This window comes from Stenotrophomonas sp. FW305-3-2-15-E-LB1 (assembly GCF_058787375.1).
The window spans coordinates 1-54915 of sequence record NZ_JBYSZR010000013.1; the positions used below are offsets into that span (position 1 = coordinate 1).

The window sequence follows — 54915 nt, forward strand, 5'->3', positions numbered from 1 at the left end:
GGCACCCACCAACCGCCGCGCGTGCCAGTAGATCCACGCCATGCGTGGATGATTCACTCGATACCTGACCGATGTGCTGACCAACGGTCGGCACCCACCAACCGCGACCGGCCAACTGTCAGAGGCGGGGCGGTGTGGGTGGGCAGGACCGTTGGCGCCATGGATGGCGCCATCGAGCCCCCATGGATGGGTTTACGGCGTGTCCTGACCACCCACACCGCCCCGCCATCCCACGGATAGCCCGCTTTTGCTGTTGAGGTTGCCGGCCAGCGGCCGGCACTACCACAGGTGCAGGGCTGCAAGCCCTGCCAACAAACCCTCAACCCGCCATCACCGCTTCAATCTCGTCGGCACTACGCGCCAGCCCTTCGGTCAGCACGCGATGGCCGTCATCGGTAATCAGCACGTCGTCCTCGGTGCGGATGCCGATACCACGCCAGCGCGGCTCCACCGTCGTGTCGTCGGCGCCGACGTACAGCCCCGGCTCGATGGTGAACGCCATGCCCGGCTCCAGCAGGCGCGAATCACCGGCCAGGCGGTAGTCGCCCACGTCATGCACGTCCAGCCCGATCCAATGCCCGGTCTTGTGCCGGTAGAAGCGCTGGTACAGGCCCTCGGACAGGTTCTTCTCCAGCGTGCCCTTCAGCAGGCCCAGCCGCAGCAGGCCTTCGGTCAGGGTCTGCACCGCCGCCAGGTGGCCGGCCTCGTAGGCCACGCCCGGCTTGGCCTGGGCCAGCGCCGCCGCCTGTGCTTCACCCACCAGATCGTGCAGCGCGCGCTGCTCGGCACTGAAACGACCGTTTACCGGGAACGTCCGGGTGATGTCGCTGGCATAGCCGCGGTACTCGGCACCGGCATCGATCAGCACCAGCTCGCCATCGCGCGACCGTGCGTTGTTGTCGCGGTAATGCAGGATGCAGCCGTTGCGGCCGGCGCCCACGATGCTGCAGTAGGCGGGCACGGCGTCGTTGGCGCGGAACACGCGCTCCAGTTCGGCCTGCAGTTCGTACTCGTGGATGCCCGCCTTCGCCGCGCGCATTGCTGCCAGGTGCGCACGCACGCTGATCTGCGCCGCGTGGTGCATCAGCGCCACCTCCGCACCGGATTTGAACAGGCGCTGTTCGTGCAGCAGGTGCCCCAGTTCCAGGAACTCATGCGGCGGTTGCGCGCCGTGGCGCACCTGCGAACGCACGCGGTTGACCCAGCCGATCAGCTTCAGGTCGAAATCCGCATCGCGGCCGAAGTGGTAATAGACACGCGACCGCCCTTCCAGCAGGCCCGGCAGGATGTCGTCCAGATCGTCGATCGGATAGGCATCGTCCATGCCGTACTGCGCCACCGCGCCTTCCTGGCCGGCGCGACCGCCATCCCAGGCCTCGCGTTCGGCATCGCGCTCGCGGCAGAACAGGATCACCTCGCCGTGGCGACGGCCGGGAATCAGCACCAGCACCGCTTCCGGCTCGGGGAAACCGCTGAGGTACTGGAAATCCGAATCCTGGCGGTACGGGTAATGCGTATCCAGGCTGCGCACCTTCTCCGATGCGGCCGGCAGCACCAGGATCGCGTCATCGCCGGCCATGTCCATCAACTGGCGGCGGCGACGCTTGTACTCGCCGGCCGCGATGCCGGTGCGCTGCTTGATGTCCATCAGTTCAGGCGCTGGCGGTGGCGCGCGGCCAGCACCACGTCACCGTGCAGCAGCAGCACCGCCACGCGGATGAACTCCTCGATCTCGGACAGGGCTTCGTCGTCGTCCTCGCCACCGGCCTCGAAATCCTCGCTGGAGGCACGGGCCAGGCTGGCCATGTCGGTCAGCGCCTCCTCGCCCTCTTCGGACAGGGTCGGGCGGCGGCCGCCGCTGCCCAGGCCGAAGCCACCGAGGAAGCTGCGGGTCCAGGCAAACATCGCGTCGGCCTGCGCGGCCACGTCGTCGTTGTCGGTCAGCAGCAGTTCGAAGGCGAAGTCGCGGTCTTCCAGCTGCTTGATGGTGGCTTCCAGCAGCTGCGCCAGCGCACTGCCGTCAGCCACCGGGGCCAGGTTGTCGTCGGCCAGCACGCGTGCCGGCCAGTCATTGCCGGGGGCGCCGCCGGCCGCCAGCCAGCCGCACAGGCCGCCATGCAGCTCGGCAGCGGTGGCGCCCAGGCCCAGTTCCTGGCTGGCGCGGGAAACGTCGTCGACGGAGGGAAGTTCGGTCATCGTGCGGCTCGTTCGTAAGGGAAACCCGGGGCGCGCACGCGCGCGCCCGTGAGCCCGCTAGTGTAGCAACCCAACCGGCTCCTCCTCGTGGCGGTCCGGCCCTGCTGCGGCAACGCTTGACCGCCCTTGCCCGGCTTGCCTATCGTGCGGCATGGAACCCGCCGATCCCCTTGCCCAGTTGCAGGCCTTCGCCGCCCGTGTGGAAGCGTTGCTCGAACGCAACCAGCGCCTGGCCGAGGAGAACCGCAGCCTGCGCCACCAGCAGGAACAGCTGGTGGCCGAGCGCTCGACGCTGCTGGCCAAGAACGAGCAGGCACGCTCGCGGGTGGAAGCGATGATCAGCCGGCTCAAATCCCTGGAGCAGCACACATGAGCGCCGAACCGGTCAGTGTCCGCATCCTCGATCGTGAATACACGGTGGGCGTGGGTGGCGATGAACGCGACAGTCTGATGGCCGCCGCGCGCCTGCTCGATGCGCGCATGCGCGAGATCCGCGGCAGCAACCGCATGGCCGCGGTCGACCGGGTGGCGGTGCTGGCCGCACTCAACCTGGCCCACGAGCTGCAGCAGCTGCGGGATGAGAATGCCCGCCAGGCCGTGGCCCTGCAGCAGACCCTGGCCGATCTGAACCGGCGCCTGGACCGGGCGATCGACAGCAGCACGTGAGAAGGGTGTGCGTCGCGCCTTTTCATAACTGAATTGGCACGTACTGTTGCCGACGAACGGCCTATCCAGATCGCGCGTGCTGGCTATAATGGCCACGCGTTCTCTGCGGTACTCGACGGCATGTGCAAACATTCGCCTTGTCCCTTAAGAACGACACCGGGAGCGCGACAGCGCCGGGAGTGCAGGTCCGCCTTGTAGCGGGAAGCCCGATGGTTCTCCAGCGTTCCCACTTGAGCCCCCGGGTTCAAGGTCGTTTCGCATGCATCGACATTGCGGAGAATGCAATATTCCAGCAAGGGCGGCGTCTTCGGGCGTCGCCCTTGTTCTTTACGGCACAATGGCGGCTGTTTCCCGCCGCACGCTGCCATGACCGACCCGCGCCAGGCCCTGCGCCACGACCTGCGGCAACGCCGCCGCGATCTTTCCGCGCCCGCGCGCATCGCCGCCGCCGAATCGCTGGCCGATGCCCTGCTTGCCCTGCCCTTCGCCCCGCGCACCGGCCCGGTGGCCGGCTACTGGGCGCTGGATGGCGAGATCGCCCTGCACCGCTGGCAACTGCAGTTGCCCGAAGGCCTCACCTACTGCCTGCCGGTGCTGGCCGGCGAGGTGCTGCGCTTCGCACCGTGGCGCCCCGGCCAACCGCTGACCAGCAACCGCTACGGCATTCCCGAGCCCGACGTGGCGCTGGCAGACACCCTGGAACCGGCGCAGATGGCGCTGGTGGTGACCCCGCTGGTGGGCTTCGACCACCAGTGCCGGCGGCTGGGCATGGGGGGCGGCTGGTATGATCGCAGCTTCGCCTTCCGCCACGACCGGCCGGCGCCGCCCTGGCTGGTCGGTGCTGCATTCGCGGTGCAGCAGGTCGAGTCCTTGCCGGTGGCGTCGTGGGACGTGCCGGTGGATGCGATCTGCACCGAAGACGGCACCCTGTTCCCCTCCGCTGCCCCCGTGAACGCATGACCGCCCGCAAGCGCTATTGGCTGATGAAGTCCGAACCGGACGCTTTTTCCATCGATGACCTGGCCAAGGTGAAGGTCGAGCCCTGGAACGGGGTGCGCAACTACCAGGCGCGCAACTTCATGCGCGATGGCATGCAGGTCGGCGACGGCATCCTGTTCTACCACTCCAATACCAAGGTGCCGGGCATCGTCGGCCTGGCCACGGTGGCCAGCGCGGCCTACCCGGACGACACCCAGTTCGACCCGGCATCCGATTACCACGACCCCAAGAGCACGCGCGAGAATCCGCGCTGGATGCTGGTGGACGTGGGCTTCGAGCGCAAGCTGAAGCAGGTGATCGCGCTGGACGAGATCAAGCTGCACGCCGACGAACTCGGCGAGGGCTTCCCGCTGGTTGCCAAGGGCAACCGCCTGTCGGTGTTCCCGGTAACGGCCGCGCAGTGGAAGCTGCTGCTGTCGCTCGAAAAAAAATCCTGATTCCCTGCCTGAGAGTCCTCCCATGTCCGAAGCCAAGCGCCTGGCCGCCGAGAAAGCCATCGAATACGTCCAGGACGGCATGATCGTCGGTGTCGGCACCGGTTCCACCGTTGCCTATTTCATCGATGCCCTGGCCCGCATCCAGCACCGCATCAAGGGCGCGGTGTCCAGTTCCGAGCAGAGCACCGCGCGCCTGAAGCAGCACGGCATCGAGGTGATCGAGCTGAACCATGCCGGCACCCTGTCGCTGTACGTGGACGGCGCCGATGAGTGCGACGCCAACAAGTGCCTGATCAAGGGCGGCGGTGCCGCGCTGACCCGCGAGAAGATCATCGCCGAGGCCAGCGAGCGCTTCGTCTGCATCGTCGACCCGAGCAAGCAGGTGCCTGTGCTGGGCAGGTTCCCGCTGCCGGTGGAAGTGATCCCGATGGCACGCAGCCTGGTGGCCCGCCAGATCCGCGACATGACCGGCGGCCAGCCGACCTGGCGCGAGGGCGTGGTGACCGACAACGGCAACCAGATCCTGGACATCCACAACCTGGAGATCACCGACCCGGAAAAGCTGGAGCGCGAGCTCAACCAGCTGCCGGGCGTGGTCTGCGTCGGCCTGTTCGCCCGCCGTCGCGCCGATGTGATGATCGTCGGCGGCGAACCGCCGGTCGTGCTCTGATTTACGGAAGGATGCTGACATGTCGCTGCGCTCGCTGCTGATCCTCCCCCTGCTGGCCCTGACCGGCTGTGCCACCGATGCCGCCCGCCACTGGGTGGAACTGGATGGCGCCCGCTACCAGGTGGAGCTGGCCACCAATGACGAAACCCGCGCCCGCGGGCTGATGTTCCGCGACCAGATGCAGGCCGACCACGGCATGCTGTTCATCCACGACCGCGAGGAGATGCAGGCGTACTGGATGAAGAACACCAAGATCGCGCTGGACATCCTGTACTTCGACAGCGAGCGCAAGCTGGTCAGCCAGCAGCGCGACGTGCCGCCGTGCTCGGCCGGCGACATGTGCCCGCCCTACCCCAGCGGCGGCCCGGCGCGGTACGTGCTGGAGCTCAACGCCGGGCAAGCCGAGAAGTTGAAGCTGAAGGACGGCACCCCGCTGACGTTCGGCCCGGGCATCGAAAAGTAAACGATGCGACCGGCCAGCGGCCGGCAACCGCGGTAGTGCCGGCCGCTGGCCGGCAACCCTGCAGGGGTAGGATCCCTTTCGCACGCGAAGGAGATCCTACCCCTGGATTTTTTCACGCCACACCGCTTGAAACCGCCTGCAATTGCCTCCAGTCTGTGGCCATGCAGGACCGGATCACACTCCCCGACTGGGATGCACTGGCCGACGTCGATGACGAGGCGCTGCCACTGTTGCCGACCGCGTTGCTGATCGCGCGCGATGAATACCCCGACCTGCAGCCCGGCGTGTACGACGCGCTGGTGCAGAGCCATGTCGACCACCTGCGTGCGGAAGTGGACACCATCGAGCGCTGGCCGCTGAAGATGGCCGCGGTCAACCGCCACCTGTTCGACGAACTGGGCTACAGCGGCGACCACCAGGAGTACTACGACCCGCGCAACAGCTACCTCAACCAGGTGTTTGAGCGACGGCTGGGCAATCCCATTTCGCTGGCTCTGGTACAGATGGAAGTCGCCCGGCGGCTGGGCATTCCGCTGGATGGCGTGTCCTTCCCCGGCCACTTCCTGGTGCGCCTGCCGGTGGACGACGGCGTGCTGGTGATGGACCCGTTCAACGGCGGCCGCCCGCTGGACGTGGACGAGCTGCGCGAGCGGGCCAAGTCACACCTCGGCGGGCAGGCCCCGGACGACCAGGTGCTGGCGCAGATCCTCGACCCGGCGCCGACACGCGCGATCCTCATCCGTATGCTGCGCAACCTGCATGGCGTGTATGCCGAAGCCAGCGAGTGGGACCGCGCCGCGCGCAGTGCCGACCGCCTGCTGAAGCTGGCCCCGGAACAGGACGACGCCCTGCGCGACCGTGGCCTGGCGTACCTGCAGCTGGATTACCTGGCCGGCGCCCGCCACGACCTTGCCCAGTACCTGCGCCGCAACCCCGAGGCCAGCGATGCGCAGTGGCTGCGCGAGAAGCTGATCGACCTGGGTGGGCCGATGCCGCGGCTGCATTGATTTGCCGCTGTGCGGACCAACGGTCCGCACCCACCCCAACGGTCCGCACCCACCCCAACGGTCCGCACCCACAGCAAGGGCCCGGCGGCCCTCGATCAATCGATCTCGACCATCTCGAAGTCGTCCTTGGTCACCCCGCAGTCCGGGCAGGTCCACGTCTCGGGAATGTCCTCCCAGCGCGTGCCCGGGGCGATGCCTTCTTCCGGCAGACCGTCCGCTTCGCGGTAGATGAAGCCGCAGACCACGCACATCCAGGTACGCAAGGTGGTGGGGGTGGCGTCGGTCATCGGATAATCAGGGCTGGATTCACGGGCTGCCATTGTCCCATCGCGGCCCACTCACCGGTAGCCATCAATGACTTCTGCTTCCCCGGCGCCCCGCGGCGTCTACCTGATCACCCCGGATGAACCCGATACCGCACGCCTGCTGGCGCGCACGGCGCCGCTGCTGGCCGCCGGTGCCACCTGGCTGCAGTACCGCAACAAGACCGCCAGCGATGCGCTGCGGCGGGAGCAGGCCACCGCCCTGCAGGCGCTGTGCGCCGCCCACGGCGTGCCGCTCATCATCAACGACGACCCGGCGCTGGCCCAGGCCGTGGGCGCGGCCGGCGTGCACCTGGGCGGCACTGACGGCGATATCCCCAGCGCGCGCGCCCTGCTCGGCCCGGCCGCCATCATCGGCGCGTCCTGCTACGACCAGCTGGCCAATGCCGAAAAGGCCGTGGCCGCTGGTGCCAGCTACGTGGCTTTCGGCGCCTTCTTCCCCACCACCACCAAGGTCACCAGCAGCCGCGCCCACGCCGACCTGCTGCGGCAAAGCGCCGCACTGGGTGTGCCGCGGGTGGCGATCGGGGGCCTGACGCCGGACAATGTCGGTCCCATCATCGATGCCGGCGCCGACCTGGTGGCCGTGGTCAGCGGCATCTACGCCGCACAGGACCCGGTCGCGACCCAGCGCGCCTTCCTCGCCCAGTTCGCGTAACGCCCAGGAAAGCCCCATGAACCACGACCAGTCCCACGCCCTGTTCTCCCGCGCCCAGCAGCTGCTGCCGGGTGGCGTCAATTCGCCGGTGCGCGCGTTCAAGTCCGTCGGCGGCGAACCGTTCTTCGTCGAGCGCGCCGATGGCGCCTACCTGCATGACGTCGACGGCAACCGCTACATCGACTACGTCGGTTCCTGGGGCCCGATGATCGTCGGCCACAACCACCCGGCCGTGCGCCAGGCGGTGAAGAAGGCCATCGACAACGGCCTGTCCTTCGGCGCGCCCTGTGCGGCCGAAGTGACCATGGCCGAGACCATCACCCGCCTGGTGCCGTCCTGCGAAATGGTGCGCATGGTCAACTCCGGCACCGAGGCCACGCTGTCGGCCATCCGCCTGGCCCGTGGCGCCACCGGCCGCAACCGCATCGTCAAGTTCGAAGGCTGCTACCACGGCCACGGCGACTCATTCCTGGTCAAGGCCGGCAGCGGCATGCTGACCCTGGGCGTGCCGACCTCGCCGGGCGTACCGGCCGGCCTGAGCGAACTGACCCTGACCCTGCCCTACAACGACTTCGATGCCGCTACCGCGCTGTTCGAACAGCAGGGCAGCGACATCGCCGGCCTCATCATCGAACCGGTGGTGGGCAACGCCAACTGCATCCCGCCGCGCGAGGGCTACCTGCAGCACCTGCGCGACCTGTGCACCCAGCATGGTGCGCTGCTGATCTTCGACGAAGTGATGACCGGTTTCCGCGTCGCCCTCGGCGGTGCGCAGGCGCATTACGGCGTGACCCCGGACCTGAGCACCTTCGGCAAGATCATCGGCGGCGGCATGCCGGTGGGCGCCTACGGTGGCCGCCGCGAGCTGATGCAGCAGATCGCCCCGGCCGGCCCGATCTACCAGGCCGGCACGCTGAGCGGCAATCCGGTGGCGATGGCTGCGGGCCTGGCGATGCTGGAGCTGGTGTCGCAGCCGGGCTTCCACGCTGACCTGGCCGAGCGCACCGCGCGCCTGTGCGCAGGCCTGGAAGCGGCCGCCGCCGAAGCGGGCGTGGCCGTGACCACCACCTGCGTGGGCGCGATGTTCGGGCTGTTCTTCACCAATGAAAAGGTGGAGACCTATGCGCAGGCCACCGCCTGTGACATCCCGGCGTTCAATCGCTTCTTCCACGCGATGCTGGAACAGGGCGTGTTCCTGGCACCGTCGGCCTACGAGGCCGGCTTCATGTCCAGCGCGCACGACGACGCGGTAATCGATGCCACCCTGGCCGCTGCCCGCGTGGCGTTCAAGGCTGCCAAGGGCTGAGCCCACGCCCGGTAGATGCCAACCTTGGTTGGCATTGCCGTGGCACGGCATCCACGCATGGCGTGGATCTACCGGTAGAGCCACGCCATGCGTGGCTGCAATCAACCGAAAACGAAGCTGCCCTTCATCATCGCGAAGTGGCCGGGGAACGAGCAGAAGAAGGTGTAATCGCCGCCCTTCTGCAGGCCCTTGGTGGAGAAACGCACGCGCGTGGTTTCGCCGCCGCCGATCACCTTGGTGTGCGCCAGCACGCGCTTGTCGGCCTTGGGCAGGTAGCTGTCGGCCAGGGTCATGCGCATGCCGGCCATCGCCACCGGCTGGTAGTCGGCGGTGCGGGTCAGCACCCAGTTGTGGCCCATCGCCGTGGCGGCCAGCTTGCCGGTGTGGCGCAGGGTCAGGTCCACTTCGCTGCAGTCGGCGGCCACCTTGATCTGGCGCGTGCTGAAGCTCATCTGGTCGGTGCTGTCGATGCTTACCGCGCACACGCGCGCCATCGCCGACGGCGCCAGCATCACCGCGCCCAGTCCCACTGCCACCATCCAAGCCTTCATCGTTGCGTCTCCTTCTGGTTCACCGGCCATTCTAGGCAGGGCCACCCGCCATCGTCTGCGACCGTCTGTCGCACGCACGCGGCAGGGTGTTCGGGCATCTGCGGCAATGGCATGCTCAGGCCATGCGGATCGACCTGTTGCTGCTGGATGTGGACGGCGTGCTGGTGCAGTACCAGCGCGCGCAGCGCGTGCTGCACCTGGCGCAGGCGCTGGATGTGCCGGCCGCGTCGGTACAGGCAGCACTGTATGAAAGCGGGCTGGAAACGGCGCATGACAGTGGCGCGCTCGATGCCACCGCCTATCTTGCACGCCTGGGCCAACAACTGGGGCGCACGGTGGATGCACGCACGTGGATTGCCGCGCGCCAGGCCGCCAGCCACCCGCAGGATGCGGTGCTGCAACGCCTGGAACACCTGCAGGTGCCACTGGCGGTGCTGACCAACAACGGTGCGCTGATGGTGCAGGCACTGCCCAGCCTGTTGCCGGCGCTGTTCCCCGCACTGCACGGCCGGGTGTTCTGCAGTGCCGACTTCGGCCTGCGCAAACCGCAGCCGGCGGTGTTCCAGCGCGTGCTCGAGGTGCTGCAGGTGGCGCCTGCGCGCACCCTGTTCGTCGATGATCTGTTCGCCAACGTGCGCGGCGCACGCGCTGCCGGCCTGCACGCGGAAACGGTGCGCGACGGGCGCGGGCTGGGCAAGGTACTGAAGCGCTACGCGATCCTGTAGAGCCGAGCCCATGCTCGGCTGCCGTTGCCTGACACCACGAGGAGCCGAGCATGGGCTCGGCTCTACAGCGGGTCCCCGGCGCCGGGATCAGCGCGCGGCGACGAACGCGGCGATTGCGGCGTGCAGGCGCTTGAGGCCTTCGGCCACTTCTTCGTCGGTGATGTTCAGCGACGGCACGAAGCGCAGCACGTCCGGGCCAGCCTGCAGGGTCAGCAGGCCCTGGTCGGCGGCATGGTCGAGGATGGCACCGGCCTGGCCGGCGAAGGCCGGGCTCAGCACCGCGCCCAGCATCAGGCCACGGCCCCGCACGCCACTGAACACGCCGAACTCTTCACTGATGCGGGCAAAGCCATCGCGCAGCGCCTTCGACTGGCGGCTGACGTTGGCGGCGATCTCCGGCGAGGCCAGCTTGCGCAGGGCCACGCGGGCCACGGCAGCGGCCAGCGGGTTGCCACCGAAGGTGGTGCCGTGGGCGCCGAACTGCATGGTTTCGGCCACCTTCGGGCCGGCCAGCATCGCGCCGATCGGGAAGCCACCGCCCAGTGCCTTGGCCAGGGTGACCATGTCCGGCACCACGTCGTCCTGCCAGTGCGCGAACAGGGTACCGGTGCGGCCCATGCCGGCCTGGATCTCGTCCAGCACCAGCAGGGCATCATGCTGGTCGCACAGCTCGCGCACGCGCTTGAGGAAGCCGGACTTGGCCGGCATCACGCCGCCCTCGCCCTGCACCGGCTCAAGCATGACCGCGGCCACGTCGCCGGCGGCCATCGCGGTTTCCAGCTGCACTTCATCGTTGAAGTCGATGTAGCGGAAACCACCGGGCAGCGGCTCGTAGCCTTCCTGGTACTTCGGCTGGGCGGTGGCGGTCACCGCGCCCATGGTGCGGCCGTGGAAGCTGCCGCGGAAGGTGATGATGACGCGCTTGTCGGCCGGGCGACCCTTGCTGGAGGCCCACTTGCGGACCATCTTGATCGCCACTTCGTTGGCTTCGGCGCCGGAATTGCACAGGAACACGCGCTCGGCGAAGCGGCTGGCCTGCACCAGTTCCTCGGCCAGGTGCAGCGGCGGCGCGCTGTAGAACACGTTGCTGGTGTGCCACAGCTTGCCGGCCTGCTCGACCAGCGCGGCCACCAGGTCCGGGTCGTTATGGCCCAGGCCGCACACGGCAATGCCGGCGGCCAGGTCGATGAACTCGCGGCCCTGGCTGTCCCACACGCGGGCGCCCTGGCCTCGCTCCAGCACCACCTGGCGGGGCTTGTACACCGGCAGGTAGTAGTGCGACAGGGAGATCAACGGATCGGTAGCGGCGGTCATGGCAGTGGAGTGGGTTCAGGAACCCCCATTCTCGCCCCCCAGCCCCTGCGGCACAATGTGCGGATGCGCCCGTTTTCCGCCCCCCAGCTGAACCCCGCCACCGCTTCCGGCTGGCGCCGGACCTGGTTCGACATCATCTACCGCCACGACACCCGGCCGTCCCGCAATTTCGACCTGATCCTGGTGGTGGCCATCATCGCCAGCATCCTGGTGGTGATGATCGACAGCGTGCAGCACCTGCACGTGGCGTGGTCGGACTGGCTGTACGTCATCGAATGGGGCTTCACCGCCCTGTTCACGATCGAGTACCTGCTGCGGCTGGCGGTGGTGAAGCGGCCGCTGCGCTACGCGGTCAGCATCTGGGGCATCATCGACCTGCTGTCGATCCTGCCGGCCTATCTGTCGCTGTTCATCCCCGGCGCGCAGAGCCTGCTGGTGGTGCGCGCACTGCGCATGCTGCGGGTGTTCCGCATCCTCAAGCTGACCCGCTACATCGAGGAAAGCGTCGTCCTGCTGCAGTCGCTGTGGCGCAGCCGGCGCAAGATCCTGCTGTTCCTGTTCACGGTCATCACCATCACGATCATCGCCGGCACCCTGATGTACATCATCGAGGGCCCGGCGCATGGGTTCAGCAACATCCCGGCCAGCATGTACTGGGCGGTGGTGACCATGGCCACGGTCGGCTTCGGCGACATCGTGCCGCAGACCGTGCTGGGCCGCTTCGTCACCTCGGTGCTGATCCTGATCGGCTACAGCATCATCGCCGTGCCCACCGGCATCTACACCGCCGAGCTGGCCAGCACCATGCGCGAGGCCGACATGGCGGCGCGCCGGGATGCGCGTGGCTGCCCGCACTGCGGGCTGGAAGGCCACGAACCCGACGCGCGCCATTGCCGCAGGTGCGGCAGTGCCCTGCCGGACACCTTCAACACGTAGATCCACGCCATCCTGAGCCAGTAGATCCACGCCATGCGTGGATAAGACCCGGCACAGTGCGGACCAACGGTCCGCACCCACCAGATCAGCACCCGTCAGCGCATGCGGTTGCTGGTGGTCACCAGGTCGTTGTACGCATCCAGGATGTCCGACTGCGCGCCTTCCGGGGCCGAGGTGAGCCAGCTGCCGGAGGCCTTGCGCTCGGCAGCCAGGCCTTCGGCGCTGATCGGCTTGCCCTGCTCGATGCGCTCGATGCCACGGCCGGCCTTGCGGATCAGCATCTCGGCCGAGCGCTGCACATGGCCCCACATCGGGTCATCCTTGCCGATGCCGGCGGCCTGCATCTCCTTCACCAGCGCCTCGTAATCCGCCAGGCGCGTACGCAGCGCGGCGACGTCCGGCTTCTCATCCTGGAAGGCCACCGCAAGCTGCTTGCCCTCGCCCACCAGGCGCAGGTGGTAATAGGCCATCGAGCGGCCTTCGCTCTTTTCGATCTGCTTCAGCTGCGCGGCACGGCGGTCTTCCTCGTTCTTTTCCAGCGCCACGTCCAGTGCGTCGCTGGCCTTGAAGAACGCCGCATAGGCCTGCATCAGCGGCGCATGCTGGCTGCGCATGCCTTCGCCACCATCGCGACGGAATTCCTCGCGGGTGAAGTAGCCATCGGCCTGCTCGATCTTCGCGTACAAGGCCTGGAATGCCTGCTGGTAGTCGCGCACCGACGCATCCATCGGCGTCGCCGGTGCCATCGCCAGGGCATCGGTCAGCGGCTGGCCGCAGTACTCCACCCGGTGCGAAAGCACCTTGCCCGGCGAGCGCGGCTGCGCTTCCTTGCCGGTCGGGCCGGCCCCGACATCCTTGATCCAGCCGGTGTAGGTCTCGAAGCCCTCGTGAATGGGCTGCTCCACACCGTTGTAGCACTCGATGTAGGCATTGACCTTGGCCAGGCTGGGATCAGCCAGCGACAGGCCGGTGGAGTTGTTGCAGCCGGCCAGGCCGGCCACGGCGCCGAGCAGCAGCACCGGCAGTACACGTACAGAAGCGTTCACATCAGTTCCTTGCAGAGAAAAAAGAGCACCGCCTTATTGGCGGTTGCTCTGGAATACCAGTGAGTTGTATTCCTGCATCAGCTTACCCGGCGAGCCGTGCGGTGCCATGGTGGTGTCCAGCATGCGCCGCTCGATATCGCTGTAAGGGGTCTTCTCCGCGACGCGCTTCAGGCGCTCCTTGCTCTCGCGGCGGAAATTCTCGGCGGTGCGCTCGAAGCTGTTCCAGTCCAGCTTGCCCGGCTCCTGCTCGGCCACCTTGGCGTGGGCCTCGTCGGAGATCGCGTTGAACGCATCCAGGCGCCGGCGCGCCTCGGTCACGTCGAAGTTGTCTTCGGCCATCAGGTCCATCAGCGCCTTGGCATCACGCATGATGGCCAACCGATAGAAGTTGCGGGTACGGCCTTCCTGCGCTTCCACCTTGGCCAGCTGGGAGTCCTGCAGGCGGTCGTTCGCGACATCCAGCGCATCGCTGAACACACCGCTGGCCTCGACGAAGGTGCCGAATGCAGACATCAACGGCGCGTGCAGCGCCTTGCCGCGCGCGAAGCCATCGTCTTCGTAGTCGTCGCGCTGGTAGTAGTCGGCCGCTTCGTGGGTGATCGGCTGCAGTGCATGCAGTGCATCCAGGTAGCCCTGCGCAGCCTTGTCCAGTTCCGGCAGCGACGGCTGCGCCGCGATGGCTTCGGGCAGTGCCTTGTCGCAGAGCTTGAGGTCACCGGCGGTCAGGTCCGGCGGACCGATCGGGCGTTCCTCGCGACCGGTCGGGCCGGCCTCGGGGTCCTTCATCCAGACCGTGTACGGGCCGATGCCCGCGTGGATCTTGCGGTCCACATCGTTGTAGCACTCGATGTAGCCGTTGAGCTTGCCCATCAGGGCCTGGTCGCTGTCGGCCCCGGTGTCGGCGGCCGCCGTGTCGCCCTTGCCGGCGTTGGCGGCGGCATCGGCCGGGGCTGCAGGCTTGCCACCACAGGCAGCCAGGGCGAGGGAGAGCGAAGCAGCCAGGGTGGCCGCGCGGAGCATCGGTCGCATAGGGGTACGTCCTTGTTGAAAACGGTTCCAGCCCCACATTCTACCCAACCTTGGCCGTGGCCATCCTTGACCACTGCCTCAGAAGCACTCGCCGCCGATCAATCCAGGAACAGGTCCGGCAGCAGCGGCCGCGAGGCGTCCACCGCGTAAGCGGACAGATCGGTCACACCGGCTTCGGCCAGCACTTCGTCGTCAATGAGGAAGCGGCCGTGGAAACCGGCGGCTTCGCGCACCAGCACCGCGTGTGCAGCGTCGGCCATGATCTGCGGCGTGCGGCAGCCTGCCGCATCCACGCCGGGGATCATGTTGATCGCATCGGTGGCGATGACGGTGCGCGGCCACAGCGCATTGACCGCCACGCCCTGCGGGCCGAATTCAGCGGCCAGGCCGAGGGTAACGAAGCTCATGCCCATCTTGGCCAGCGTGTAGCCGGTATGCGGGCCCCACCACTTTGGTTCCAGGCTGGGCGGCGGGGCCAGGGTCAGGATGTGCGGGTTGGGCGCCTGCAGCAGGTACGGCAGGCAGGCCTGCGCGCACAGGAAACTGCCGCGCGAATTGACCTGCTGCATCAGGTCGAACCGCTTCATCGGCGTATCGAGCGCGCCGCGCAGCCAGATCGCGCTGGCGTTGTTGATGAGGATGTCGATGCCACCGAAGGTATCGACCGTGGCAGCCACGGCAGCCTTCACCTGGTCCTCTTCGCGGATGTCGCACTTCAGCGCGAGGCCCTGGCCACCGGCTGCGGTCACTGCTTCGGCGGCGCTGTGGATGGTGCCGGGCAGCTTCGGGTTGGGCACCGACGACTTCGCGGCGATGGCCACGTTGGCGCCGTCGCGGGCCGCACGCAGTGCGATGGCCAGGCCGATGCCCCGCGAGGCACCGGTGATGAAAAGGGTTTTGCCCTGCAGACTGCCCACGTTCCACACTCCAGCGTATGCCATGAGCCGCTAGTATGCCGCGCCGACGCGGAGTTCACCGCGCGTTGACGATACTGGCGGCCCGGTCACACGCACGAGGTATACGCCATGCGCCGTTCCCGCCTGCTGCTGCCTGCCCTGGGCCTGGCCCTGCTCACCGCCTGCCAGGGCCGTTCGCCTGAACCCGGCACCGAACCCGCCACGGGCGATGCGCCTGCCGCCAACACGGCGGCCGATGGTTCACTGCGCTGGAGCGAGTCGGTGGTCTGGGATGGCGACCTCAACGCATGCCGCCAGGGCGAGAACAACGCCACGCGCGCGTGCCTGGCCGAGACGATGAAGTCCGCCGGTGCCAGCGCCGATGCCGTCGCCGCGGCCGAGCAGCTGTCCACCGGCGGCGAGCTGGCCTACGTGACGGCCTGGCATGAACACGATGGCCTGGGCGTGGCTACGGTGGAATATCCGTTCCGCGCCAACACCAACGAGGGCACGCGCCTGGTGGATGCCGGTGGCAAGCGCATCGATGTCGACGCGGTGCAGCTGGACGACACCCTGCGCGCCGACCCGGGCGTGCAGGCGGTGCTGGCCGCGCATCCGCAGGCCACCCCGTTCGCACCCGCACAGGCGGCCGGTACCGCGCCGCTCGATGGCGGCGGCATCCGACTGCTGTACCGCACGCCGCTGCGCGACTGCCATGCCTGCCCGGATGTCGGCCAGCTGCAGATCGGCTATGACTTCGATGGAAAGCGCAATTTCATCGGCCAGCAGGTGGTGCCGGCGGCGCCGTGATACCGGAACGCTGCGTGCCCGCCGGGCATGGCCCGGCGCTACCGAACCGGAGCGTGCCCTTGAGGTAGCGCCGGGCCATGCCCGGCGGCCTTGGTCTATTCCTGGTACAGAACGTCGAGGGCATCACCGCCGGCAAGACGCTGCACCTGGTCCAGCGTGTCCACGGCCATGACCGAGTACGTTACTTCCACACCGGAGTGCAGGCGTCCCTCAGCAGTGTGCTCGTCAGTCTCCACTGATATCAGCTTGCGGATTCCGGCGAACCGGTAGTGGGATGGCTTGCCGTCGTCCCCCATCAGGCGGCCGCTCAGATCCTCGTACTCGGAGGCCAGAGCCGTTGCATCCGCCAGCGCCTGCTCGTCGCTGTCCGCGCTGATCAGGTAGACGTTCTCATGCACCAGGAACGATTCCTGTCCTTCGCTTTCGTAGTAGAAGATGGCGTGCGCGCAGTACCACATGGATCACCCCGATCAATTTTCTGGTGCTGAAATCAACGCGTGCGGGCCGCGAATGCTTCGATGCGAAGGCGGCTTTCGATGACGGACCTCACATACGATGCCCGCTTGGTGCTGGAGGCCGCACAACCGGCGAGCACGGTCATCGCCTCTGCCCGCATCTCCTGCCCTCCGGTGAACGCGAACACGGAGAACGCGGGCTCGATATAGCCGGGATCATGCTGCGCGAATTCCCTTTGATCTTCGATGCTGAACAGGGTCGCGTAGTCAGCCCACTCGATGTAGCGCTTCCAGAAGGCAGGCGCACTCCACGGCCCGCAGGTTTCTTCAACCGACTGCAGAAGTTCGCGGAGCTGCCCAGCGCAGGCATCGAAAAGATCGCCGCGCAGATCCATGGCTGCGACATTCCCTGGATCAAGGGTCTGCCAACAGAAAACCATGAAGTCCGCAACAAAGCCCTCTTCACAGCCTTCGAAGAAACTGCTCCTGTACCAGGCAAGCGTTTTCGCAACATCAGCCGATTCATCAGAATCAATCATCGCCCCCACCTTTCCGGCGACATCAATGCCTGCGCTGACCGGCAAACGCGACTCACCCGAACATTAACCATCGGGCAAGCTACCGAGCAGGGAAGCTTGCCCACTCCCTGGATGCGCAACACCACTCAATCCGCCCCTTCAACTTTCGATACTCTCGAAATGATCGGTCGTTTAATGGACCCTACGCAAGCGCCATTCACCGCCCCATCAACGTAAACCCCCTGCACCATTGCAAAGTATATTCCCGGCTCGAGCACGTCCGAAGAATCCTCATATCTCACACCATCAAGGTCCACCGCCGCACATGCGATGAAATCAATGCGACGGAGAGCATCGGCTGACGGCCCAAGGACATCCCCATCTTCCTCTCCATGAAGAAGATAATCAAACACTGCAACGTTCCTGTTTCTGTAATCGACCGAGTTGGCGAGGAGCGCATGGATCGGAATCTGGCAGTACTGAACTCCCTCGTACGCACCTGTCAGATCCTGACACCGCCCTCCACCTTCAGCGGCAACCTGCGCAGTCGACTCAACGGCCCCCAACAGAAGGACCATTGGGAGCAGCCTATGGATCTTTTTCAAACCAAGCAGCATGGATCACCTCATCCGGCTTAGAATTTTTTTACGGCGCGTCTCCGCGTTGCCCGACTCTATTCCTGGTACAGAACCTCGATGGCGTCGCCGCGGGGAAGACGCTGCACTTGGTCCAGCGTGTCCACGGCCACGACCGAGTAGGTGAGCTCAACGCCCGAGGGCAGCCCGCCGTCTCCGGCGTCATGATCTGCTGCGACGGATATCAGCTTGCGGATTCCGGCGATGCGCGCAGCGATCAGGATACGGGGCAGCGACATTGCCGTGCATGCTGCCCTTGCAGGCAATCAACACTCCGCACAGCAGAACAGCCATGAACCAGACGCCCCCCTCACGCGATCTTCCTTGATGAGTCATCCAGCCATCGATGCACAGGCACCCCCTTCTTCTATACAGCGTGCCTTCCCGAGTACACAAGACGATCAGTCGGCTTCTTGCTAGCCGAAATCAAGAAGGCATCAAGATAGTCCGGCACATACCAATCATCCCAAGGCGCAAGACCGTAGCAGGCATTTACAAACTCTTCCACGATACCCGAGCCTCGAACTTTGGCGCCGATGAATCCGCTCCTGCGCAGCGTCTCATAGGGGGCCGCTTCGACCACGCCACCAGTGTCACGAACTGGGCCGCGCGGCCCTGCCAGACAATGATTTGATTCACGCCGTCCCCTTGCGTCCGCATGCGCACCCGCACCACGCAGGCCGTAATCGAGCAAGCTCAACACTACGAAACACATCCCGTCTTCAGTCGTAAGCCTGCACCTGCCTGCGCAGCAGATGCGGCACGATCCATCGATGCACCGGCGCCACCGGCAGCATGTAGACCCGCCCAAACGCGTTGTGGGTGTGCACCACGGTGGCCACTTCCAGCACGTCGCCCTGCCACTGCAGCGCAAGCTGCACGCGCAGATGGCGGTCGTTGTCTTCCAGCACGATGGCGTCCTCATCCAGCGACTGCAGGGTGAAGATGCCCAGACGCTGGCCCGCTCTCGGCGCGACGGTGTCCTGCACCGCGCGCAACGAGCCCAGATCCTTCATGCCGAGCAGGCGCATGCCGCGGTTGCGCAGCGCCATCAGGCCATCGAACCAGCCGGGAATGGTCGCAGCCATGTCCCGGTAGGCCTGCAGGGCGCTGCGGCCGTTGCGATGGGTGCGGGCCTGGCAGGCGTGTACGAAACCGGCTCCGGGCAGCTGCGCGCGCAGCACGCTGCCCACGCTCGGCGGCGCGGTCACCACCTGCGATGGACTCACGGCTTCGGCCCCTGCCCTTCGTTGTCTTCCCAATGCAGGATGCGGCGGGTGACGAAGCGGTAGACCGGCTTGCCGGTGGCGAACCACAGCTCGCGTACCCACGAGGTGCGCTTGAGCACGCGCTTCTCCACCGGGGTGAGCGACTCTTGGCAGTACATGCGCTTGTGCTTGAGCAGGTGGCGCAGGTCTTCGCGGGCCAGTAGGCGCATCCAGCGCGAGCGCGGGTGGCCGATCACCGCCAGCTGGAAATCGATCAGCGCCGGCCGGCCGTCCTCGGTCACCAGCCAGTTGGCCTCCTTGGCCAGGTCGTTGTGGGCCACGCCCCGCCGGTGCAGTTGCTGCAGCAGCCGGCGCGCAGCACGGAACCAGGCCAGGTCACCCCGCGGCGGGCGCTGGTACATGGCATCGCCGGCCATGAAGCTGCGGTCGAGGTGGCGGCCATCCCAGTCCAGCAGCTGCGGCACGTCGGCCATGCCGTGGATATGCCGCAGCGCACGTGCTTCGCGGCGTGCCAGCCACCACGCCGGCACGCGCAACCACAGCGGCGTTGCGCCCAGGTCACGACGCACGAAGGGGCCCTGCGGCCCCTGCACGAGCAGGATGCGGCCGAAGCTGTCGGCCTTCAGGGCATGCGTTGGAGCGTCAGTCGAGTGCGGCATGCGCCCATTCTAGGCGATGGCGCTGGTTGCAAACGGTCACCAAGCCGCTGGGAACCAGTCACCTTCACGCCTCTATAATCGGGCAATGGACTCTTCATGGATCGACGCCACCCTCGCGTGGATTGCCGCCCATCCCGTACTCGCGGGCGCGGTTATTTTTCTGATCGCCTTCTGCGATGCGGTCATCATTCTCGGTGCCATCGTGCCGGCGCTGCCCCTGCTGTTCGCAGTGGGCGTGTTCATCGGCCTGGGGCAGATCTCCGGGCCGTATGCGGTGGCGGCGGCAGCGCTGGGTGCGTTCGCCGGTGATGGCATCAGCTATTGGATCGGCCGCCGCTGGGGCGACCGCCTGCGTGGGGTCTGGCCGTTCAGCCGCTACCCGCAACTGCTGGACCGTGGCGAGAACCTGTTCCGCCGCAATGCGTTCAAGAGCATCCTGATCGCGCGCTATGTCGGTGCCATCCGGCCGTTCGTGCCCGCCATCGCCGGCATGCTGAAGATGCCGGCCAGCCGCTACGTGCAGGCCAGCGGCATCGCCAGCCTGTCCTGGGCGGTGCTGTTCCTGGCCCCGGGCTGGATCCTGGGCGAGGCGTATGACGCGGTTGCCGCTGTTGCTGGACGCCTGGTGGTGGTGGTCGGCCTGCTGATGGTCATCCTCGGCCTGGTCTGGGCCATCGTGCTGTACGGCTACCGCTGGTCGGCCGCGCGCATGGACCACTGGCTGGCGCGCCTGCTGGACTGGTCCAACCGCCATCCCACGCTGGGCCGCTACACGGTGGGCGTGCTCGACCCCAAGCGCCGTGAATCGGTACCGCTGGCGATGCTGGCGCTGATGCTGCTGTTGCTGGGCTGGGGCTGGTTCGCGCTGCTGACCGTGGTGGTCGCCCATGGCGAACCGCTGGCCATCGACCTGCTGGTGCACCAGGCCATGCTGGCCCTGCGCAACCCGTTGGCCGACTACCCGATGGCGGCACTGGCCTCGCTGGGCGCGTGGCAGGTGCTGATGCCGGCCACCGCCGCGGCCATGGGCTACCTGGTGTGGCGCCGGCGCTGGATGGCCGCCGCGCACTGGCTGGCCGCACTGGCCTTCGGCCTGGCCCTGACCAAGCTGCTGGGCACCACCGTGGACGTGGTGCGCCCGGTCGATGCCAGCAGCGGCTTCGGCTTCCCCTCGGTGTCGGTCACCATGGCCACCATCACCTTCGGCTTCTTCGCGGTGCTGATCGCCCGCGAGATGCCCGGCCGCACCCGCGTCTGGCCGTACCTGGTGTCGGGCATCGTGGTCAGCCTGATCGGCTTCTCGCGCCTTTACCTGGGCGCGCACTGGCTGAGCGATGTCATCGGCGGGATGCTGTTCGGCACGTTCTGGCTGCTGGTGCTGGGCATCGCCTACCGCCGCCGCTTCAACCGCTCGTTCTGGGTGAAGCCGGTGGCGTGGCTGTTCTACGGCGTCTTCGCAGTGGCGGCCATGTGGTACGCGCCGCGCAACATCCCGGTGAAGCTGGAACGCTTCGAACCGACCCTGCCGGCACCCACTGCGATCGACATGCAGGCCTGGTGGCAGCATGACTGGGCCAAGCTGCCGGCGCGCCGCAACGAGTTCGACGATGACCAGCGCTGGCCGCTGGACGTGCAGGTGGCCGGCCCGCTGGCACCGCTGCAGGCGCAGCTGCAGGCGCGCGGCTGGACCGTGCAGGCGCAGGCCGGCTGGGAAGAAGCGCTGCTGATGCTGGACAAGAACACCGGCGCCGACGAACTGCCGGTGCTGCCGGCCACGCTGGAAACGCGCGTGGAGGCCCTGCTGATGGTGCGCCAGGGCGCAAGGCCGGATGAGCGTTACGTGCTGCGCCTGTGGCAGGCACCGGGCCAGCTGCAGCCGGGCGACGTGCCGCTGTGGCTGGGCAGTGCACAGACCCTGCGCTATGAGCGCCACTTCGAGTGGATCGGGATGTGGCATCCGGTGCGTGGCATCGACCCCGCGTTCAATGCGGTGAAGGACGCCGTGCAGGGCATGCCGCAGCACGAGGACGTGCATGCCGAGACCGGGTTGCCGGTGCTGCGGTTGAAGACGCAGCCGTGATGGATCCGCCGGGCATGGCCCGGCGCTACCGGAACGTGTAGAGCCGAGCCTGTGCTCGGCTGATCTTCGCGCGATCCGGCAAGCCGAGCATCGGCTCGGCTCTACAGTAGATCCACGCCACGCGTGGATGGCCGTTCCCGTAGATCCACGCCATGCGTGGATGGCCGTTCCCGTAGATCCACGCCACGCATGGGTGGCCGTTCCTGTAGATCCACGCCACGCGTGGATGGCTGTTACGGCATCCAGCCCAGCAACTGCTGCAACCGCTGGTGCGGGTCGTCCATCTGCAGCATCTGCAGGCGCTGCTGCTCGCCCAGCGGCAGCAGTTCGGCCAGCCGCCAGCCGACCCAGCTGGCCTGGTCCAGCAACGCCGGGTTCGCCGGCGCATACGCCTCGCCGGCCTGTTCGATGATGTGCCCCAGCACCGTGGCCAGCAGCGCGTGCTGTGGCTTCAGTTCGTCATCGGGGTCTTCTTCACACCAGCGCACATCGGCCACGACCAGGCCGTTGTCGCGCACGCGGGTACGCTCGACATGGAAGCGCCGGGTGCCGCGCAGGCGCAGCTGCAGCACGCCATCGGCACCGACATCGAAATCCTCGATGCGCACCTGCACGCCGTAGGCGGCCGGGGTGGCCGGCTCCCCCACTTCCTGCCCTTCCAGGATCAGGCAGACACCGAAGCCCTCGCCGCTGCGGCCGGTGTCGCGCACCAGGTCCAGGTAGCGGCGCTCGAACACGCGCAGGCCAACCGCCGCGCCGGGCACCAGCGTGGTGTGCAGCGGGAACAGCGGCAGCGAAACGTCGGTACTCATCGGGCCTGCAGGGCGGCGAGGAAGCGGCGCGGAGCGCCGTCGAAGCCACCGTTGGACATGAACACCACGTGGTCACCGCTGCGCGCGCTGGACTGCAGCTGCGCCAGCAGCGCGTCGGTGTCCGGCACGGCATGGGCCTGGCCACGCACGGCGGCGATCACCGCTGCGGCATCCCAAGCCAGTTCCGGCCGGTGCAGGAACACCACTTCGTCGGCCAGTGCCAGCGACGGCGCCAGCGCCTGCGCGTGCGCACCCAGCCGCATCGAATTGCTGCGCGGCTCCATCGCCACCACGATGCGCGCGTCGCCGACCTTGGCACGCAGGCCTTCGAGCGTGGTCGCGATCGCCGTGGGGTGGTGGGCGAAATCATCGTAGACGGTGATGCCGTCGTGGCTGCCGATCACTTCCATGCGGCGCTTGACGCTGCGGAAGCGCGCCAGCGCCGGGATCACCTCGGCGGGGGCCACGCCCACCGCATGTGCCGCGGCCAGTGCGGCCAGGCCGTTGAGCACGTTGTGGCGGCCCAGCAGTGACCAGTGCACATCGCCCAGCGCTTGCCCACGGTGATGCACGCGGAACGCGCTGCCATCGGCGGCCAGCAGCTCGGCATGCCATTCCAGCGCCGGGTCGAAACCGAAGCGCTCGACCGGGGTCCAGCAGCCCATCTGCAGCACCTTGGCCAGGTGAGCGTCCTCGCCATTGACGATCAGGCGGCCACGCGCGGGCACCGTGCGCACCAGGTGGTGGAACTGGCGCTCGATGGCCTCCACGTCCGGGAAGATGTCGGCGTGGTCGTATTCAAGGTTGTTGAGGATGGCCACCAGCGGCCGGTAGTGCACGAACTTGCTGCGCTTGTCGAAGAAGGCGGTGTCGTACTCATCGGCCTCGACCACGAACTCGCGGCCCTGGCCCAGGCGGGCGGAGACGCCGAAATCCTCGGCCACGCCGCCGATCAGGAAGCCCGGCGAGCGCCCGGCGCTTTCCAGCAGCCAGGTGAGGATGGTGGTGGTGGTGGTCTTGCCGTGGGTGCCGGCCACGGCAAGCGTGTCGCGGCCCGGCAGCACCTGCTCGGACAGCCACTGGGCGCCGGAGATGTAGCGCTGGCCGGCATCGAGCACGGCTTCCACGGCCGGGTTGCCGCGCGACAGGGCGTTGCCGATCACCACCTCGGCGGTGCCCGGCGGCACGCTGTCGGCGCGGTAGCCCTGGTCCAGGGCGATGCCCAGCTGCTCCAGCTGGGTGGACATCGGCGGATAGATGGCCTGGTCGCTGCCGCTGACCGTGTGGCCCAGTTCCCGTGCCAGGGCGGCCACGCCACCCATGAAGGTGCCGGCGATTGCAAGGATATGTACGCTGCTCATGACCGGGGATTGTGACCGATCACGGCTGTATAGGGCCATTGTCTGCAATGGGGTCAGACAACTCCTACACCGGTTGTGAGAAAACTCCAATCGTCTGTCAGGGAATTCCCGATAGCGCAGGTATGTGAACCCGTACACAATTCAGGAAGCCAGCCGTAGTACCCGAACCGGTCCTACTCCCCAAGAGGCCATCCCCAAGGGAGCTCATGCTGCGGAGCCCTGAGCAAGCTCATCGCTGGCACCTATGAAACGAAACAGGCCTGGTCCGCGAGGACCAGGCCTGTTTCGTCGTGGCCGCACGGTGGCCGGCACCGGGCCGGCCGACCGCCATCAGCCCTTGATCGCCGCCAGGATGCGGGCTTCGATCTCGTCCAGGTCACCGACGCCATCGACGCGGGCCAGGGTGCCACGGCCGGCGTAGAAGTCGACCACCGGGGCGGTCTGGTCGTTGTAGACCTGCAGGCGCTGGCGCACCGCTTCCGGGTTGTCGTCGGCGCGGCCCTGTTCCTGGGCGCGGCCGGCGATGCGCTCGACCAGCAGCTCGGTGGCCACGTCCAGCTGCACCACGGCGTCCAGCGGCTGGCCGATCTTGGCCAGCAGGCCGTCCATCGCATTGGCCTGGGCCACATTGCGCGGGTAGCCGTCCAGGATGAAGCCCTTGGCGACATCGGCCTGGGTCAGGCGCGACTCCAGCATGCCCAGCAGGATGTCATCGGACACCAGGTTGCCGGCATCCATCACCGCCTTGGCCTGCTTGCCCAGCTCCGAGCCCGCGGCGATTTCCGCGCGCAGCATGTCACCGGTCGAAATATGGGCGATGCCCAGCTTTTCCTTCAGGCGCGTCGCCTGCGTCCCCTTGCCCGAACCGGGCGGTCCCAACAGAACCAATCGCATTGACCTGACTCCAACGTGTTGAAAACAAAGAAAGTTCGCGCCCCGGACGGACCGGTATCGCTGCACCGCAATAGCGCCACTTTAGCGCATACGGGTAATGTCACTGCAATGTCCCCCTCACCGAGCAGGTAGAAGCATGCGCAACGGTACCCTCCTCTACGCCCAGTCCGGCGGCGTCACGGCGGTCATCAACGCCACCGCAGCGGCGGTCATCGAGCAGGCCCGGGCCAAGGGCATCAAGGTCCTGGCCGCCCGCAACGGCATCCTCGGCGCCCTGCGCGAGGAGCTGATCGACACCAGCAAGGAGAGTGCCGCCGCCATCCGCGCCCTGGCCCACACCCCGGGCGGCGCCTTCGGGTCGTGCCGGGTCAAGCTGAAATCGCTGGAGGCCGACCGGGCCCGTTACGACCGCCTGCTGGAGGTGCTGCGCGCCCACGACGTGCGCTGGTTCCTCTACAACGGCGGCAACGACTCGGCCGACACCGCGCTGAAGGTCTCGCTGCTGGCCAAGGCCTCCGGCTACGACCTGACCTGCATCGGCGTGCCCAAGACCATCGACAACGACCTGGCCGTGACCGACACCTGCCCGGGCTTCGGCTCGGCGGCCAAGTACACCGCGGTTTCCGTGCGCGAGGCCGCGCTGGACGTGGCGGCGATGGCCGAGACCTCCACCCGCGTCTTCATCTATGAAGCGATGGGCCGCCATGCCGGCTGGCTGGCCGCCGCCGCGGGCCTGGCCGGCAACGGCGAGGACGAGGCCCCGCACATCATCCTGCTGCCCGAGCGCGCCTATGACGAGGCCACCTTCCTGGCCAAGGTCAAGGCCGTGGTCGAGCGCGTCGGCTACTGCGTGGTGGTGGCCTCCGAAGGCATCGCCACCGCCGACGGCCGCTTCGTCGCCGATGCCGGCGGCAGCAAGGACTCCTTCGGCCACTCGCAGCTGGGCGGCGTCGCCGCGCACCTGGCGGGCCGGGTCAAGGACCAGCTGGGCCTGAAGGTGCACTGGGCCCTGCCCGATTACCTGCAGCGCTCGGCCCGGCACCTGGCCAGCAAGACCGACTGGGAACAGGCGCAGGCGGTGGGCAAGGCGGCCGTGCAGCTGGCACTGAAGGGCCAGAACGGGGTGATGCCGGTGATCGTGCGCAGCAGCGATGCGCCCTACCGCTGGAAGATCGAGGCCGCGCCACTGGCGAAGATCGCCAACCACGAGAAGAAGATGCCCGCCAGCTTCATCCGCCGCGATGGTTTCGGCATCACCGCCAAGGCGCGCGCCTATCTGTCGCCGCTGATCAAGGGCGAAGCCCCCCTGCCCTACGGCACCGACGGCCTGCCGAAGTACGTCACCCTCAAAAACGTGGCGGTGAAGCAGAAGCTGGCCGCCTTCGAAGGTTGATCCACGTCACAACTTGCAGCCAAGGACTCTTTCCAGCGGAAAGGGCCCTTGCTGGTTGGATTGCGGCGATCTGAGAAGCAGCCCACAATCGGGGCCCGGCCCGGGGCAAGGGGCCGATGCGTGCCAACCCGTCTGTCGCCCGCTCCTGCGGGCGCGTAGTGCCACACCACAAGGACTGTATCCATGAAGCGCCAGACCTTCCTCGCCGTGCTGCTGTGCACGGCTGCCGCGCCCGCGTTCGCCGCGACCTGCGAAGCCAACTTCCAGAAGAAGGGCAACCCCTTCACCGGCACCACCTTCACTTCGTCGGTCAGCCACCCGGACCTGAGCGTGGCCAGCGCCATCGGCCAGATGCGGGTCATCGCCAAGAACGCCAACATGGACGTGCTGAGCGAGGACATCGAAGGCGGTTCGATGCTGATCGAAGAACCGGAGAGCATGGCGCACAAGCCGATCCCGATGATCATCAGCGCCACCTCCGAAGGCGGCCAGGGCACCGTTGCCATGGTGGTGAAGGTCAACAAGGGGGCCATCGCCTCGGCTGACGGCGTCCGTACCGAGATGTGCAAGCTGCTCAACCAGGTCAAGCCGGGCAAGGCCGGTGACCAGGCTGCCAAGGCCACGCCGCAGGCATCGGCAGTGACCATTGCCGCTGACCGCTTCGGCTTCCAGCTGCGCAACCAGAACAAGGACAACCCCGCTGCGATCGAGCCGCGCTACAAGGGCAAGACCTACGTCATCACCGGCCGCATCGCCTCGGTGCTGAAGAGCGGTGGCACCTACAACACCACCTTCGACCTGCCCAGCGATGGCAGCATCGATTTCGAGCGCGTGGCCATCTCCTGCTCGTTCGCTGCCAACCAGACCGCTTATGCGCTGTCCCTGCGCCCGCGCGAGAAGGTGACGCTGACCGGCGTGGTCGACAACTACGACCAGATCGGCCGCGTGCTGTGGCTGAAGGACTGCCGCGGCAACTGACCGCCGCCGGCATGGCATGACCGAAGGCCCGGGTGCGCAAGTGCCCGGGCCTTCTGTTTGCGGCCCGGTTCACGCCTGCGGCACGTCACGCGCGCGAAGATGCGGTCCCGCGCAAGGAGAAACAGCATGGCCCTGCATGTGGTCCGTCTTGGCAGCCCGCGCACGCCCGGTGAGGGCCTGCGCATCGGCACGGTGCGGCGGCCGCCGCGTGGCGTGGCGCGCAGCGAATTCGCCCGGCAGGACTGGTATGACGTCTGGTTTCCGACCCTGGCCCCCAGCCCGGAGCTGGTGAAACAGGCCCACGGGGCGACCACCGCGGCGGACTGGAATGCCTTCTTCCGCCACTACAAGGCCGAAATGAAGGCGCCCGATGCGGCGCATGCACTGGATCTGCTGGCGGCGCTGTCGCAGCACAGCGACATCGCCGTGGGGTGCTACTGCGAAGACGAGGCGCACTGCCACCGCACGGCACTGCGCGAGCTGCTGGTTGCGCGCGGGGCGAAGCTGGCTGGGGAGTAGATCCACGCCATGCGTGGATGAGGCATCGGTGCCGACCAACGGTCGGCACCCACCGTTAATTCACCAACGGTCGGCACCCACCGACAATTCACCGATGGCCGGCACCCACCTGTATCAATTGCAGGCCTTGCCTTCCACCTGCAGCTGCGCGGCGAACATCGTCACCTGCGGGATCTTGCCTGCGGCGGCCTGCTTCTTTGCCTCTTCCAGGTAGATGCGCGACTGCCCCTGGCCATCCAGCGCCTGGGTGTTGTTGACCGGCAGGCGCCACACCCGCACCACTGCCTGCTGTGCCGGGCAGGCGGCATTCGGCACGCGGATCACGTCGTTGAGCTTCCAGCCCTTGTCGGCACTGGGCTGTGCCTTGGCGTAATCAACGAAGCGGGCGCGCGGCTGGCACTGTTCGCTGGTGCGCACGGCGGAGAAGCGGTACGGCTCGGCGGCCTGGCCGGTGAACACGCCCTCCAGCCGGGCGCAGGCCTCGGGAATCTGCCGCAGGGTGTGCACGGCGCCGACCGCCTGCGGGGCGCCCACCGCCCGCTGCAGTTCAGGCGTTTCCGCAGCCAGCGCGGGCATGGCCGGCACCAGGGCGGCAAGCATCAGCAGGGACAGGCGCATGGGGAATCTCCGTCAGGACTGTGCGCAGGCTTGCAGAGCGTGGCTTAACGGGGTGCAAAGGGTCTGTGGCTCTCAAAGCATGCCCATGGACCGGCGGCGGGTTCCGCGCGCATGGCGATGCGTTCATCTGGAGGGCGCCCACGGATCATGCGGCGCGGCGCGGCCCGGCGCTACCATCCGGGCGCGGAGCGACGCATACTGCGGGCACCAGGGAATGCTGAACACCGCCATACGTCGGACGACCGTTCCGGTCGGCACGGGTTGGTTCCAGGCTGCAACCCGTCGTCCCCCTCGTGGTGCCGTTCATCGCCACTGGATGCTCACCATCCATTCTGCGGAGGGGTCTGATGCTGGAACGTCATGGGCTGTCACTGGCGCTGGGCTGCGCCATTCTCGCGATCCTCTACGGGATCATCTCGGCGCGCTGGATCCTGCGCCAACCCACCGGCAATGAACGCATGATCGCGATCGCCACCGCGATCCAGGAAGGCGCACGTGCCTACCTCAACCGCCAGTACCTGACCATCGGCGTAGCCGGCGTGGTGCTGTTCGTGCTGGTCGGCGTGTTCCTCAGCTGGTACACCGCCATTGGTTTCGCGGTCGGTGCGGTCCTGTCCGGCGCGGCCGGCTACATCGGCATGAATGTCTCGGTCCGCGCCAACGTGCGCACCGCCGAGGCCGCGCGCAACGGCATCAGCGCGGCGATGGACGTGGCCTTCCGCGGCGGTGCCATCACCGGCATGCTGGTGGTCGGCCTGGGCCTGTTGGGCGTGGCCGGCTATTACGCACTGCTGCTGCGCATGGGGCTGCCGATGGAACAGGCGCTGCACGCGCTGGTCGGCCTGGCCTTCGGTTCTTCGCTCATCTCGATCTTCGCGCGCCTGGGTGGCGGCATCTTCACCAAGGGCGCTGACGTCGGCGCTGACCTGGTGGGCAAGGTGGAAGCCGGCATTCCCGAGGACGACCCGCGCAACCCGGCGGTGATCGCCGACAACGTCGGTGACAATGTCGGCGACTGCGCCGGCATGGCTGCCGACCTGTTCGAGACCTACGCGGTCACCGTCATCGCCACGATGCTGCTGGGCAGCCTGATGCTGAGCGAAGCCGGTGCCAATGCGGTGCTTTACCCGCTGGTGCTGGGCGGGGTGTCGATCATCGCTTCGATCATCGGCGCACTGTTCGTCAAGGTGAAGCCGGGCGGCTCGATCATGGGCGCGCTGTACAAGGGCGTGATCGTCTCCGGCGTGCTGGCTGCCATCGCGTTCTACCCGATCACCACCGGGCTGATGAACGACAACGTGCATGGCCCGATGGCGCTGTATGGCTGCGCACTGATCGGCCTGGCGCTGACCGGCCTGATCGTGTGGATCACCGAGTACTACACCGGCACGCAGTACAAGCCGGTGCAGCACGTGGCGCAGGCCTCGACCACCGGCCACGGCACCAACATCATCGCCGGCCTCGGCATCTCGATGAAGTCCACCGCCCTGCCCGTGGTCGCCGTGTGTGCGGCGATCTGGGGTGCGTATGCGCTGGCCGGCCTGTACGGCATCGCCATCGCCGCCACCGCGATGCTGTCGATGGCCGGCATGATCGTGGCGCTGGATGCCTACGGACCGATCACCGACAACGCCGGCGGCATCGCCGAGATGGCTGAGCTGCCCTCGGACATCCGCGACATCACCGACCCGCTCGATGCGGTGGGCAACACCACCAAGGCGGTGACCAAGGGCTATGCGATCGGTTCGGCGGCGCTGGCCTCGCTGGTGCTGTTTGCCGATTACACCCACAACCTGCAGGCCGCCAACCCCGGCCAGGAATTCCGCTTCGACCTCAGCGACCACACGGTGATCATCGGCCTGCTGATCGGCGGCCTGATTCCCTACCTGTTCGGTGCGATGGCGATGGAAGCCGTCGGACGCGCGGCCGGTGCGGTGGTGGAGGAAGTGCGCCGCCAGTTCCGCGAAATTCCCGGCATCATGCAGGGCACCGCCAAGCCGCAGTACGACAGGGCCGTGGACATGCTGACCCGCTCGGCCATCCGCGAAATGATCGTGCCTTCGCTGCTGCCGGTCGCCGTGCCGGTGGTGGTGGGCCTGCTGCTGGGGCCGCGCGCGCTGGGCGGCCTGCTGATCGGCACGATCGTCACCGGCCTGTTCGTGGCCATTTCGATGACCACCGGCGGCGGTGCCTGGGACAACGCCAAGAAGTACATCGAGGATGGCCACTTCGGCGGCAAGGGCAGCGAGGCGCACAAGGCTGCGGTCACCGGCGACACCGTCGGTGACCCGTACAAGGACACCGCCGGCCCGGCCATCAATCCGCTGATCAAGATCATCAACATCGTGGCGCTGCTGCTGGTGCCGCTGCTGTAACGCCCGAGCGGCTGACGGCCATGTCAATGGCCGTCAGCTTTGGAGCCGCGCGCGTGCTGAACGTGATATTTGCCAACATTTACACGCCTGGCGACAGTACCGGGCCGACGCAGTCGGCGATATGCCAGTAAGCACTTAAATTCCCACCTGGAAGCGGGTCGTAGAATGGATCTTCATCGTGTGCCGTGGCGAGCAGCACCCGCAAAGGAGTGTTGGCGGCCAAGGGAACCTCACAGACAACTGTTCGGATCTGGTACTCGAATTTTCCGTCTCTTGAATCAGTTCTCTCGACGGCTCCCGCAATGGCCCAATGACAGCTTTTCACGACTCCGTCGGCGGACCGCACGGCACAGGTGATCTCAAAGGGAATCTGGAAATCATAGAGGCCGGTACAGATTGCATCGCCGCAGGCGATATCGAACCCCTCCCGCCATTTCTCTTCAAGGCGATCGAATGCCGAAACTCCCATGCCAGGAGCAGGATAGTTGCGCGCATCCACATAGGCCGGCTGTACCGAGGCAATCGCAGGCAGGGAGAACCCGAGGATTGCAAGAGCCAACAATGGTCGATTCATGTCAGGCCCCCAGGTACGCAGTCCCCGCTCAGACTCCACAGCGACTTGTTGAACCCAGGAAGTGGGGCGTGCAGCGGGTCCCGACTTCGTAACGCGACGGCGAATTGGACGGCGTCCACCCGAGAGGTGCTTGGTAGAGCACAGCCGTAGGTCGTTGCAGCTCCGTGCACTGCCCCTGTCGCCGGAGTCATTTCGAGCTTCATGGCGACAAATGCCCAGTGACATACGGCGATCTCACCTGTGCGCTCATCGACGGAACATTTGAAATCAACCGGACGATACTCGCCTACTGGGCTGAGGCAGGTGCTTTTCGCACAGTTTTTGTTGAAGTGTCCTACTAGCGCTCTCGCGACCCTGGGGAAATCGGATGTGTCCTGCGAATAGCTTCCCAGATCGACATATGGCGGATTACCCGAAGCCGCCTGCGAAGGCACAGAAAGAACAGAACTTCCTGCAACCAACAACATGGTGACTGCCCGCATGGGAACTCTCCAGTGTTTAGTGGAGCTCCAGTTTGATGGTCGAAACAAACGCCTGGTACAGAGGAACCCCGCACGCAGGCGTCAGAGTTCACCGCGTCTGCCTTCCTGGTCGCTGACGCAGGAGAACAATCACCACCACGGCGATTCCCCAGCACACGTAGATGGGCTTGTCCCACCCGTCATAGGTGCTGTGCGGGCTGGAGATGAAGGCCAGCGACGCGAGCCACGCACAGAGCAGGCCGGGCAGGCGCCCGCCGCGCCAGATGCAGAACGCAGCAAACACCAGCAGCGGCCAGGTAAAGATGACGGCGGGCGTGAACGGTGCCAGCGAAACAAACGCCACGCAGGCAGCGAAGACCACGCTGCACCAGGCAGGTACCCGCAGCGTCCGTGTTGTCATTGCAGACTCCGGTCATCCGTTGACGGTCGGGGCGATGATAGATCTCCGCTGATGCAGCCGAGCATGGGCTCGGCTCTACAGGACCGGTCAGCGGCCGCGCAGATGGAACGCCACGGGCACCATCACTTCCACCGGGTCGCCGGCCACTTCGGCCGGCGGCACCGGAACCGGGCTGGCGCGCTGCACGGTTTCCAGGGTTTCCTGGTCCAGCAACGCGAAGCCACTGCCGCGCTCGATGCGCGCGGCGGACACGCGCCCGTCGCGGTACACGGCAAACCGCACATACACCACGCCCTGCTGGCGCAGGCGCTCGGACTGGCGCGGGTAGCGCCGGTGCTGCTGCAGGTGTCCCAGCAACAGGCCCTGCCAGGTGGCATTGGCGCGGCTGCGCTCGCCAGCGGTGGTCTGCTGCGCGGCGTATCGCGTGGCAACGTCGGCGGGAACATCAGGCGGTGCGGTGCTGCGCTCGACATTGGCGTCCGCGCTGTCCTGCGCCGTGCTGGCCGGCACCTGCGGTTTCGGCGGCAGATCCCCCTGCGGCTGCGGCGGCGCCTTGGGCACGGGCGGCGGTTGCGGCGTGGTTTCGCGGCGCTGCTGTTCCTGCTGCAGCGGCCCGGTCGGCAGCGCGCGTGGCGGTGCCGGTGGCGCCTGCACGGTCGGTGCCAGCTCCAGCATCAGCGCGGCCGGTGGCGCTGCCGTGGGCGCCGGTGCAGCGCGCGCATGCCACCACCACACGGCGCTGGCCAGCACCGCGTGTGCCAGCAGCACGATCGCCAGGCTGGTCGCCCAGCGCCGCAGCGTGCTCATCGTGCGCCCTGCTCCAGGCCGACCAGGGCCACCTTCAGGTAACCCGCCGCACGCAGTGCATCGAGGGTGGCCATCAACTCGCCATAAGGCACGCGCTGGTCGGCGCGCAGGTAGATGCGCTGCTCCGCATCGCCATGCGTGGCCGCCTGCAGCGCAGCGGACAGCCCGTCGCGCGCGACCGGCATTTCGCCCACGCGCAGTGACAGGTCGGCCTGCACGGTCACGTACACCGGGGCCTGTTCGCTGGGCGTGGCCTGCGCGCTGCTGGCCGGCAGCTGCACCGGTACCGACACGGTGGCCAGTGGCGCGGCCACCATGAAGATGATCAGCAGCACCAGCATCACGTCGATGAAGGGCGTGACATTGATCTCGTGCGCTTCTTCGGGCGTGTCGTCGCGGTCGGATGCGGTCCTGATCGCCATTCAGTGCACCGCACGCAGTGCACTGGCAGGAGCACGCGCAGCGGCACGGTCCAGATCGCGCGAGACCAGCTGCTGCACCGCCGCCGACAGATCACCCAGCAGGCCACGCAGGCCAGCCAGCACGCGGCTGAAGTGGTTGTAGACCAGCACGGCAGGAATTGCAGCGACCAGGCCCAGCGCGGTAGCCAGCAACGCCTCGGCGATGCCCGGTGCAACCACGGCCAGGTTGGTGGTGTTGCTGTGTGCGATGCCGATGAAGCTGTTCATGATGCCCCACACGGTGCCGAACAGACCCACGAACGGCGCCACCGCACCGATGCTGGCGAGTACGCCGATGCCGCGCCGCTGCACGCGTGCGGTGTCCAGTTCCAGCCGGTCCAGGCGCGAGGCGACGCGTTCCTTGATGCCGTCGCGGCACGCCAGGTCCTGCGACAGGCGCAGTTCGCTGCGTGCCGCCTCCAGCATCGCCGCCGCAGTGCCTTCGGCCAGCGCAGCATCCACATCGCCGGCCGGCAGGCTTGGCGCCTCCAGCAGCCGCGCGCGGGCCGCACGCAGCGCGCGCGCCTGCCGCGACAGCTCCCAGCCCTTGGCCAGCAGCACGGTCCAGGTGGCCAGCGAAGCGACGGCAAGCAAGATCATCACGGCTTTGACCACCACGTCGGCGGCCAGGTACATGCCCCACGGGGTCAGGGCGGAAGTGGCCAGGGGCGCCAGGTCAGCAGGCAGCATCGTCGGGGGTTCCATCAGAATCATGAGTAGACGCGCGGCGGCGGGCCGCGCGGGGTTCGGCATCGTCCACTTCCACCAGCGGGGTGGGGTCGAGCCGGGGCGCTGGCCGACTCAGGACGTAGCCGGCGCTGGCCGCAAAGAACAGGCCCACGCCCAGCAGCAGCCGCCAGGAGGGATGCGCGCCCCAGCAGAACAGCGCGAAGCCCACCGCCATGCCGGCGCTGGCGAACGCCTTGCCCTTGCGCGACACCGCCCCCTGCTCGCGCCACAGGCGCAGCGAGGGGCCATAGCGCGGATGGGCCAGCAGGCGCTGCTCGAACTTCGGCGAACTGCGGGCGAAGCAGCCCACCGCCAGGATCAGGAAGATGGTGGTGGGCATCACCGGCAACAACGCACCGATCACGCCCAGGCCCACCATCAGCCAGCCCAGCGCGAACCAGAGCCAGCGCATCAGCGATGGCCGCTCATGCGCCGAATTCCACTTCGACATGGCCATGCACGCTGCGGAAGGCAGCGTCGGCGGCATCGATCACCTGCTGTTCCTGCTCGGCCGACAGCGGCACCGCGTCCAGCGCCGCCGTGAACTCGCGCCAGTGGCGGGCGGCGCCATCGGGGTGTGCCGCCAGGTGGCGGGCACCGAAATCACGGTCCAGGCCCAGCGCGGCGGCCATCTTGTACAGCACCGTGCCGCCCAGGTTGGAGCCTTCGGCCACGTACAGCCAGCCCAGCGCGGCCGGCAGCGGCAGGTCCGCAGCCAACGGCGCGATGTCCTGGCCCGGCAGGGTCTGCTCGAGATCCTGCAGGTCGTTGCGCACCTGCTGCAGGCGGCGGCGTTCGTGGAGGGCCGGCAGCAGTGCGTCCAGTGCGGGGCTGGCGTAGAGCGCGTCGATGCTGCGGTGGAAACGGTACTGCACGCGCAGGAAGCGGGCGAAGTTGGCACGGTCGGCGAAGATGTCACCGGCCATGATGCGCTTGTCGAGCGCGCCATGGCTGTCACGGGTGGCGGCCTTCAGGCGCACGCTGCGGCTGTCGTCGGGGGAAGTTGTCGCGGTCATCGGGGGTGCCAGGGGGAAGCGTCGATCATGAGACGTGCCACGAGGGGGTTCCCCCAAGGCGGCATGCGTCGATAATGCAGCTTACCTTTCCCCTCCAGGCAGCATCCGATGATCACCACCGAACCGAGCATGACCAACCTGTTCCTGCAGCTGGGCCTGGACGCCAGCGCCGAGGCCATTGCCGGGTTCATCGCCGGCCACCAGCTGGCCAACGGCGTGGAAGTGGCCGATGCCGCGTACTGGAGCGATGCGCAGCGCCAGTTCCTGGCCGAATCGCTGCAGGCCGATGCAGCCTGGAGCACCGTGGTGGACGAACTGAATGAAGCGCTGCACGAAGACGCGGTGAAGGCCGCGCGCGGGTTGTAAGCGCGCCAAGGGGAACGCCGGGCATGGCCCGGCGCTACCGTTTCATCTGCGTGATCCGCCGGGCATGGCCCGGCGCTACCGTCTTTCTGCCTGATCCGCCGGGCATGGCCCGGCGCTACCGTCTTTCTGCCTGATCCGCGCTACCGGTTTTTTCAGTAGATCCACGCCATGCGTGGATGGCCGGTCAGTACTTCCAGGTCAACGCCAGGCGCGCGGTGCGGCCCGGGGCCGGCATCACGCCCAGGGCCAGCGGGTCCAGGTAGTAGCGGTCGGTCAGGTTGTCGACGTTGGCTTCCACCGACAGCTGGTCGTTGAAGCTCCAGCTGGCGAACACGTCCACCAGGGTGGTCGGCCGGTACAGCTGCTGGATCGCCGACAGGCCGACGTTCCATTCCTTGTCCAGCTTGCTGATCGGGCCGGCGTTGTGGACCACGCGGGTACCGAAGGTCAGCCGCTCGTCGAACAGGCGCGAACCGACGGTCAGGTTGACCATGTAGCGCGGCGGGTTCTGCGTGTTGGAGTACGAACCCTCGAAACCACCATCGACGCAGTCGGGCGTGTTGGCCAGTTCCTCGATCCTGCGCTGCACGCCATAGGCGCGACGCTCGGCGGCGATGTCCGGTGCGCAGGTCTTGGCCTTGAAGTAGTAGTGTGCCGACAGGTCGGCGAACAGCTTGCCGCTGTCATAGCTGGACTGGAACTCCAGGCCCGACACCTTGAACTGGTCGACGTTGCGGATCAGGCCAGCCGACAGCGTGCGGTAGTCGCGGGTGATCAGGTCGTCGATGCGGGTGTCGAAGTAGGCCAGCTTCAGCGCCAGGCGGTCGCCGGCGGTGAACAGGTCGTGGCGGATGGTGCTGGCGCCCAGTTCCCAGCTGCGCGCACGTTCGGGCTTGAGTTCGGCCACCGGCCTGGCGGCGGTGAACAGCCCCAGGGTGGTCTCGAACAGGCTCGGCAGCTTGGTGCCTTCGGCGTACTTCAGGTAGACCATGCTGTCTTCGCTGAAGCGGAAGGCGACGCTGGCGGTCGGCGAGAAGGCACTGTCGCGGCGGCGGATCGGCGTGGACCAGGTCCAGCTGACAGGCACTTCCAGGTCTTCGGCATCATCGGCGTCGTAGAAGTTCCAGCCGCCGATGTCGGCCACGGTACCGCGCTCATAGGGCGAGGCCAGCAGCGAGTCCTGGGTGAAGTTGCCGTTGGCATCGGGGTACCAGTTCAGCAGGGCGATGCGCTTGGCCCGCCACGACGGCAGGCTCGGGTCGCCGTTGAGCAGTTCGGTGTAGCGGTACTGGCCCTGCACCTCGTACTTGTCCGGGGTGGCCAGGCGGTTGCGGTCGTGCACGTCCACGCGGTTCCAGCGGCCACCGGCCTGCACTTCCCAATGCTCGTCCGGCGCCCACTTCAGCGAGGCCACCGCACTGTATTCCTTGCGCTCGGCATTGCGCAGGAAGCGGTTGTTGACCAGGTCGTCGTGCATGATCGGGCCGGAGCTGCCCGGCGCGATGTCCTCGTCGCTGTAGGCCAGGCCATAGTCGAGGGTGAAGCGGCCGGCGCCGGTCTCGAAGATCGAGGTGTTGCTGGCGTCCAGGCCGAAGCGCTTCTGCCGCAGCGGATTGCGGTAGGCGTCCTTGTAGCCGGGGTTGCCGCTGAAGCTCGGTGCGTCGTACCACTCGGTGCGGCGGTCGTAGTACCACGGGGTGATGCCGGTCAGGTTGTTGTACATCACGCTGTCGGTATCGGTGTACCAGGCGTTGATGCGCAGGTCGACCTTGTTGCTGTCCGGGTTGAAGCGGTAGCGCGCGCTGTAGCTGTCCATGTCGACGTGGCCCGGGTCCCACTGCGGCACGCGGTCGCGGTCCACGCGGATGATCTGCGAGGCCATGATCTCGCCCGCCGTGCCTTCATAGCGGCGGTAGCCCAGCTCCAGGGTCTGCACATCATCGATGCGCCAGGTGCCCTTGAGCAGCGCCGACTTCGACCGCGAGGACGTGTTGAACACTTCCGTGCGCGGCGGGTTCAGCGGCGCCAGCGTGCGCCGCGTCTGCGGAAAATCGTCGTAGCCGTGCTTGCCCGCGAAGTAGTTGCCGTTGTCGCGGTACGCATAGGCGGCGACCAGGTCGAAGCGATCCCAATGGCCGGCGGCAGCGACGTTGAAGAACTGGCTGCCGCTGGCGCCCCGGTCGGTGCGCGGTGAGGCGTCGTAGCCCGGCAGGTTGTTGGCGCTGTTGTTGGCCAGGCCGCCACGCACGCGTACGCCGACATCGCGGCCTTCGCGCAGGACGTCATCGACGTTCAGCGTTTCCATTTCCACCACGCCACCGATGCCGCCGGAGGCGTTGGCCTGCAGGCTCGGGCCCTTGGTGATGGTCAGCCGCGAGATCAGGTCAGGGTCCAGGTAGGTGCGCTGCGACTGGCCGGCGTAGCCACGGTAGGTGTCCATGCTGGACTGGCCGCCGTCGATGATGACCGGCACGCGGCTCTGCCCCTGGATGCCGCGGATGTTGACGTCGAAGCCGTTGCCCACGCGCGGATCGCCCGCAGTGACGCCGGCCACGCCCTTGACGATGTCGCCGTTGGACGTGCCGCGGAAGCGTTCCAGCTGGGTACGGTTGATCGTGGTGGTGGAACCGACGCTGCGGTAGCTGTCGAGCAGGCGCGCTTCGTCGCTGACCGCACCGCCGTCGATGTGCTCGCCGGACACGCTCAGCGTGTCGGTGACGATGACGCCGCTGCCGGCCTGTGCCGGCGCCGCTTCCAGCGTCACCGCGTCGCTGCCGACCCGGCGCGCGACCAGGCCGCTGCCCTGCAGCAGGCGCGACAGCGCATCACTGGCAAACAGCGTGCCGCTGACCGCCTGCGAGGTGACGCCGTTGCCGAGCGTGGCCGGATAGGCCACCTGCACGCCGGACTGGCGCATGTAGGCGCGCAGCGCGCCATCCAGCGGCTGGGCAGGAATGTCGAAGCGCAGCAGCGCGGCGGGCGCGGTGGTGCTGGACTGGGCCAGCACGGTCGGCGCGGCGCCGGCCAGGCCAGCGGCGAGCAGGGCGATGCACAGACGGGACGGGCGCGGTGCGCGGCCCGGACGACGGAAGTCGGACATGGGAAACCTGTGAGGGGAACGGAGCCGCGGGCGCGGCGTCATCCGCGCGGGGCGCGGACACAACGACGTACGTGGCGGCGGCGGGTACGTTCGCTGGGTAGGACGAATGGGGCGCGGGGAACCCCAAGGCCGATTCATCCACGCATGGCGTGGATCTACCGGTGCGTGATCCAGTAGAGCCACGCCATGCGTGGCTGCAGGGTTGCCGATCGATTCATCCACGCATGGCGTGGATCTACCGGTGGACGATGGCTACGCCCAAGGGCAGGCGGGTGACCTGCAGGCCCGCAGTCGCGGCCAGCGTGTCCAGCGCCTGTTCCGGCTGGTCGATGCGCAGGGCCGCGCTGACTGCCGGCAGGCGCGACAGGTCACCGCGCACGAAGGTCGGGCCACGGCGATAGCGGCCCACCTCCTGCACGGCATCGGCCACCGTGGCGTCATCCAGCAGCAGCTCGCCCTGGCGCCAGGCCCCGACGCGGTCGGCAGCCACGTCCGCCAGGCGGGTCACGCCGCTGTGTGCGCCGTACATCGCGCGCTGCCCCACCTGCAGGTAGGTCCAGCCGCCATCGATCGGGTTGGCCACCCGCACCCGTCCCTGCCCCACTTCGGTTTCCACCGTGCTGTCATGGCGGGCGACGGTGAACGCGGTGGAGATGTCTTCGACCACGCCATTGCCGGCGGTCACGCTGAAGCGGCGCTGCGCATCCGGGGTCACCTCGAACCAGGCGCGCCCCTGCAGCAGCTCGATACGGCGGGCGCGTGCATCGAAGTGCACGGCAATGGCGCTGTCGGCATCGAGCACTGCACGGCTGCCGTCAGGCAGCTGCACCGCCTGCACCTGGTGGTTGCTGCGATGGTCGGCCTGCAGGCGCAGCCAGGCGTCGGGGGCGGTTACCAGCAGCGCCAGAACGGCTGCGGCGGCGGCCCAGTGCAGGCGGCGGCGGGAACGCACACGCCCACGCGCCGCTGGAAGCGTTGCGGCTGTGGCCACTGCCACCGGCGACGCGCCGAGGCTGCGCCACAGGCGCCGTTCGTGCTCGAAGGCACGACGATGCCCAGGCTGCGCCAGCCACTGCTCGAACGCCTGCATGCGCGCATCGCTGTGCTCGCCGGACGCCAGGAACACGATCCAGTCCCGGGCCTGTTCGGCCACGGGGTCGTCTGCGCGTGCGCTGGAAGGGGAGTGCGGGCTCATCGGCTGGCAGGCGGGCGCGGTCAGGCGCAGTGGAAAGGACGGAACCGCACTGCGGCCCGTGGATCAAGACGTTCGTCGTGCAGCGGCCCCCAAGGGCGATTGATCATCGACCCTCGCGGGCCCAGGCCAACCGGGCCAGGGCGCTGCGCACGTGGTTTTCCACCGTGGTGACCGACACGCCCAGGCGGCGGGCGATCTCGGCCTGGGTCAGCCCCTGCAGCCGGTTGAGGCGGAAGATGGTGCGGGTCGGCTCGGGCAGGTGCCCGGCGGCATCCAGCACCCGCTGCAGCTCATCCTGGGCCATCACCTGGTCTTCGGTGGACACCTCGTCCTCCTCCTGCCACAGGTAGTGCTCGGCGAGCAGGCGGTTGCGGCGCGTCGACTCGCGGCCATGGTCGGTGGCCAGATTGATCGCCAGGCGGTACAGGTAGGCCCGCGGGTTGTCGATGCACTGCTGGTTGTCGACACCACGCGCCTTGAACCAGACCGCCTGGATCACATCCTCGGCACCACTGTCGCCGCCGAGGATGCGCTGCACCCGGCGCAGCAGCGCCGGCCGTTCGCGGATCAGCAGTTCGGTGAGGGTGGCGGCATTGGAAGGCATGCGCGGAGGACGGGACAGACGGGGGCGGCGCGCATGCTACTCCGTAAATGCGAATCAGTCACGTTTGCATCGATTGCCGGGCCTACAGGCAATCGACCAGCGCGTCGTAGACACTGGTCGAGGTACCGGGCAGCGGCACGTCGATGGAATCCCGTGGCGGCACCGTTTCCAGCGCGTGCAGCAGGCTCTCCAGGGGCGTGCCCTCCGCCAGCGGCAGCACGCAGGCATAACTGCGCAGATCCACCTCGATGCTGCCGTCATCCAGCACCGAGGTGTTGCTGCCCGCGAACGTCCAGGTGCAACCCGCCACCTGGCCACTGGCCCGCTCCACCGAACAGCGCAGGCGCATGGCCTGCAGGTTGTAGTACTCGCCTTCGCAGAAGGTGTCGCCGCAGACGTCGTCGAAGCCGGCCACCAGTGCACGTTCAACGCCGCGGAAGCGCTCCCAGCCACTGCCCTGATCCGGATACAGCCGGGCGTCGACGTAACGGTCACCGGCGAGGGCGGGCACGCCTGCCAGGAACAGTGGCAGGCCGATCATCCATCGCAGGACGCGCATCATTGCACCCTCCCATGGTTGCCGGGCCCCTGCAGGCATCCCAGCAGACCGTCAAACAGGCCCCGGCCCAGGCCGGGGAATGGCGCCTCCACCCCGTCCGGCCCCGACAGCACCGCATGGAACTGTTCCACCGGTACGCCCGGCTGCAGGTCCACAGGACAGACCCAGCGGCCATTGTCCACCTCCACCTCGCCGGTATCCGGCTGCACGCGCAGCTCGCTGGCGGCCACCACCCAGGCGCAGCGGTCGACCACGCCGGCCTGCCGCTGCACCGCGCAGCGCACCTGCATCACCCGGTAGTTGCTGTAGTCACCGGCGCAGATCGTATCGGCGCAGATCCGGTCAAACCCGTGCATCAGGGCGGCTTCCAGGTCGTAGAAGCGGTCCCAGTTGGCCTCGCTGGTGGGGAAATCGATCAGATCGACATGGCTGCCGGCAAGCGCCGGCGGGGTAACGGACAACAGGGCGGCAAGGCCACAGCAGCGTATCCAGGTCATGGCGGCGTTCCTCGGAAATGAAGCCACAGCCTGCCCCGCCCCACGCACCGGCCCCATCGGGGAACCCCGCTCCGGCACCTCCGGCGGGGACCACTACGAAGGTCGGCGCTGCCCTACCCTGCACAGCGCCCGGCAAAGGCATAAAATGGTCAGCTATCCGTCCACATCCCCCACCTGGAGCACACCATGGGTCTGGAACTCGTCTCGCCCGGCAAGAACCCGCCGGAAGAAATCAACGTCATCATCGAGATCCCGAAGGACTCGGAGCCGGTGAAGTACGAAGTGGACAAGGAAACCGGCGCGATCTTCGTCGACCGCATCCTGTCGACCCCGATGCGCTACCCGTGCAACTACGGCTACGTGCCGAGCACCCTGTGCGGCGATGGCGACCCGGCCGACGTGCTGGTGGTGCTGCCGCTGCCGCTGGTCCCGGGCTCGGTCGTGCGTTGCCGTCCGGTCGGCGTGCTGAAGATGAGCGATGAAGCGGGCAGCGACGAGAAGATCCTGGCCGTGCCGGTCTCGAAGATCTTCAGCGGCTACGCCCATGTCGAAGACATCGCCCAGGTGTCCAGCCACTGGCTGGAGCGCATCGGCCACTTCTTCGAGCACTACAAGGACCTGGAAAAGGGCAAGTGGGTCAAGCTGGACGGTTGGGGTGGCGCGGCCGAGGCCAAGCAGATCCTGATCGAGGCGCACCAGCGCCACCTCGACAGCAAGGCCTGAGCCTGAACAGGATCGCTCCGGTGCTGCGCGCCGGAGCGATGCTGGTCACGTTTCAACACTGCGGGCCATCACTGTTGGCGCCGTATTAGGTAAATTGCGTCACTTCACACGTCATCGACGCACACCGTCGAGACAGCCAGGGGAATGTGTCGTGCGTATTCTGCTAGTTGGGGATTCAGCCAGCCTGCCGGCTGAGCTGAGCGAATTCATTGCCGATCTTGGGGAAGAATGGCAACCGCTGACCGCCGTCGATGGCCACACTGCGATGACCGCGGTGGCTGCACAGGGCGTGGATGCGGTGATCGTCTGCCCGCAGCTGCCCGATCTCAACGCAACCACGTTGCTCGGCCAGATCCGCACGCTGCGGCCTGAAACCATCCGTATCGCGCTGGTCGATGCCCAGCATGGCAACCGGCCGCCGCCGGCGCGCCTGATCGGCGTGGCCCACCGCTTCCTGCCGCTGCCGCTGGCGCCGGAAGTGCTGCTGGAAGCGCTGACCAGCCTGGAAGAGCTGCGCGAGGTGCTGGACAGCCCGCGCCTGCGCGATGCCATCGGCCGCATCGAGAAGCTGCCCTCGCCGCCGCACCTGTACCTGAGCCTGACCCAGGCGCTGGAACATGACGACGACACCGACAGTGCCGACGTGGCCAAGCTGGTTGCCGCCGATCCGGCGATCGCGGCCAAGGTGCTGCAGCTGTCCAATTCGGCGTTCTTCAGCCAGGGCCGCACCATTGCCGACCTGCGCACCGCGGTGACCCGCCTGGGCCTGGCCACGCTGCGTGACCTGGTGCTGGCCAGCGAAGTGTTTTCCGCACCGACGCTGTCCACTGCCGAGCGCAATTCGCTGCAGCAGCGCGCGCTGATGGCCTCGCGCCTTGCCGCGCGCCTGCTGCCCGAATCCAGTGCCGAGCTGGGCGCGACGGCCGCCCTGCTGGCCGATATCGGCCTGCTGCTGCCGGGCGTGCGCAACGAGCGCAGCGAACCGGCGCTGGCCGACGATCCGCGCCCCGGCCATGCCGAGGCCGGTGCCTATCTGCTGGGCCTGTGGGGCCTGCCGATGCCGATCATCGAAGCAGTGGCCTTCCACCTGCAGCCGCAGCGTGCCAACACGCGCAGCTTCTGGGTGACCGGTGCGGTGCACGTGGCCCTGGCGCTGGTCAACGGCGAGCCGGTGGACGAGGACTACCTGCAGCGTGCCGGCGTGCTGAACAAGCTGCCGCAGTGGCGCGAGCATGCCAACAGCCTGATGGGGCTGGTACCGACCGAAGCCTGAGCCTGGCGGCGCGGGCAAAGACCAGGGGGCAGGCCGCGAGGCCTGCCCTTTTTTCATGGGCGCGTGCCACACGGCAGGCGCCGCACAACGAAAGAGGGCGGACCTTGCGGCCCGCCCTCCTCTACTACGTACCTATTGCGACGCTTCGATGGATCAGAAGCGCTGGGTGTACTTCATGTACAGGAAGCGACCCACGTCGAAGCCACCGTAGTAGGCGAACGACGAGTTCGGGGCCGAGTACATCAGCGGACCCTTGTGATCGAACACGTTGTTGGCGCCCAGGGCGATGGTGGCATCCCACGGTGCCTTCCAGCTGACCTGCAGGTCGTGGAAGGTGTTGGAGCCGGTCTTGCGCAGCGGATCAGCCTCGCCATTGGCGTAGTGGTTCGGCGCATTGCACCAGAACTCGCCGGTGTCGATGCAGCTTTCCTTCATGCCCGAGTAGTAGCGAGCGGTGTAGTTCACGCCGAAATCGCCGTACTGCCAGTTGACGCCCAGGTTCGAACGCACGCGGAACAGGCCGGCTTCGCCGACACGACCGATCATGATGTTGTTGCCTGCAGCGTTCTGGCCCTGCTCGTCGTACTTGGACATGTAGCTGGTCGTCCAGTCGATGTTGAACTGGCCGATGGCCAGCTCCGGCAGGCGGTACTTGACACCCAGGTCGTAACCTTCGGTTTCCATCTTGCCGAGGTTGGCGGTGCCGTAGGTGATGGCGCTGACGTGGCCGTCATCGGCACGGACGACGTCCGCGCAACGGGCCGAGTTGCCCAGCACGTAGCAGTCACGCAGGATGCGGTCGACGCTGTCAGCGATGATCATGTCGCTGATTTCGTACTTGTACCAATCCAGCGACAGGTCCAGGCCCTGCACGAACTGCGGGCTCCACACCAGGCCGAAGGTGGTGCTCTTCGAGGTTTCCGGCTTCAGGTTCGGGTTGGCACCGGAGACGAACTGGTCACCCGACTGGCACGGCAGGGTCGAGCAGACCTTGTTGCCCTGGCCAATCTGGGTGTAGCCCACCGGCACGCCACCGGCGTTGCACGCGGCGTTGCCGTTGACCGAGCCCGGAGCGGTGATGCCGCAGGGATCGATGTACGACTCGAAGCTCGAGCTCAGGCCACCGTACAGGTCGCTGATGGTCGGGGCGCGGAAGCCTTCGGCGTAGGTGCCGCGGACCAGCAGGCCGTCCATCGGACGCCAGGTCAGGCCGAACTTGCTGTTGGTGGTGCCACCGAAGTTGCTGTAGTCCGAATAACGGCTGGCAACGTTCAGGGTCAGTTCCTTGGCGAAGGCCACGTCAGCCAGCAGCGGCACGTTCAGTTCGAGGTAGACCTCGTTCAGATCGTACTCACCACGGGTCGGCTTCTGGCCCAGGCCGGTGGACTGGCCCGACTGTGCGAAGGCGTCCGGCACGTAGCTGCCTTCTTCCTTGCGGTGCTCGACACCCAGGGCGAAGCCCAGGTCACCGGCCGGCAGGGTCACGATGGAACCGGCCAGGTTGGCGGTGAAGCTGGTGGTCTTGGTGATGCCGCGGGTGGTGAAGGTCGGGAACAGGAAGTCCTGCAGCTCCTGGTCAGCCAGCGAACCCTGGCCTGCAACGCCGTACGGCAGCAGCGGGTTCCACGGGCGGCAGCCCGACAGCGACGGGTCCAGCACGCCCTTGACGCCGCACTGGGCGACACCGTTGTCGTCGATGTACGAAGCGCCCAGTGCCTGGCGGGCACCGATCAGGCTCATGTCACCGCGGTTGGTCTTGATCGACTCGTTGCGGTTCCACAGTGCGCCGACGTCCCAATCGAAGGTCTTGCCGGCGAAGTCGAAGTAGCCGCTGACGGTCGGCGCGAAGCGCAGGGTCTTCAGCTGGCTGTCGGTGGTACGCGGCACTTCCCACAGGCGACGGCGGAAGCTGACGTCCTGGCCCTTAACCGGGCTGAAGGCGCTGCTGCCGCTCAGCGGGGTGTTGATGTCCGTCGAATTGGACTGGTACGGGTAGCCGGCGATCTGCTGGAACGTCTGGCGCTCGTTGTAGAGCAGGTCAGTGTTCAGGCTGATCGAATCGGTGAAGTCGTAGGTGCCGTTGATGTAGACCGACTTGCGCTTCACGCCGGTCAGCAGGGTCATCTGCTGGTTGGCGTTGGAGTACTCGTCTTCGGTCAGCTCGTGGTAGTCGGCTGCGTTGGTCGGGTCGCCGCCCTGGTTCAGGGTCTGCCACACCGCGGTCTTGGACGTGCGCGAGCAGTCGTACAGGGTCGGGTTGCACCAGGTGCTGTTCTGGCTGATCGGGCTCCAGTCAGCCGAGGTCGAGTTCGGACCCAGCGAGCCGTCACGGCTGTACCAGCGGTCCTTGGCCCACACCGGATCCTGCTTGTTGTATTCGGCCGACAGGGTCAGGCTGCCGCGCTCACCGCGGGCACCCAGGGTCATCGAATAGGTTTCGGTGTCGCCGTCGCCATTGCCGTACTGGCCAACGTAGACCTGGGCTTCGCCACCGTCGAAGTTCTTGCGGGTGATCACGTTCACGACGCCGGCGATGGCATCCGAACCGTAGATCGAGGACGCGCCGTCCTTCAGGATCTCGATGCGCTCAACGGCCGACATCGGGATCTGGCTCAGGTCCTGCAGGCCAGCGGTGGAAGCGCCCAGGCGCTTGCCGTTCATCAGCACCAGGGTGCGCTCGGCGCCCAGGTTGCGGATGTCGACGTAGTAGCCGCCGACGTTCTCGCCCGAAGCCAGCGACTCCGAACGGGAAATGGCCGGGGAGCCGGCCGAAGTGAGGTTGTTCAGCACGTCAGCGACGCTCGAGAAGCCCTGCTTTTCCAGGCTTTCACGGGTCATCGTCAGGATCGGCTGCTGCGTCTCCATGGCGGCGCCGCGGATGCGCGAACCGGTGACCGAAATACGATCGAGGTCGGTGGTGCCAGAAGCCGCTTCCTGGGCGGAAGCAAACGCAGGCGTCAGCGCCAGCGCAATGCCGGCCGGCAGCAGGCCGAGACGCACTGCGGGATTACGGAAGTTCATCAATCTCTCCAAGGTACGTGTTAGCAGCGTGTTAAAACACCCCAGCACGTTACGATTGCGTTGCAGCGCTGTATTTGCGCGACACACCCGGAGACTTTGCCGATTGTGGCGGAAGCTTCGCGCCGTTTTCACGAAAACGCGAAGCAGAGGTGCCATAGCGCGCGCGGAAGGCGCGGGCGAAGCTGCAGCAGTTGTCGAAGCCGCTGGCGGCGGCCACCTCGCCCACCATCATGTCGGTGTCGCGCAGCAGGTCCGCGGCGCGTTCCAGGCGCAGGCGTGCGGACAGCGACTGCGGGCTTTCCTCGTACAGGCTCTGGAAGGTCTTGGAGAGGTACCAGCTGGAGAAGTTGGTCAGCTCGGCCAGTTCGCCGATGCGCACCACGCGGTGGCTGTTGCCTTCCAGGTACAGGCGGGCGCGCTGCATGCGGCCGAATACCTGGCGCTTGCGGCTGCGCGAGCGGCCCGGGCAACGCTGCACGTTGTCCGCCATGCTGCGCTGCAGGCCGGCCAGGTGCAGCAGCAGCGGGCGCAGTGCCGGCGCCGGCAGGCCATTGGCCAGCGCATCACGCCACAGGCGCAGGCCGACACGGGCGTCGCTGCGGCTCATCCGGCCGCGCCCTGCGTACAGGCCGCAGTCGGCCATCTCGGCCAGCACGCGCAGCGCTTCGGCGTTCAGGCTCAGGCCCACGCACAGGCCGTTGCGGCCGGCCTGCACCAGCGGGCGCGATTCCTTCTCGAACGCGATCCATTCGCCCTGGCGCAGCCGGAAGCGGCCTTCCTTCGCCTCGACCCAGGAGGTGCCACGCACCTGCATCCACACCGTGAAGCTGGTGCCGGAGGTCTGCAGGCTGCCGAGACGGGCCACGCCCAGACAGGTCGGCGAAACATCGTCGATGGCCTTGTCGAGGGACACGGTTTGGCCGCGATCGGCCAGGGAGAGTTGACGCATGGAGGCACCACGGATTTGCCAAGTACAGGCCACCGTTTTGCCTAATCAGGTGCCTCCGCGTCAGGAAAGTCTGACGAGATCGCCACGAATTCGCGACGAGATCCCCACGAAGAAGTTACGAAGGCCCATTCTCTTTGAAAATCATGAACTTGCCGAAGGCCGGAAACAGCGGCGGCGGCTGCCGGGGCAGCCGCATGACGCCGATGTCGGCGCCGTCACTGACCGCCAGGGCGAGATACAGGTCGTTTCCATCGGCGCTGGCGCTCAGGCCATTGCCAGCACTCAGCCGCTGCGCATCCAGGCAGCGCTCCGGCTGCTCCTGGCCATCGCGCATGCGCACCAGCGTGGTGGCGCAGGCATTGCTCGTGCCCAGGTAATCAACACCGCCCTGCCCCGCCACGGTCCAGGTCCGGTAGCGCCAACGGCTGGGCCGGTCCTGGCTGATCTGCTGGACGCTGTCCGGCGCCAGGGCCGGATCGATCGACCACAGCCCGCTTGCGGCCAAGCGGGTGAACACCACGCGCCCGCCGCTGCGGTCGAAGCGGGCCTGGGACACGCCTTCCAGGCTGGCCAGGCGCCGCCACGGCTGGCTGCTGCGGTCGAACAGGCTCAAGCGGGTGTGCTGGTCCGCATCACGCTCCAGCACCAGCAGCTGGTCCGGCGCCGCCCCATACAGGACCTGCAGGGGCTGCTCGACCGGCACCGGCAGCAGCTGCAGCCGCTCGTCGCGGGGAGCGATCTCATAGACCACCGCCTTGCCATGCTCATCGCGGCCTACCACCAGCACCTGGCGGCTGTCCTCGGACCAGTCCGGCGCCTGCCGGCCTTCCGGGCGCAGCCCTTCGATCGGCCGCAGCGAATCAGGCCGCTGCAGGTCCGCCCACCACAGCGCGAAGCTGCCGGAACGGTCGGAACTGAAGACCATCTGGTGGCCATCGGGGGCAAGCATCGGCTGCCCGTCACGTCCACTGGAGGCAAACAGGCGCACGCTGGCGCCGGTCGACGGCATCCTGAACACGCCGAACTGAGCGCGGCGATGGACGAAGGCCAGCATGTCGCCGCGTCGGGACACCGCCGGCCACTGCGCATCATCCAGGCCGGCATCACGCAGGGTGCGCCGTGCCACGTCCAGGTAGTACAGGCGCGCTTCGCTGTCCACGCGGCGGCCGAACACGATGCTGCGGCCATCGCCGAGCCAGGCCCAGCCGCGCAGTTCCGCTGCCTCGTTGGTCAACTGCTCGGGCGTGCCGCCCGCAGCCGGCACACGCCACAGATCGCCCAGCTGCGGGTTGCGCACGAACACCAGCCAGCGGCCGTCCGGCGAGTAACGCGGCGCGTAGTCGAAATCGTCCTCGTCCACGGCGTAATCGAGCGCACGCCACTGCCCGGTAGGCAGGTCCAGCACGCGGATGCCGCGATGGGCGTAACGGCCCACCATGCTGCCGAACACCAGGCCACGGCCATCAGGCGTCCAGTCGAAGCTCAGCAGTTCGGTGCCATCACAGCGGGTGGCCTGGCGCAGCGCGCCGCCGGTGGCACTGGCCACCAGCACCTGGCAGCTGCCGCCAGCGCCGAAACGCGCAAAGGCGATCTCGCGGCCATCCGGCGACCAGGTGGGGAAACGATCGTTGGCACCTTCCGGCGGCGACAGCAGCTGGCGCGCCGGCGCATTGCCGGAGGTCTGCACCTTGATCGCGTTGCCGCCCTTGCCGTCCTCGTTGGCGCCTTCATAGGCAACCTGCGAACCGTCCGGCGACAGCGTGGGATAGGTCTCGAATCCAGCGGTTGCGGTGATCAGCCGGTACGGGCGCTCGGGGCTGCCGATCACGCGCGTGCCATCTTCCACGGCGGCATCCACCGGCGAACTCACCGGCGACGGACGCCGCACCAGCAGCACGGTCATCACCAGCAACGCCAGCAACATGGCAATGCCCAGCGCCAGCAGCAGGCGCCGGCGCCAGTGACGCCAACGACGGCGTGCCAGCGACTGCGCAGCAGGCGGCGGCGCTGCCAGCGCAGCATCGATGGCTTCGGCCAGCGGCGGCGTTGCGTCTTCAGCGCCTTCCGGCGCTGCATCGACCAGCACCTGCACCGGTACAAGCAATCGATAGCCGGTCTTGGCGATGGTTTCGATGTACGCCTGGCCGTTGTCCTGGTCGGTGCTGAACGCCTTGCGCAACTGCGTCACGGCCTGGGTCAGCACATCGTTGGTCGGCAGCGTATCCGGCCACACTTCGGCGAACAGTTCTTCGCGCGTGACCACGCGCCCGGGTTGACGCAGCAGCACGCGAAGCACGCCCAACGCCTTCGGCGTCAGCCGACGCGGACGACGCGCTCCCACGACATCGACCTCTCGCGAGGACAATGTCACGGTGCAATCGCCGATGCGTATGCGATCGGCTTCAGGCGGCAGGGTTTCGCTGCTGGTCATCTGCTGCTACAGGTTTGAAACGGGCCACGGAAACAACGATGGGTCGATACCACTCAGTCCGGGGCACAGCGAGAAGCCAGATTCCGCAAAAAGCATCAGCGCATACCGCAAAAAAAACCAAGCCGACGAATATTAGCCTATGCAGGTTACCTCGCCTACGCGTGGACGACATCAGGCTCTCTCTCGCCGACGCATTCACATAAGCAGCAACATCATTCGCGCCCTTTTGGGCGCGAAATTTTTATCTGACGTTCATTTTCAGAGCCGTCGGATCATGGTCAGGCCGACCAGTCGCGAAACCACCAGAGCGACGTACATAACCCCGGAAAACTGCTCCAGCATGACCAATGCGCGTGCCTGCGGATGCAGTGGAACCACGTCACTGAGCCCTACCCCGGACAGCAAGCTGAAGCTCAGATAAAGCAGTTCCATCCACGTGCGTTGAGGGCCCTCTCCGCTGCCCTGGAAACTGCCCGGATACCACTGCTGGCACACTGCAAATGCGAACGCGAATCCCCACGCGAGCAACGTGAACGTGGCACCGGCAGCGAACAGTTCATCGCGGGTGACCTTGTGGTCCTGCAGCATGTAGGCGATCAACGCGCCTGCCGTATAGAAATACAGCAGGCTTTCCAGCAGCTGCGCCGTGGTGCCCAGCGCCGGGCGGTCCAGCAGCGCACCGGCGATGGAGAACACCACTGACGGGATGGCCAGCACCAGCGCCAGCCAGGTTCCCAGCGGGCTGCGCTGCACCACCCACAGCGCAAGGCCGAGCACGGCCATGCCGAACACGCCGAGTGCGGCACGCCCGCCTGCGGTGTCATCCAGCGCCGGGTACAGCAGCACGGCAATCAGCTGCGCACCCAGCAACCAGGCGGAAGGATGACGGCGTGCGATGGCCAGCCAGCGGGTGGTGATGGCAACGGGCATGGCGTCCTTCCCCTGGTCGATGGCGCGAGGATAGCCGGTGCGGCGTGGATGCGTGGTGGTAGCGCCGGGCCATGCCCGGCGGTTTCCACAAGCCGCTGCGCTCGCCGGGCATGGCCTGGCGCTACCGCTGCCAACCGGCCTCGGCGTAGTCGCGCACATCCTGGGTGATCTTCATCGAGCAGAAGTTCGGGCCACACATCGAACAGAAATGCGCCTGCTTGTGTGCATCCTTCGGCAACGTTTCGTCGTGGAAGGCCTTGGCCTTCTCCGGATCCAGGCCGAGGTGGAACTGGTCGTCCCAGCGGAACTCGAAGCGTGCCTTGCTCAGTGCGTTGTCGCGCACCTGCGCACCGGGATGGCCCTTGGCAAGGTCTGCCGCATGCGCCGCGATGCGATAGGCCATGATGCCGTCGCGCACGTCCTGCCGGTTGGGCAATCCCAGGTGTTCCTTCGGCGTCACGTAGCAGAGCATCGCCGTGCCGAACCAGCCGATCATCGCCGCACCGATGGCGCTGGTGATGTGGTCGTAGCCCGGCGCGATGTCGGTGGTCAGCGGCCCCAGCGTGTAGAACGGCGCTTCACCGCATTCGCGCAGCTGCTTGTCCATGTTTTCCTTGATCAGCTGCATCGGCACGTGGCCAGGGCCTTCGATCATGGTCTGCACATCGTGCTTCCAGGCGATCTTCGTCAGTTCGCCCAGCGTTTCCAGCTCGCCGAACTGCGCTGCGTCGTTGGCATCGGCAATGCAGCCAGGGCGCAGTCCATCACCCAGCGAGAAGGTCACGTCATAGGCCTTCATGATTTCGCAGATCTCTTCGAAATGCGTGTAGAGGAAGTTTTCCCTGCGGTGCGCCAGGCACCACTTGGCCATGATCGAGCCGCCGCGGCTGACGATGCCGGTCACCCGGCTGGCGGTGAGCGGCACATAGCGCAGCAGCACGCCGGCGTGGATGGTGAAGTAATCCACGCCCTGCTCGGCCTGTTCGATCAGCGTGTCGCGGAAGATCTCCCACGTCAGCGCTTCGGCGCGGCCGTCGACCTTCTCCAGCGCCTGGTAGATCGGCACGGTACCGATCGCCACCGGCGAGTTGCGGATGATCCACTCGCGCGTTTCGTGGATGTGCTTGCCGGTGGACAGGTCCATCACGGTGTCGCCGCCCCAGCGGATGGCCCACACCAGCTTCTCCACCTCTTCGGCGATGCCCGAGGACACCGCGCTGTTGCCGATGTTGGCGTTGATCTTGGTGAGGAAGTTGCGGCCGATGATCATCGGCTCGCTTTCCGGATGGTTGATGTTGTTGGGCAGCACCGCGCGCCCGCGGGCGATTTCATCGCGTACGAATTCGGGGGTGATGATGTTCTGGATGGCAGCGCCGAACGATTGCCCCGGATGCTGCTGCAGCAGCGCTGCATCACGGATCGCTTCCAGACGCTGGTTTTCGCGGATGGCGACGAATTCCATTTCCGGCGTGATGATGCCGCGCCGCGCGTAATGCATCTGGGTGACGTTGGCACCAGCACGCGCACGCCGTGGCAGGCTGCGCGCCGGGAAACGCACGGGGTCGAGCTTTGCATCCTGCTCGCGGCCACGGCCGAACGCAGAGCTCAAGCCATCAAGCTGCTCGGTATCGCCACGCTCCTCCACCCAGCCACGGCGCAACGTCGGCAGCCCTGCAGAGAGATCGATCTGCACCTCTGGATCGGTGTACGGGCCGGACGTGTCGTAGACGGTGACCGCTGCGTTCTCGCCGCCGCCAAACAACGCGGGCGTGCGCGCCAGCACGATCTCGCGCATGGGCACGCGCAGGTCCGGGCGTGAGCCGGGCACGTGGATCTTGCGCGAACCGGCAATCGGCTCGGTCACCGAGGCGGAGAGTTGCTGGGCCTGTTGCTGCAGGGCGGAAAGCTGTGCGTTCATCGGGCATCGTCCAGAAAGGTCAGGGACGAAGCGGCGGCGCACTGCGCACCGCGCCCGGACGGTCCTTGGGCGGACTCCGGGCACGGCTGCACTGCAAAGCTTCCCTACGCCGGTATGAGCCGGATCAGGTTCCAAGGGACTATCTCAACCGCGACCACCAGGCCGCGGTACCCCCGCTTCTTGCCGCGCATTAGAACACAGAGCGACCGTCGTTAACGGAACGATGACATTCCGTTCAGTAACGTGATGCGGTGCCGCATGCGCGGCACTCGCTGCAAGCTCTGGCTCGCTCCCCTCAATCCCTTGATCGGAGAAGCTCCTTCATGGTGTTTCGCGTTTCCATTGCACTGGTCCTGCTGCTGGTGCTGCTCGCCGGCGTGGCTCCCGGCCCCTTCAACAGCGTCGTGCAGAGCATCCTCGGCGAACTCATCCGCGGCATCGGCTGGCTGTACCTGCTGGTGGTGTTCCTCGCGCTGGTGTTCCTGATGTACCTGGCGTTCGGCCGCTTCGGCAACCTGCGCATCGGCGGCGAAGATGCCGAACCCGAATTCTCGCGCGCCAGCTGGATGTCGATGCTGTTCGCCGCCGGCATGGGCATCGGCCTGGTGTTCTGGGGCGCGGCCGAACCCATCTCGCACTTCAGCAAGCCACCGGAAGGGCTGGCGCCTGAAAGCATGGAAGCGGCGCGCGCTTCGATGCGCTACGCGTTCTTCCACTGGGGCCTGCACCCGTGGGCGATCTACGCGCTGATCGGCCTGGCGATGGCCTGGTTCCAGTTCAACCGCAATGGCCGCGGCCTGGTCAGTGACATGCTGCAGCCGATCATCGGCCGCCACCACCGCGGCTGGATCGGCAAGGTGGTGAACATCGCCGCCGTCGTCGCCACCGCGATCGGCGTCGCCACCACGCTGGGCTTCGGCACCATCCAGATCGGCGCCGGCGTGGAGCGCATCTTCGGCCTACATGCCGGCGTGCCCCTGCAGCTGACCATCATCGCGGTAGCGTTCGTGCTGTACATGGCCTCCACGCTGAGTGGCGTGGACAAGGGCATCAAGTGGCTGTCCAACTTCAACCTGGCGCTGGCGGCGTTGCTGCTGGCGCTGGTGCTGGTGCTCGGCCCGACCGGTGCGATCTTCAACACGTTCACCACCACGCTGGGGTCCTACCTCAACCAACTGGTGACGATGAGCCTGCGCATGTCGCCGTTCTCGTCCAGCACGTGGGTGGCCGACTGGACGATCTTCTACTGGGCGTGGTGGATTTCCTGGGCACCGTTCGTGGGTTCGTTCATCGCCCGCATCTCGCGCGGGCGCAGCGTGCGCGAGTTCGTGGTGGGCGTGGTGCTGGCACCGACGCTGCTGGGCTTCTTCTGGTTCTCGGTGTTCGGCGGCACGGCCATCTGGTCGCAGATCTTCGGCCATGCCGATCTGGTGCAGGCGCTGGGCAATGGCTACGAGACCGTGCTGTTCACCCTGTTCGACAGCATGCCGCTGCCGTTGCTGCTGTCGTGCATCGCGCTGGTGCTGCTGATGATCTTCTTCGTGACCTCGGCCGATTCGGCGGTGCTGGTACTGGCCAGCATGTCGACCGACGAAGCGGGCGATCCGCCGCTGAAGCGCAAGCTGGCCTGGGGCGTGGGCATCGCGCTGATTGCAGGGGCACTGCTGCTGGCCGGCGGCCTGGATGCGCTGCAGGGGATGATCACGATCGCGGCGTTGCCGTTCGCGCTGCTGATGGTGCTGGTGATGGTGTCGCTGTACCGGGTACTGGACCAGGAATACACACTTGAGCGACGCAGGGTGCAGCGCCAGCGGCACATGATCGATGCCTGGATTGCGCGCGAGATGGCGGCGCAGGAAGAGACGCAGGCGGAGGCGGCGCGGGCGCAGGATTCGGATTGATTGTGTTTTTGCAGGGCTTGCAGCCCTGCACCTGCTCAATGCAACGGCAACGGCCGAAGCAAAAGCGGCTCTGGGTTTCTGCTGGTTGGGCGGGGCGGTGTGGGTGGGCAGGACACGCCGTAAACCCGTCCCTGGAGGCTCGATGGCGCCATCCATGGCGCCAACGGTCCTGCCCACCCACACCGCCCCACCCCCGACAGTTTCCCGGTGACGGTTGGTTCTCCACGCCATGCGTGGATGAGGTGTATCGGAAAACAAGAAGGGGTCGGATTGCTTTTGCCTTTGCTCTTCTTTTTTCTTTTCCTGCGGTGGCGGCCACGGAAACTGTCAGGGGCCGGGCGGGTGGGTTGGGCGGGGGTGTCAGCCGCATGGATGCGGCTGCCAAGCCTCCAGGGACGGATTCACGGCGTCCCCCGACCAG

At 67.1% G+C, this 54915-nt stretch carries 56 protein-coding genes, 1 other RNA gene and 1 riboswitch; of the genes, 22 read left to right on the forward strand and 35 right to left on the reverse strand.

Annotated features, from left to right (window positions below; all coding sequences use genetic code 11):
* Positions 1–319 precede the first annotated feature (319 nt).
* Positions 320–1642, reverse strand: coding sequence for an aminopeptidase P N-terminal domain-containing protein (locus AC3WL7_RS11245; RefSeq protein ID WP_492750360.1), 1323 nt, complete (start codon positions 1640–1642; stop codon positions 320–322).
* 5 nt (positions 1643–1647) lie between these two features.
* Positions 1648–2196, reverse strand: coding sequence for a UPF0149 family protein (locus AC3WL7_RS11250; RefSeq protein ID WP_079223078.1), 549 nt, complete (start codon positions 2194–2196; stop codon positions 1648–1650).
* A 151-nt stretch (positions 2197–2347) separates the two neighbouring features.
* Here AC3WL7_RS11250 and AC3WL7_RS11255 point away from each other — a divergent pair, with 151 nt between their 5' ends.
* The 8 genes from AC3WL7_RS11255 (at position 2348) to AC3WL7_RS11290 (ending at position 6438) form a co-directional block, all read left to right on the forward strand.
* A complete protein-coding gene (locus AC3WL7_RS11255; protein ID WP_079223080.1) occupies positions 2348–2569 on the forward strand; it encodes a TIGR02449 family protein in 222 nt (73 codons plus the stop codon).
* The gene (locus AC3WL7_RS11260) at positions 2566–2862 is read left to right on the forward strand and encodes a cell division protein ZapA (RefSeq protein WP_108747297.1); all 297 of its coding nucleotides are present in this window, start codon (positions 2566–2568) and stop codon (positions 2860–2862) included. Before AC3WL7_RS11255 ends, AC3WL7_RS11260 begins: the two co-directional genes overlap by 4 nt.
* Before the next feature lie 97 nt (positions 2863–2959).
* Positions 2960–3145: non-coding RNA, 6S RNA (gene ssrS, locus AC3WL7_RS11265), on the forward strand.
* A gap of 83 nt (positions 3146–3228) precedes the next feature.
* The gene (locus AC3WL7_RS11270) at positions 3229–3822 is read left to right on the forward strand and encodes a 5-formyltetrahydrofolate cyclo-ligase (protein WP_108760434.1); all 594 of its coding nucleotides are present in this window, start codon (positions 3229–3231) and stop codon (positions 3820–3822) included.
* Positions 3819–4298, forward strand: a complete 480-nt coding sequence (locus AC3WL7_RS11275) for an EVE domain-containing protein (RefSeq protein ID WP_079223085.1) — start codon at positions 3819–3821, stop codon at positions 4296–4298. Before AC3WL7_RS11270 ends, AC3WL7_RS11275 begins: the two co-directional genes overlap by 4 nt.
* 22 nt (positions 4299–4320) lie before the next feature.
* The gene (gene rpiA / locus AC3WL7_RS11280) at positions 4321–4968 is read left to right on the forward strand and encodes a ribose-5-phosphate isomerase RpiA (RefSeq protein ID WP_492750311.1); all 648 of its coding nucleotides are present in this window, start codon (positions 4321–4323) and stop codon (positions 4966–4968) included.
* Positions 4969–4987: 19 nt separating this feature from the next.
* The gene (locus AC3WL7_RS11285) at positions 4988–5431 is read left to right on the forward strand and encodes a DUF192 domain-containing protein (RefSeq protein WP_108747299.1); all 444 of its coding nucleotides are present in this window, start codon (positions 4988–4990) and stop codon (positions 5429–5431) included.
* Between the two features lie 161 nt (positions 5432–5592).
* The gene (locus tag AC3WL7_RS11290; protein WP_492750312.1) at positions 5593–6438 is read left to right on the forward strand and encodes a SirB1 family protein; all 846 of its coding nucleotides are present in this window, start codon (positions 5593–5595) and stop codon (positions 6436–6438) included.
* A gap of 95 nt (positions 6439–6533) precedes the next feature.
* On the opposite strand, the gene AC3WL7_RS11295 is transcribed toward AC3WL7_RS11290, so the two are convergent.
* Positions 6534–6758 carry a rubredoxin gene (locus AC3WL7_RS11295; RefSeq protein WP_079223092.1) on the reverse strand — a complete coding sequence of 75 codons (225 nt, stop codon included), beginning with the start codon at positions 6756–6758 and terminating at the stop codon, positions 6534–6536.
* 34 nt (positions 6759–6792) lie between these two features.
* On the opposite strand from AC3WL7_RS11295, the gene thiE reads away from it, so the two are divergent.
* Complete coding sequence (thiE, locus tag AC3WL7_RS11300) at positions 6793–7419, forward strand: thiamine phosphate synthase (protein WP_492750313.1); 627 nt, start codon at positions 6793–6795, stop codon at positions 7417–7419.
* A gap of 16 nt (positions 7420–7435) precedes the next feature.
* A complete protein-coding gene (hemL, locus tag AC3WL7_RS11305) occupies positions 7436–8725 on the forward strand; it encodes a glutamate-1-semialdehyde 2,1-aminomutase (RefSeq protein ID WP_295519644.1) in 1290 nt (429 codons plus the stop codon).
* Between the two features lie 101 nt (positions 8726–8826).
* On the opposite strand, the gene azu is transcribed toward hemL, so the two are convergent.
* Positions 8827–9276, reverse strand: coding sequence for an azurin (gene azu, locus AC3WL7_RS11310; RefSeq protein ID WP_079223097.1), 450 nt, complete (start codon positions 9274–9276; stop codon positions 8827–8829).
* A gap of 122 nt (positions 9277–9398) precedes the next feature.
* Here azu and AC3WL7_RS11315 point away from each other — a divergent pair, with 122 nt between their 5' ends.
* Positions 9399–10001, forward strand: coding sequence for an HAD-IA family hydrolase (locus AC3WL7_RS11315; protein WP_492750314.1), 603 nt, complete (start codon positions 9399–9401; stop codon positions 9999–10001).
* A gap of 87 nt (positions 10002–10088) precedes the next feature.
* Here the strand turns inward: AC3WL7_RS11315 and AC3WL7_RS11320 are convergent, their stop codons facing one another.
* Positions 10089–11315 carry an acetylornithine transaminase gene (locus AC3WL7_RS11320; protein WP_079223099.1) on the reverse strand — a complete coding sequence of 409 codons (1227 nt, stop codon included), beginning with the start codon at positions 11313–11315 and terminating at the stop codon, positions 10089–10091.
* Between the two features lie 63 nt (positions 11316–11378).
* Here AC3WL7_RS11320 and AC3WL7_RS11325 point away from each other — a divergent pair, with 63 nt between their 5' ends.
* Positions 11379–12251, forward strand: a complete 873-nt coding sequence (locus AC3WL7_RS11325; protein ID WP_492750315.1) for an ion transporter — start codon at positions 11379–11381, stop codon at positions 12249–12251.
* 95 nt (positions 12252–12346) lie between these two features.
* On the opposite strand, the gene AC3WL7_RS11330 is transcribed toward AC3WL7_RS11325, so the two are convergent.
* The 3 genes from AC3WL7_RS11330 to AC3WL7_RS11340 form a co-directional block, all read right to left on the reverse strand.
* Positions 12347–13297 (reverse strand): YiiG family protein, encoded by a 951-nt coding sequence (locus AC3WL7_RS11330; protein ID WP_492750316.1) that lies wholly within the window; start codon positions 13295–13297, stop codon positions 12347–12349.
* A 33-nt stretch (positions 13298–13330) separates the two neighbouring features.
* Entirely contained in the window at positions 13331–14326 is a 996-nt protein-coding gene (locus AC3WL7_RS11335) for a YiiG family protein (RefSeq protein ID WP_283221333.1), read from the reverse strand.
* A 98-nt stretch (positions 14327–14424) separates the two neighbouring features.
* The gene (locus AC3WL7_RS11340) at positions 14425–15267 is read right to left on the reverse strand and encodes an SDR family oxidoreductase (protein ID WP_079223103.1); all 843 of its coding nucleotides are present in this window, start codon (positions 15265–15267) and stop codon (positions 14425–14427) included.
* Between the two features lie 84 nt (positions 15268–15351).
* On the opposite strand from AC3WL7_RS11340, the gene AC3WL7_RS11345 reads away from it, so the two are divergent.
* Positions 15352–16032, forward strand: coding sequence for a hypothetical protein (locus tag AC3WL7_RS11345; RefSeq protein WP_492750317.1), 681 nt, complete (start codon positions 15352–15354; stop codon positions 16030–16032).
* Between the two features lie 95 nt (positions 16033–16127).
* On the opposite strand, the gene AC3WL7_RS11350 is transcribed toward AC3WL7_RS11345, so the two are convergent.
* From AC3WL7_RS11350 to AC3WL7_RS11375, 6 genes are all read right to left on the reverse strand, one after another.
* A complete protein-coding gene (locus AC3WL7_RS11350; protein WP_200732624.1) occupies positions 16128–16490 on the reverse strand; it encodes a DUF4288 domain-containing protein in 363 nt (120 codons plus the stop codon).
* Between the two features lie 32 nt (positions 16491–16522).
* The gene (locus tag AC3WL7_RS11355) at positions 16523–17026 is read right to left on the reverse strand and encodes a hypothetical protein (protein WP_492750318.1); all 504 of its coding nucleotides are present in this window, start codon (positions 17024–17026) and stop codon (positions 16523–16525) included.
* A 125-nt stretch (positions 17027–17151) separates the two neighbouring features.
* A complete protein-coding gene (locus AC3WL7_RS11360; RefSeq protein ID WP_492750319.1) occupies positions 17152–17622 on the reverse strand; it encodes a hypothetical protein in 471 nt (156 codons plus the stop codon).
* 56 nt (positions 17623–17678) lie between these two features.
* Complete coding sequence (locus AC3WL7_RS11365; protein WP_492750320.1) at positions 17679–17879, reverse strand: hypothetical protein; 201 nt, start codon at positions 17877–17879, stop codon at positions 17679–17681.
* A 483-nt stretch (positions 17880–18362) separates the two neighbouring features.
* The gene (locus AC3WL7_RS11370; RefSeq protein ID WP_492750321.1) at positions 18363–18869 is read right to left on the reverse strand and encodes a DUF2867 domain-containing protein; all 507 of its coding nucleotides are present in this window, start codon (positions 18867–18869) and stop codon (positions 18363–18365) included.
* Positions 18866–19528 (reverse strand): serine/threonine-protein kinase, encoded by a 663-nt coding sequence (locus AC3WL7_RS11375; protein WP_492750322.1) that lies wholly within the window; start codon positions 19526–19528, stop codon positions 18866–18868. The genes AC3WL7_RS11370 and AC3WL7_RS11375 overlap by 4 nt, the downstream gene beginning before the upstream one ends.
* Positions 19529–19613: 85 nt before the next feature.
* Between AC3WL7_RS11375 and AC3WL7_RS11380 the strand changes: the two genes are divergently transcribed.
* A complete protein-coding gene (locus tag AC3WL7_RS11380; RefSeq protein ID WP_108760420.1) occupies positions 19614–21608 on the forward strand; it encodes a bifunctional DedA family/phosphatase PAP2 family protein in 1995 nt (664 codons plus the stop codon).
* Between the two features lie 233 nt (positions 21609–21841).
* Here the strand turns inward: AC3WL7_RS11380 and AC3WL7_RS11385 are convergent, their stop codons facing one another.
* The 3 genes from AC3WL7_RS11385 to AC3WL7_RS11395 form a co-directional block, all read right to left on the reverse strand.
* Positions 21842–22420 (reverse strand): LON peptidase substrate-binding domain-containing protein, encoded by a 579-nt coding sequence (locus AC3WL7_RS11385; protein WP_492750323.1) that lies wholly within the window; start codon positions 22418–22420, stop codon positions 21842–21844.
* The gene (mpl, locus tag AC3WL7_RS11390) at positions 22417–23781 is read right to left on the reverse strand and encodes a UDP-N-acetylmuramate:L-alanyl-gamma-D-glutamyl-meso-diaminopimelate ligase (protein WP_200732619.1); all 1365 of its coding nucleotides are present in this window, start codon (positions 23779–23781) and stop codon (positions 22417–22419) included. The genes AC3WL7_RS11385 and mpl overlap by 4 nt, the downstream gene beginning before the upstream one ends.
* 330 nt (positions 23782–24111) lie before the next feature.
* On the reverse strand, positions 24112–24675 hold the full coding sequence (locus tag AC3WL7_RS11395) for an adenylate kinase (protein ID WP_079223114.1): 564 nt from the start codon (positions 24673–24675) through the stop codon (positions 24112–24114).
* 136 nt (positions 24676–24811) lie between these two features.
* Between AC3WL7_RS11395 and AC3WL7_RS11400 the strand changes: the two genes are divergently transcribed.
* The 3 genes from AC3WL7_RS11400 (at position 24812) to AC3WL7_RS11410 (ending at position 27565) form a co-directional block, all read left to right on the forward strand.
* Positions 24812–26068 carry a 6-phosphofructokinase gene (locus tag AC3WL7_RS11400; protein ID WP_492750324.1) on the forward strand — a complete coding sequence of 419 codons (1257 nt, stop codon included), beginning with the start codon at positions 24812–24814 and terminating at the stop codon, positions 26066–26068.
* A 183-nt stretch (positions 26069–26251) separates the two neighbouring features.
* Positions 26252–27046 carry a hypothetical protein gene (locus AC3WL7_RS11405; protein ID WP_079223118.1) on the forward strand — a complete coding sequence of 265 codons (795 nt, stop codon included), beginning with the start codon at positions 26252–26254 and terminating at the stop codon, positions 27044–27046.
* Positions 27047–27172: 126 nt separating this feature from the next.
* Positions 27173–27565, forward strand: a complete 393-nt coding sequence (locus AC3WL7_RS11410; RefSeq protein WP_079223120.1) for a DUF488 domain-containing protein — start codon at positions 27173–27175, stop codon at positions 27563–27565.
* 114 nt (positions 27566–27679) lie between these two features.
* On the opposite strand, the gene AC3WL7_RS11415 is transcribed toward AC3WL7_RS11410, so the two are convergent.
* Positions 27680–28183 carry a hypothetical protein gene (locus AC3WL7_RS11415; RefSeq protein WP_200732616.1) on the reverse strand — a complete coding sequence of 168 codons (504 nt, stop codon included), beginning with the start codon at positions 28181–28183 and terminating at the stop codon, positions 27680–27682.
* Positions 28184–28530: 347 nt separating this feature from the next.
* Here AC3WL7_RS11415 and AC3WL7_RS11420 point away from each other — a divergent pair, with 347 nt between their 5' ends.
* Positions 28531–30558: a sodium-translocating pyrophosphatase gene (locus AC3WL7_RS11420; protein WP_492750325.1), complete on the forward strand. Its 2028-nt coding sequence runs from the start codon at positions 28531–28533 to the stop codon at positions 30556–30558.
* A 79-nt stretch (positions 30559–30637) separates the two neighbouring features.
* Here AC3WL7_RS11420 and AC3WL7_RS11425 read toward each other — a convergent pair whose 3' ends face one another.
* The 7 genes from AC3WL7_RS11425 to AC3WL7_RS11455 form a co-directional block, all read right to left on the reverse strand.
* Complete coding sequence (locus AC3WL7_RS11425; RefSeq protein ID WP_492750326.1) at positions 30638–31132, reverse strand: hypothetical protein; 495 nt, start codon at positions 31130–31132, stop codon at positions 30638–30640.
* A 570-nt stretch (positions 31133–31702) separates the two neighbouring features.
* Positions 31703–31975: a hypothetical protein gene (locus AC3WL7_RS11430; RefSeq protein WP_492750327.1), complete on the reverse strand. Its 273-nt coding sequence runs from the start codon at positions 31973–31975 to the stop codon at positions 31703–31705.
* A 126-nt stretch (positions 31976–32101) separates the two neighbouring features.
* Complete coding sequence (locus AC3WL7_RS11435; protein WP_492750328.1) at positions 32102–32821, reverse strand: energy transducer TonB; 720 nt, start codon at positions 32819–32821, stop codon at positions 32102–32104.
* A complete protein-coding gene (gene exbD / locus AC3WL7_RS11440; protein WP_108760413.1) occupies positions 32818–33243 on the reverse strand; it encodes a TonB system transport protein ExbD in 426 nt (141 codons plus the stop codon). Before exbD ends, AC3WL7_RS11435 begins: the two co-directional genes overlap by 4 nt.
* Positions 33244–33972, reverse strand: a complete 729-nt coding sequence (exbB, locus tag AC3WL7_RS11445) for a tonB-system energizer ExbB (RefSeq protein ID WP_079223129.1) — start codon at positions 33970–33972, stop codon at positions 33244–33246. It abuts the gene before it with no gap.
* Positions 33959–34423, reverse strand: coding sequence for a YbaN family protein (locus AC3WL7_RS11450; RefSeq protein WP_312737118.1), 465 nt, complete (start codon positions 34421–34423; stop codon positions 33959–33961). The genes exbB and AC3WL7_RS11450 overlap by 14 nt, the downstream gene beginning before the upstream one ends.
* Positions 34424–34436: 13 nt before the next feature.
* Positions 34437–35027, reverse strand: coding sequence for a biliverdin-producing heme oxygenase (locus AC3WL7_RS11455; protein WP_492750329.1), 591 nt, complete (start codon positions 35025–35027; stop codon positions 34437–34439).
* A 108-nt stretch (positions 35028–35135) separates the two neighbouring features.
* On the opposite strand from AC3WL7_RS11455, the gene AC3WL7_RS11460 reads away from it, so the two are divergent.
* Positions 35136–35393, forward strand: coding sequence for a DUF2789 domain-containing protein (locus tag AC3WL7_RS11460; protein WP_492750330.1), 258 nt, complete (start codon positions 35136–35138; stop codon positions 35391–35393).
* Between the two features lie 184 nt (positions 35394–35577).
* Here AC3WL7_RS11460 and AC3WL7_RS11465 read toward each other — a convergent pair whose 3' ends face one another.
* From AC3WL7_RS11465 to AC3WL7_RS11485, 5 genes are all read right to left on the reverse strand, one after another.
* Positions 35578–38493 carry a TonB-dependent receptor gene (locus tag AC3WL7_RS11465; RefSeq protein ID WP_492750331.1) on the reverse strand — a complete coding sequence of 972 codons (2916 nt, stop codon included), beginning with the start codon at positions 38491–38493 and terminating at the stop codon, positions 35578–35580.
* 235 nt (positions 38494–38728) lie between these two features.
* Complete coding sequence (locus AC3WL7_RS11470; protein ID WP_492750332.1) at positions 38729–39688, reverse strand: FecR family protein; 960 nt, start codon at positions 39686–39688, stop codon at positions 38729–38731.
* Positions 39689–39791: 103 nt separating this feature from the next.
* Entirely contained in the window at positions 39792–40292 is a 501-nt protein-coding gene (locus AC3WL7_RS11475) for an RNA polymerase sigma factor (RefSeq protein ID WP_079223135.1), read from the reverse strand.
* 82 nt (positions 40293–40374) lie between these two features.
* Positions 40375–40851, reverse strand: coding sequence for a hypothetical protein (locus tag AC3WL7_RS11480; protein WP_492750333.1), 477 nt, complete (start codon positions 40849–40851; stop codon positions 40375–40377).
* Positions 40851–41348 carry a hypothetical protein gene (locus AC3WL7_RS11485; protein ID WP_492750334.1) on the reverse strand — a complete coding sequence of 166 codons (498 nt, stop codon included), beginning with the start codon at positions 41346–41348 and terminating at the stop codon, positions 40851–40853. Before AC3WL7_RS11485 ends, AC3WL7_RS11480 begins: the two co-directional genes overlap by 1 nt.
* Positions 41349–41534: 186 nt before the next feature.
* On the opposite strand from AC3WL7_RS11485, the gene ppa reads away from it, so the two are divergent.
* Positions 41535–42071 carry an inorganic diphosphatase gene (gene ppa / locus AC3WL7_RS11490; protein ID WP_005410935.1) on the forward strand — a complete coding sequence of 179 codons (537 nt, stop codon included), beginning with the start codon at positions 41535–41537 and terminating at the stop codon, positions 42069–42071.
* A gap of 151 nt (positions 42072–42222) precedes the next feature.
* Entirely contained in the window at positions 42223–43344 is a 1122-nt protein-coding gene (locus AC3WL7_RS11495; RefSeq protein ID WP_492750335.1) for an HDOD domain-containing protein, read from the forward strand.
* A 153-nt stretch (positions 43345–43497) separates the two neighbouring features.
* Here the strand turns inward: AC3WL7_RS11495 and AC3WL7_RS11500 are convergent, their stop codons facing one another.
* The 5 genes from AC3WL7_RS11500 to thiC all read right to left on the reverse strand — a co-directional run bounded on the left by AC3WL7_RS11500 (position 43498) and on the right by thiC (position 52593).
* Positions 43498–46365 carry a TonB-dependent receptor gene (locus tag AC3WL7_RS11500; protein WP_492750336.1) on the reverse strand — a complete coding sequence of 956 codons (2868 nt, stop codon included), beginning with the start codon at positions 46363–46365 and terminating at the stop codon, positions 43498–43500.
* A 49-nt stretch (positions 46366–46414) separates the two neighbouring features.
* On the reverse strand, positions 46415–47314 hold the full coding sequence (locus AC3WL7_RS11505; protein ID WP_079223139.1) for a helix-turn-helix domain-containing protein: 900 nt from the start codon (positions 47312–47314) through the stop codon (positions 46415–46417).
* A gap of 115 nt (positions 47315–47429) precedes the next feature.
* Entirely contained in the window at positions 47430–49745 is a 2316-nt protein-coding gene (locus AC3WL7_RS11510; RefSeq protein ID WP_492750337.1) for a winged helix-turn-helix domain-containing protein, read from the reverse strand.
* Between the two features lie 258 nt (positions 49746–50003).
* Positions 50004–50675, reverse strand: coding sequence for an ion channel (locus AC3WL7_RS11515; protein WP_079223143.1), 672 nt, complete (start codon positions 50673–50675; stop codon positions 50004–50006).
* A 121-nt stretch (positions 50676–50796) separates the two neighbouring features.
* Positions 50797–52593 carry a phosphomethylpyrimidine synthase ThiC gene (gene thiC, locus AC3WL7_RS11520; RefSeq protein ID WP_492750338.1) on the reverse strand — a complete coding sequence of 599 codons (1797 nt, stop codon included), beginning with the start codon at positions 52591–52593 and terminating at the stop codon, positions 50797–50799.
* An 83-nt stretch (positions 52594–52676) separates the two neighbouring features.
* A riboswitch (TPP riboswitch) is annotated at positions 52677–52778 on the reverse strand.
* Positions 52779–52916: 138 nt separating this feature from the next.
* Here thiC and AC3WL7_RS11525 point away from each other — a divergent pair.
* Complete coding sequence (locus tag AC3WL7_RS11525; protein ID WP_492750339.1) at positions 52917–54494, forward strand: BCCT family transporter; 1578 nt, start codon at positions 52917–52919, stop codon at positions 54492–54494.
* Positions 54495–54915: the final 421 nt, after the last annotated feature.

What these genes read in the sequence shown, in the direction of transcription:
- AC3WL7_RS11275 (WP_079223085.1), top strand. Translation starts at nt 3,819, where the DNA reads ATGACCGCCCGCAAGCGCTATTGGCTGATGAAGTCCGAACCGGACGCT.
- rpiA (WP_492750311.1), top strand. Translation starts at nt 4,321, where the DNA reads ATGTCCGAAGCCAAGCGCCTGGCCGCCGAGAAAGCCATCGAATACGTC.
- ppa (WP_005410935.1), top strand. Translation starts at nt 41,535, where the DNA reads ATGGGTCTGGAACTCGTCTCGCCCGGCAAGAACCCGCCGGAAGAAATC.
- AC3WL7_RS11365 (WP_492750320.1), bottom strand. Translation starts at nt 17,879, where the DNA reads ATGTCGCTGCCCCGTATCCTGATCGCTGCGCGCATCGCCGGAATCCGC.
- AC3WL7_RS11400 (WP_492750324.1), top strand. Translation starts at nt 24,812, where the DNA reads ATGCGCAACGGTACCCTCCTCTACGCCCAGTCCGGCGGCGTCACGGCG.
- exbD (WP_108760413.1), bottom strand. Translation starts at nt 33,243, where the DNA reads ATGGCGATCAGGACCGCATCCGACCGCGACGACACGCCCGAAGAAGCG.
- AC3WL7_RS11315 (WP_492750314.1), top strand. Translation starts at nt 9,399, where the DNA reads ATGCGGATCGACCTGTTGCTGCTGGATGTGGACGGCGTGCTGGTGCAG.
- AC3WL7_RS11485 (WP_492750334.1), bottom strand. Translation starts at nt 41,348, where the DNA reads ATGACCTGGATACGCTGCTGTGGCCTTGCCGCCCTGTTGTCCGTTACC.
- AC3WL7_RS11340 (WP_079223103.1), bottom strand. Translation starts at nt 15,267, where the DNA reads ATGGCATACGCTGGAGTGTGGAACGTGGGCAGTCTGCAGGGCAAAACC.
- AC3WL7_RS11345 (WP_492750317.1), top strand. Translation starts at nt 15,352, where the DNA reads ATGCGCCGTTCCCGCCTGCTGCTGCCTGCCCTGGGCCTGGCCCTGCTC.
- AC3WL7_RS11460 (WP_492750330.1), top strand. Translation starts at nt 35,136, where the DNA reads ATGATCACCACCGAACCGAGCATGACCAACCTGTTCCTGCAGCTGGGC.
- AC3WL7_RS11405 (WP_079223118.1), top strand. Translation starts at nt 26,252, where the DNA reads ATGAAGCGCCAGACCTTCCTCGCCGTGCTGCTGTGCACGGCTGCCGCG.
- AC3WL7_RS11410 (WP_079223120.1), top strand. Translation starts at nt 27,173, where the DNA reads ATGGCCCTGCATGTGGTCCGTCTTGGCAGCCCGCGCACGCCCGGTGAG.
- AC3WL7_RS11475 (WP_079223135.1), bottom strand. Translation starts at nt 40,292, where the DNA reads ATGCCTTCCAATGCCGCCACCCTCACCGAACTGCTGATCCGCGAACGG.
- AC3WL7_RS11250 (WP_079223078.1), bottom strand. Translation starts at nt 2,196, where the DNA reads ATGACCGAACTTCCCTCCGTCGACGACGTTTCCCGCGCCAGCCAGGAA.
- AC3WL7_RS11295 (WP_079223092.1), bottom strand. Translation starts at nt 6,758, where the DNA reads ATGGCAGCCCGTGAATCCAGCCCTGATTATCCGATGACCGACGCCACC.
- thiC (WP_492750338.1), bottom strand. Translation starts at nt 52,593, where the DNA reads ATGAACGCACAGCTTTCCGCCCTGCAGCAACAGGCCCAGCAACTCTCC.
- AC3WL7_RS11470 (WP_492750332.1), bottom strand. Translation starts at nt 39,688, where the DNA reads ATGAGCCCGCACTCCCCTTCCAGCGCACGCGCAGACGACCCCGTGGCC.
- AC3WL7_RS11435 (WP_492750328.1), bottom strand. Translation starts at nt 32,821, where the DNA reads ATGAGCACGCTGCGGCGCTGGGCGACCAGCCTGGCGATCGTGCTGCTG.
- AC3WL7_RS11325 (WP_492750315.1), top strand. Translation starts at nt 11,379, where the DNA reads ATGCGCCCGTTTTCCGCCCCCCAGCTGAACCCCGCCACCGCTTCCGGC.
- AC3WL7_RS11525 (WP_492750339.1), top strand. Translation starts at nt 52,917, where the DNA reads ATGGTGTTTCGCGTTTCCATTGCACTGGTCCTGCTGCTGGTGCTGCTC.
- AC3WL7_RS11270 (WP_108760434.1), top strand. Translation starts at nt 3,229, where the DNA reads ATGACCGACCCGCGCCAGGCCCTGCGCCACGACCTGCGGCAACGCCGC.
- azu (WP_079223097.1), bottom strand. Translation starts at nt 9,276, where the DNA reads ATGAAGGCTTGGATGGTGGCAGTGGGACTGGGCGCGGTGATGCTGGCG.
- AC3WL7_RS11385 (WP_492750323.1), bottom strand. Translation starts at nt 22,420, where the DNA reads ATGAGTACCGACGTTTCGCTGCCGCTGTTCCCGCTGCACACCACGCTG.
- AC3WL7_RS11395 (WP_079223114.1), bottom strand. Translation starts at nt 24,675, where the DNA reads ATGCGATTGGTTCTGTTGGGACCGCCCGGTTCGGGCAAGGGGACGCAG.
- AC3WL7_RS11465 (WP_492750331.1), bottom strand. Translation starts at nt 38,493, where the DNA reads ATGTCCGACTTCCGTCGTCCGGGCCGCGCACCGCGCCCGTCCCGTCTG.
- AC3WL7_RS11425 (WP_492750326.1), bottom strand. Translation starts at nt 31,132, where the DNA reads ATGAATCGACCATTGTTGGCTCTTGCAATCCTCGGGTTCTCCCTGCCT.
- thiE (WP_492750313.1), top strand. Translation starts at nt 6,793, where the DNA reads ATGACTTCTGCTTCCCCGGCGCCCCGCGGCGTCTACCTGATCACCCCG.
- AC3WL7_RS11420 (WP_492750325.1), top strand. Translation starts at nt 28,531, where the DNA reads ATGCTGGAACGTCATGGGCTGTCACTGGCGCTGGGCTGCGCCATTCTC.
- AC3WL7_RS11255 (WP_079223080.1), top strand. Translation starts at nt 2,348, where the DNA reads ATGGAACCCGCCGATCCCCTTGCCCAGTTGCAGGCCTTCGCCGCCCGT.
- AC3WL7_RS11355 (WP_492750318.1), bottom strand. Translation starts at nt 17,026, where the DNA reads ATGATTGATTCTGATGAATCGGCTGATGTTGCGAAAACGCTTGCCTGG.
- mpl (WP_200732619.1), bottom strand. Translation starts at nt 23,781, where the DNA reads ATGAGCAGCGTACATATCCTTGCAATCGCCGGCACCTTCATGGGTGGC.
- AC3WL7_RS11350 (WP_200732624.1), bottom strand. Translation starts at nt 16,490, where the DNA reads ATGTGGTACTGCGCGCACGCCATCTTCTACTACGAAAGCGAAGGACAG.
- AC3WL7_RS11375 (WP_492750322.1), bottom strand. Translation starts at nt 19,528, where the DNA reads ATGCCGCACTCGACTGACGCTCCAACGCATGCCCTGAAGGCCGACAGC.
- AC3WL7_RS11360 (WP_492750319.1), bottom strand. Translation starts at nt 17,622, where the DNA reads ATGCTGCTTGGTTTGAAAAAGATCCATAGGCTGCTCCCAATGGTCCTT.
- AC3WL7_RS11290 (WP_492750312.1), top strand. Translation starts at nt 5,593, where the DNA reads ATGCAGGACCGGATCACACTCCCCGACTGGGATGCACTGGCCGACGTC.
- AC3WL7_RS11455 (WP_492750329.1), bottom strand. Translation starts at nt 35,027, where the DNA reads ATGACCGCGACAACTTCCCCCGACGACAGCCGCAGCGTGCGCCTGAAG.
- AC3WL7_RS11500 (WP_492750336.1), bottom strand. Translation starts at nt 46,365, where the DNA reads ATGAACTTCCGTAATCCCGCAGTGCGTCTCGGCCTGCTGCCGGCCGGC.
- exbB (WP_079223129.1), bottom strand. Translation starts at nt 33,972, where the DNA reads ATGCTGCCTGCTGACCTGGCGCCCCTGGCCACTTCCGCCCTGACCCCG.
- hemL (WP_295519644.1), top strand. Translation starts at nt 7,436, where the DNA reads ATGAACCACGACCAGTCCCACGCCCTGTTCTCCCGCGCCCAGCAGCTG.
- AC3WL7_RS11320 (WP_079223099.1), bottom strand. Translation starts at nt 11,315, where the DNA reads ATGACCGCCGCTACCGATCCGTTGATCTCCCTGTCGCACTACTACCTG.
- AC3WL7_RS11380 (WP_108760420.1), top strand. Translation starts at nt 19,614, where the DNA reads ATGGACTCTTCATGGATCGACGCCACCCTCGCGTGGATTGCCGCCCAT.
- AC3WL7_RS11480 (WP_492750333.1), bottom strand. Translation starts at nt 40,851, where the DNA reads ATGCGCGTCCTGCGATGGATGATCGGCCTGCCACTGTTCCTGGCAGGC.
- AC3WL7_RS11510 (WP_492750337.1), bottom strand. Translation starts at nt 49,745, where the DNA reads ATGACCAGCAGCGAAACCCTGCCGCCTGAAGCCGATCGCATACGCATC.
- AC3WL7_RS11285 (WP_108747299.1), top strand. Translation starts at nt 4,988, where the DNA reads ATGTCGCTGCGCTCGCTGCTGATCCTCCCCCTGCTGGCCCTGACCGGC.
- AC3WL7_RS11260 (WP_108747297.1), top strand. Translation starts at nt 2,566, where the DNA reads ATGAGCGCCGAACCGGTCAGTGTCCGCATCCTCGATCGTGAATACACG.
- AC3WL7_RS11515 (WP_079223143.1), bottom strand. Translation starts at nt 50,675, where the DNA reads ATGCCCGTTGCCATCACCACCCGCTGGCTGGCCATCGCACGCCGTCAT.
- AC3WL7_RS11505 (WP_079223139.1), bottom strand. Translation starts at nt 47,314, where the DNA reads ATGCGTCAACTCTCCCTGGCCGATCGCGGCCAAACCGTGTCCCTCGAC.
- AC3WL7_RS11450 (WP_312737118.1), bottom strand. Translation starts at nt 34,423, where the DNA reads ATGCGCTGGCTCTGGTTCGCGCTGGGCTGGCTGATGGTGGGCCTGGGC.
- AC3WL7_RS11415 (WP_200732616.1), bottom strand. Translation starts at nt 28,183, where the DNA reads ATGCGCCTGTCCCTGCTGATGCTTGCCGCCCTGGTGCCGGCCATGCCC.
- AC3WL7_RS11335 (WP_283221333.1), bottom strand. Translation starts at nt 14,326, where the DNA reads ATGCGACCGATGCTCCGCGCGGCCACCCTGGCTGCTTCGCTCTCCCTC.